Annotated in this window: 53 protein-coding genes and 2 pseudogenes (1 of these 55 cut by a window edge); 40 read left to right on the forward strand and 15 right to left on the reverse strand. The window is 70.2% G+C overall.

All coding sequences use genetic code 11. The annotated features are described in order from the left end of the window. Window positions 1-94: 94 nt before the first annotated feature. A complete protein-coding gene (locus ACTWQE_RS16600) occupies window positions 95-442 on the reverse strand; it encodes a PLDc N-terminal domain-containing protein (RefSeq protein ID WP_443329716.1) in 348 nt (115 codons plus the stop codon). A 90-nt stretch (window positions 443-532) separates the two neighbouring features. Between ACTWQE_RS16600 and ACTWQE_RS16605 the strand changes: the two genes are divergently transcribed. Both ACTWQE_RS16605 and mqnP read left to right on the forward strand, forming a co-directional pair. Then, window positions 533-1,984 (forward strand): menaquinone biosynthesis decarboxylase, encoded by a 1,452-nt coding sequence (locus tag ACTWQE_RS16605; RefSeq protein ID WP_443329717.1) that lies wholly within the window; start codon window positions 533-535, stop codon window positions 1,982-1,984. After that, a complete protein-coding gene (gene mqnP, locus ACTWQE_RS16610) occupies window positions 1,984-2,901 on the forward strand; it encodes a menaquinone biosynthesis prenyltransferase MqnP (RefSeq protein ID WP_443329718.1) in 918 nt (305 codons plus the stop codon). Before ACTWQE_RS16605 ends, mqnP begins: the two co-directional genes overlap by 1 nt. 98 nt (window positions 2,902-2,999) lie before the next feature. Here mqnP and ACTWQE_RS16615 read toward each other — a convergent pair whose 3' ends face one another. Then, window positions 3,000-3,605: a rhomboid family intramembrane serine protease gene (locus ACTWQE_RS16615; protein WP_443329719.1), complete on the reverse strand. Its 606-nt coding sequence runs from the start codon at window positions 3,603-3,605 to the stop codon at window positions 3,000-3,002. Between the two features lie 93 nt (window positions 3,606-3,698). On the opposite strand from ACTWQE_RS16615, the gene ACTWQE_RS16620 reads away from it, so the two are divergent. The 7 genes and pseudogenes from ACTWQE_RS16620 to ACTWQE_RS16650 form a co-directional block, all read left to right on the forward strand. Further along, a complete protein-coding gene (locus ACTWQE_RS16620; protein WP_443329720.1) occupies window positions 3,699-4,409 on the forward strand; it encodes a UbiX family flavin prenyltransferase in 711 nt (236 codons plus the stop codon). 189 nt (window positions 4,410-4,598) lie between these two features. Continuing rightward, window positions 4,599-5,051: an Lrp/AsnC family transcriptional regulator gene (locus ACTWQE_RS16625; protein WP_443329768.1), complete on the forward strand. Its 453-nt coding sequence runs from the start codon at window positions 4,599-4,601 to the stop codon at window positions 5,049-5,051. Window positions 5,052-5,170: 119 nt separating this feature from the next. Then, window positions 5,171-6,334 carry an aminofutalosine synthase MqnE gene (gene mqnE, locus ACTWQE_RS16630; RefSeq protein WP_443329721.1) on the forward strand — a complete coding sequence of 388 codons (1,164 nt, stop codon included), beginning with the start codon at window positions 5,171-5,173 and terminating at the stop codon, window positions 6,332-6,334. A gap of 39 nt (window positions 6,335-6,373) precedes the next feature. Beyond that, the gene (locus ACTWQE_RS16635; RefSeq protein WP_443329722.1) at window positions 6,374-7,036 is read left to right on the forward strand and encodes a UdgX family uracil-DNA binding protein; all 663 of its coding nucleotides are present in this window, start codon (window positions 6,374-6,376) and stop codon (window positions 7,034-7,036) included. A gap of 95 nt (window positions 7,037-7,131) precedes the next feature. Next, a complete protein-coding gene (locus tag ACTWQE_RS16640) occupies window positions 7,132-7,416 on the forward strand; it encodes a DUF4229 domain-containing protein (RefSeq protein WP_443329723.1) in 285 nt (94 codons plus the stop codon). A 342-nt stretch (window positions 7,417-7,758) separates the two neighbouring features. Next, a complete protein-coding gene (locus ACTWQE_RS16645; protein WP_443329724.1) occupies window positions 7,759-9,096 on the forward strand; it encodes a dicarboxylate/amino acid:cation symporter in 1,338 nt (445 codons plus the stop codon). A gap of 51 nt (window positions 9,097-9,147) precedes the next feature. Then, window positions 9,148-9,303: pseudogene (locus tag ACTWQE_RS16650) on the forward strand (IS481 family transposase); the annotation flags it as partial. Window positions 9,304-9,368: 65 nt separating this feature from the next. Here the strand turns inward: ACTWQE_RS16650 and efeU are convergent. The 3 genes from efeU to ACTWQE_RS16665 form a co-directional block, all read right to left on the reverse strand. Next, window positions 9,369-10,226, reverse strand: a complete 858-nt coding sequence (efeU, locus tag ACTWQE_RS16655; RefSeq protein ID WP_443329725.1) for an iron uptake transporter permease EfeU — start codon at window positions 10,224-10,226, stop codon at window positions 9,369-9,371. An 86-nt stretch (window positions 10,227-10,312) separates the two neighbouring features. Beyond that, window positions 10,313-10,762, reverse strand: coding sequence for a hypothetical protein (locus tag ACTWQE_RS16660; RefSeq protein WP_443329726.1), 450 nt, complete (start codon window positions 10,760-10,762; stop codon window positions 10,313-10,315). A 177-nt stretch (window positions 10,763-10,939) separates the two neighbouring features. Continuing rightward, complete coding sequence (locus tag ACTWQE_RS16665; protein ID WP_443329727.1) at window positions 10,940-11,572, reverse strand: iron transporter; 633 nt, start codon at window positions 11,570-11,572, stop codon at window positions 10,940-10,942. A gap of 264 nt (window positions 11,573-11,836) precedes the next feature. On the opposite strand from ACTWQE_RS16665, the gene ACTWQE_RS16670 reads away from it, so the two are divergent. From ACTWQE_RS16670 to ACTWQE_RS16685, 4 genes and pseudogenes are all read left to right on the forward strand, one after another. After that, window positions 11,837-12,244, forward strand: a complete 408-nt coding sequence (locus ACTWQE_RS16670) for a cupredoxin domain-containing protein (RefSeq protein WP_443329728.1) — start codon at window positions 11,837-11,839, stop codon at window positions 12,242-12,244. A gap of 183 nt (window positions 12,245-12,427) precedes the next feature. Next, a pseudogene (locus tag ACTWQE_RS16675) lies at window positions 12,428-12,517 on the forward strand (replication initiator); the annotation flags it as partial. A 2-nt stretch (window positions 12,518-12,519) separates the two neighbouring features. After that, window positions 12,520-12,759 carry a hypothetical protein gene (locus tag ACTWQE_RS16680; RefSeq protein ID WP_443329772.1) on the forward strand — a complete coding sequence of 80 codons (240 nt, stop codon included), beginning with the start codon at window positions 12,520-12,522 and terminating at the stop codon, window positions 12,757-12,759. Between the two features lie 1,021 nt (window positions 12,760-13,780). Continuing rightward, a complete protein-coding gene (locus tag ACTWQE_RS16685; protein WP_443329729.1) occupies window positions 13,781-14,212 on the forward strand; it encodes a cupin domain-containing protein in 432 nt (143 codons plus the stop codon). 205 nt (window positions 14,213-14,417) lie between these two features. Here ACTWQE_RS16685 and ACTWQE_RS16690 read toward each other — a convergent pair whose 3' ends face one another. Then, window positions 14,418-14,561 carry a hypothetical protein gene (locus ACTWQE_RS16690; RefSeq protein WP_443329730.1) on the reverse strand — a complete coding sequence of 48 codons (144 nt, stop codon included), beginning with the start codon at window positions 14,559-14,561 and terminating at the stop codon, window positions 14,418-14,420. A gap of 429 nt (window positions 14,562-14,990) precedes the next feature. Between ACTWQE_RS16690 and ACTWQE_RS16695 the strand changes: the two genes are divergently transcribed. Together ACTWQE_RS16695 and ACTWQE_RS16700 are read left to right on the forward strand one after the other, a co-directional pair. Continuing rightward, window positions 14,991-15,140 (forward strand): hypothetical protein, encoded by a 150-nt coding sequence (locus ACTWQE_RS16695; protein WP_443329731.1) that lies wholly within the window; start codon window positions 14,991-14,993, stop codon window positions 15,138-15,140. Between the two features lie 340 nt (window positions 15,141-15,480). After that, window positions 15,481-16,128 carry a TetR/AcrR family transcriptional regulator gene (locus ACTWQE_RS16700; RefSeq protein ID WP_443329769.1) on the forward strand — a complete coding sequence of 216 codons (648 nt, stop codon included), beginning with the start codon at window positions 15,481-15,483 and terminating at the stop codon, window positions 16,126-16,128. Window positions 16,129-16,227: 99 nt separating this feature from the next. Here ACTWQE_RS16700 and ACTWQE_RS16705 read toward each other — a convergent pair whose 3' ends face one another. Together ACTWQE_RS16705 and ACTWQE_RS16710 are read right to left on the reverse strand one after the other, a co-directional pair. Next, window positions 16,228-16,497, reverse strand: a complete 270-nt coding sequence (locus ACTWQE_RS16705; RefSeq protein ID WP_443329732.1) for a hypothetical protein — start codon at window positions 16,495-16,497, stop codon at window positions 16,228-16,230. A gap of 232 nt (window positions 16,498-16,729) precedes the next feature. Beyond that, window positions 16,730-16,933: a cold-shock protein gene (locus tag ACTWQE_RS16710; protein WP_019707740.1), complete on the reverse strand. Its 204-nt coding sequence runs from the start codon at window positions 16,931-16,933 to the stop codon at window positions 16,730-16,732. 370 nt (window positions 16,934-17,303) lie between these two features. Here ACTWQE_RS16710 and ACTWQE_RS16715 point away from each other — a divergent pair, with 370 nt between their 5' ends. The 7 genes from ACTWQE_RS16715 (at window position 17,304) to ACTWQE_RS16745 (ending at window position 25,968) form a co-directional block, all read left to right on the forward strand. Further along, window positions 17,304-18,209, forward strand: coding sequence for a menaquinone biosynthetic enzyme MqnA/MqnD family protein (locus ACTWQE_RS16715; protein WP_443329733.1), 906 nt, complete (start codon window positions 17,304-17,306; stop codon window positions 18,207-18,209). A gap of 318 nt (window positions 18,210-18,527) precedes the next feature. Continuing rightward, window positions 18,528-20,408, forward strand: coding sequence for a serine/threonine-protein kinase (locus tag ACTWQE_RS16720; protein WP_443329734.1), 1,881 nt, complete (start codon window positions 18,528-18,530; stop codon window positions 20,406-20,408). A 366-nt stretch (window positions 20,409-20,774) separates the two neighbouring features. Continuing rightward, complete coding sequence (gene mqnC / locus ACTWQE_RS16725; RefSeq protein ID WP_443329735.1) at window positions 20,775-21,971, forward strand: cyclic dehypoxanthinyl futalosine synthase; 1,197 nt, start codon at window positions 20,775-20,777, stop codon at window positions 21,969-21,971. Window positions 21,972-21,978: 7 nt separating this feature from the next. Then, window positions 21,979-22,668 (forward strand): hypothetical protein, encoded by a 690-nt coding sequence (locus ACTWQE_RS16730; protein WP_443329736.1) that lies wholly within the window; start codon window positions 21,979-21,981, stop codon window positions 22,666-22,668. A 570-nt stretch (window positions 22,669-23,238) separates the two neighbouring features. After that, window positions 23,239-24,204, forward strand: coding sequence for a zinc ribbon domain-containing protein (locus ACTWQE_RS16735; protein ID WP_443329737.1), 966 nt, complete (start codon window positions 23,239-23,241; stop codon window positions 24,202-24,204). 154 nt (window positions 24,205-24,358) lie between these two features. Then, a complete protein-coding gene (locus ACTWQE_RS16740) occupies window positions 24,359-25,051 on the forward strand; it encodes a demethylmenaquinone methyltransferase (protein ID WP_443329738.1) in 693 nt (230 codons plus the stop codon). Next, complete coding sequence (locus ACTWQE_RS16745; protein ID WP_443329739.1) at window positions 25,051-25,968, forward strand: glutaminase; 918 nt, start codon at window positions 25,051-25,053, stop codon at window positions 25,966-25,968. The genes ACTWQE_RS16740 and ACTWQE_RS16745 overlap by 1 nt, the downstream gene beginning before the upstream one ends. 190 nt (window positions 25,969-26,158) lie before the next feature. On the opposite strand, the gene ACTWQE_RS16750 is transcribed toward ACTWQE_RS16745, so the two are convergent. Further along, on the reverse strand, window positions 26,159-26,614 hold the full coding sequence (locus ACTWQE_RS16750) for an Lrp/AsnC family transcriptional regulator (RefSeq protein WP_443329740.1): 456 nt from the start codon (window positions 26,612-26,614) through the stop codon (window positions 26,159-26,161). Between the two features lie 130 nt (window positions 26,615-26,744). Between ACTWQE_RS16750 and ACTWQE_RS16755 the strand changes: the two genes are divergently transcribed. Next, window positions 26,745-27,743 (forward strand): asparaginase, encoded by a 999-nt coding sequence (locus tag ACTWQE_RS16755; protein WP_443329741.1) that lies wholly within the window; start codon window positions 26,745-26,747, stop codon window positions 27,741-27,743. A 143-nt stretch (window positions 27,744-27,886) separates the two neighbouring features. Then, window positions 27,887-29,173 carry a geranylgeranyl reductase family protein gene (locus ACTWQE_RS16760; protein WP_443329742.1) on the forward strand — a complete coding sequence of 429 codons (1,287 nt, stop codon included), beginning with the start codon at window positions 27,887-27,889 and terminating at the stop codon, window positions 29,171-29,173. 147 nt (window positions 29,174-29,320) lie between these two features. Here ACTWQE_RS16760 and ACTWQE_RS16765 read toward each other — a convergent pair whose 3' ends face one another. Then, on the reverse strand, window positions 29,321-30,106 hold the full coding sequence (locus ACTWQE_RS16765) for a C40 family peptidase (protein WP_443329743.1): 786 nt from the start codon (window positions 30,104-30,106) through the stop codon (window positions 29,321-29,323). A 788-nt stretch (window positions 30,107-30,894) separates the two neighbouring features. Between ACTWQE_RS16765 and ACTWQE_RS16770 the strand changes: the two genes are divergently transcribed. From ACTWQE_RS16770 to ACTWQE_RS16845, 16 genes are all read left to right on the forward strand, one after another. Then, window positions 30,895-31,254, forward strand: a complete 360-nt coding sequence (locus tag ACTWQE_RS16770; protein WP_393656689.1) for an NADH-quinone oxidoreductase subunit A — start codon at window positions 30,895-30,897, stop codon at window positions 31,252-31,254. Window positions 31,255-31,264: 10 nt separating this feature from the next. After that, entirely contained in the window at window positions 31,265-31,819 is a 555-nt protein-coding gene (locus ACTWQE_RS16775) for a NuoB/complex I 20 kDa subunit family protein (protein WP_443329744.1), read from the forward strand. A gap of 91 nt (window positions 31,820-31,910) precedes the next feature. Next, the gene (locus tag ACTWQE_RS16780) at window positions 31,911-32,705 is read left to right on the forward strand and encodes an NADH-quinone oxidoreductase subunit C (protein WP_443329745.1); all 795 of its coding nucleotides are present in this window, start codon (window positions 31,911-31,913) and stop codon (window positions 32,703-32,705) included. After that, on the forward strand, window positions 32,705-34,039 hold the full coding sequence (locus ACTWQE_RS16785) for an NADH-quinone oxidoreductase subunit D (protein ID WP_443329746.1): 1,335 nt from the start codon (window positions 32,705-32,707) through the stop codon (window positions 34,037-34,039). Before ACTWQE_RS16780 ends, ACTWQE_RS16785 begins: the two co-directional genes overlap by 1 nt. 232 nt (window positions 34,040-34,271) lie before the next feature. Next, on the forward strand, window positions 34,272-35,126 hold the full coding sequence (gene nuoE / locus ACTWQE_RS16790) for an NADH-quinone oxidoreductase subunit NuoE (protein WP_443329747.1): 855 nt from the start codon (window positions 34,272-34,274) through the stop codon (window positions 35,124-35,126). Further along, window positions 35,126-36,517, forward strand: coding sequence for an NADH-quinone oxidoreductase subunit NuoF (nuoF, locus tag ACTWQE_RS16795; protein WP_443329748.1), 1,392 nt, complete (start codon window positions 35,126-35,128; stop codon window positions 36,515-36,517). The genes nuoE and nuoF overlap by 1 nt, the downstream gene beginning before the upstream one ends. After that, window positions 36,518-39,073: an NADH-quinone oxidoreductase subunit G gene (locus ACTWQE_RS16800; protein WP_443329749.1), complete on the forward strand. Its 2,556-nt coding sequence runs from the start codon at window positions 36,518-36,520 to the stop codon at window positions 39,071-39,073. It abuts the gene before it with no gap. After that, on the forward strand, window positions 39,070-40,464 hold the full coding sequence (nuoH, locus tag ACTWQE_RS16805) for an NADH-quinone oxidoreductase subunit NuoH (protein WP_443329750.1): 1,395 nt from the start codon (window positions 39,070-39,072) through the stop codon (window positions 40,462-40,464). Before ACTWQE_RS16800 ends, nuoH begins: the two co-directional genes overlap by 4 nt. 43 nt (window positions 40,465-40,507) lie before the next feature. Next, window positions 40,508-41,080: an NADH-quinone oxidoreductase subunit NuoI gene (nuoI, locus tag ACTWQE_RS16810; protein WP_443329770.1), complete on the forward strand. Its 573-nt coding sequence runs from the start codon at window positions 40,508-40,510 to the stop codon at window positions 41,078-41,080. Beyond that, window positions 41,077-41,904, forward strand: a complete 828-nt coding sequence (locus ACTWQE_RS16815; RefSeq protein WP_443329751.1) for an NADH-quinone oxidoreductase subunit J — start codon at window positions 41,077-41,079, stop codon at window positions 41,902-41,904. Before nuoI ends, ACTWQE_RS16815 begins: the two co-directional genes overlap by 4 nt. Then, window positions 41,901-42,200 (forward strand): NADH-quinone oxidoreductase subunit NuoK, encoded by a 300-nt coding sequence (nuoK, locus tag ACTWQE_RS16820; RefSeq protein WP_443329752.1) that lies wholly within the window; start codon window positions 41,901-41,903, stop codon window positions 42,198-42,200. Before ACTWQE_RS16815 ends, nuoK begins: the two co-directional genes overlap by 4 nt. A 12-nt stretch (window positions 42,201-42,212) precedes the next feature. Continuing rightward, window positions 42,213-44,153 (forward strand): NADH-quinone oxidoreductase subunit L, encoded by a 1,941-nt coding sequence (gene nuoL, locus ACTWQE_RS16825; RefSeq protein WP_443329753.1) that lies wholly within the window; start codon window positions 42,213-42,215, stop codon window positions 44,151-44,153. Between the two features lies 1 nt (window position 44,154). Next, window positions 44,155-45,753, forward strand: a complete 1,599-nt coding sequence (locus tag ACTWQE_RS16830; RefSeq protein WP_443329754.1) for an NADH-quinone oxidoreductase subunit M — start codon at window positions 44,155-44,157, stop codon at window positions 45,751-45,753. Continuing rightward, the gene (nuoN, locus tag ACTWQE_RS16835; RefSeq protein ID WP_443329755.1) at window positions 45,750-47,420 is read left to right on the forward strand and encodes an NADH-quinone oxidoreductase subunit NuoN; all 1,671 of its coding nucleotides are present in this window, start codon (window positions 45,750-45,752) and stop codon (window positions 47,418-47,420) included. The genes ACTWQE_RS16830 and nuoN overlap by 4 nt, the downstream gene beginning before the upstream one ends. A 521-nt stretch (window positions 47,421-47,941) precedes the next feature. Beyond that, on the forward strand, window positions 47,942-48,733 hold the full coding sequence (locus ACTWQE_RS16840) for a hypothetical protein (RefSeq protein ID WP_443329756.1): 792 nt from the start codon (window positions 47,942-47,944) through the stop codon (window positions 48,731-48,733). A 292-nt stretch (window positions 48,734-49,025) separates the two neighbouring features. Continuing rightward, on the forward strand, window positions 49,026-49,826 hold the full coding sequence (locus ACTWQE_RS16845; protein WP_443329771.1) for a glycerophosphodiester phosphodiesterase: 801 nt from the start codon (window positions 49,026-49,028) through the stop codon (window positions 49,824-49,826). 19 nt (window positions 49,827-49,845) lie between these two features. Here ACTWQE_RS16845 and ACTWQE_RS16850 read toward each other — a convergent pair whose 3' ends face one another. From ACTWQE_RS16850 to ACTWQE_RS16870, 5 genes are all read right to left on the reverse strand, one after another. Next, window positions 49,846-50,472 carry a Uma2 family endonuclease gene (locus ACTWQE_RS16850; protein ID WP_443329757.1) on the reverse strand — a complete coding sequence of 209 codons (627 nt, stop codon included), beginning with the start codon at window positions 50,470-50,472 and terminating at the stop codon, window positions 49,846-49,848. A gap of 454 nt (window positions 50,473-50,926) precedes the next feature. Beyond that, window positions 50,927-53,944 carry a fumarate reductase/succinate dehydrogenase flavoprotein subunit gene (locus ACTWQE_RS16855; RefSeq protein ID WP_443329758.1) on the reverse strand — a complete coding sequence of 1,006 codons (3,018 nt, stop codon included), beginning with the start codon at window positions 53,942-53,944 and terminating at the stop codon, window positions 50,927-50,929. Window positions 53,945-54,115: 171 nt separating this feature from the next. Beyond that, complete coding sequence (locus tag ACTWQE_RS16860) at window positions 54,116-54,895, reverse strand: ABC transporter ATP-binding protein (RefSeq protein ID WP_443329759.1); 780 nt, start codon at window positions 54,893-54,895, stop codon at window positions 54,116-54,118. Between the two features lie 295 nt (window positions 54,896-55,190). Continuing rightward, complete coding sequence (locus ACTWQE_RS16865; RefSeq protein WP_443329760.1) at window positions 55,191-56,114, reverse strand: ABC transporter permease; 924 nt, start codon at window positions 56,112-56,114, stop codon at window positions 55,191-55,193. Beyond that, window positions 56,111-56,905: the 3' portion of an ABC transporter substrate-binding protein gene (locus tag ACTWQE_RS16870; RefSeq protein WP_443329761.1), read on the reverse strand. 618 nt of this gene lie beyond the right edge of the window; 795 of the gene's 1,413 nt are visible here — the last part of the coding sequence; its start codon lies off the right edge, out of view — the gene reads right to left on this strand; the stop codon is at window positions 56,111-56,113. Before ACTWQE_RS16870 ends, ACTWQE_RS16865 begins: the two co-directional genes overlap by 4 nt.

Below are 56,905 nucleotides of genomic sequence, written 5' to 3' on the forward strand. Positions count from 1 at the left end.
CCTGGACCTGCCCGCCGCCGTCAGCACAGGCAGGCGCGTCAAGCGACCCCGCCGGCGCGGGGATTGTCGTCCGCCGAGGCCGTTGGGCCGAAGGTCAGGGCCGGTTGTCCTCGTCGGGACCGTGGTCCTCGTCACCGTCCTTGTCCCGCTCCCTCTCCTTGTCCAGGGACTTGAGGAAGTCGGGGTTGTCATCGGGCGCCACCCAGCGGGAGCGGCCCCGTTCGCCGTACGAGCGCACCGCCCCTGCGGTCCCGGCGCGGCGGGGGCGGCCGGCGATGAGCCAGGCGATCGAGCCGAACAGCATGTAGCCGAAGAGCACGATGATCAGAACCCAGGCGCCCTTGGGGAGCTTTCGCACCTGGTCCTCAGGGGTGTTGAGACAGTCCATGAACGCGTAGATCCACAGCGCCAGGACCAGCAGAAACGGCAGATACCTGAGCATGGTGGAGCGGTCCCCCTGACGGGCGGGTGGCGGGGCCGGGAAGGCCCCCTGGTACGTGACCAGGGTAGTAGGTGCCCGATACTGGGGCTTATGGCTTATGACGATCTCCGCTCGCTGCTGCGGGCGCTGGAGCGCGACGGTGACCTCAACCGCATCAAGGCCGAAGTCGACCCGTATCTGGAGGTCGGTGAGATCGTCGACCGGGTGAACAAGGCGGGCGGCCCCGCGCTGCTCTTCGAGAACGTCAAGGGCTCGGCCATGCCGCTGGCCATGAACGTCTTCGGAACCGACCGCCGTCTCCTCAAGTCGCTCGGGCTCAGCTCCTACGACGAGATCAGCCAGAAGATCGGCGGCCTGCTCAAGCCGGAGCTGCCGCAGGGCTTCGTCGGGATGCGGGAGGCGTTCGGCAAGCTCGGCAGCATGGCGCACGTCCCGCCGAAGAAGGTGAAGGACGCCGCGGTGCAGGAGGTCGTCCTCATGGGCGACGACGTCGATCTCGACCGGCTCCCGGCCCTGTTCACCTGGCCCGAGGACGGCGGGTCCTTCTTCAACCTCGGCCTGACGCACACCAAGGACCCGGAGTCGGGGGTCCGTAACCTCGGGCTCTACCGGCTTCAGCGGCACGACCGCCGGACCATCGGGATGCACTGGCAGATCCACAAGGACAGCCGCAACCACTATCAGGTGGCGGCCCGGCGGGGTGAGAAACTGCCGGTCGCGATTGCCTTCGGCTGTCCTCCCGCCGTGACGTACGCCTCCACCGCCCCGCTGCCCTCCGATATCGACGAGTACCTCTTCGCCGGGTTCGTCCAGGGCAAGCGGATCGAGATGGTGGACTGCAAGACGGTGCCGTTGCAGGTCCCGGCGAACGCGGAGGTCGTCCTCGAGGGCTGGCTCGAGCCCGGAAAGACGCTCCCGGAGGGGCCGTTCGGGGACCACACCGGCTTCTACACCCCGCAGGAGGACTTCCCCGCGCTCACCATCGACTGTGTGACGACGCGCCGCCGGCCGCTGCTGCAGTCGATCGTGGTGGGCCGGCCGCCGACCGAGGACGGGCCGCTGGGGCGGGCGACGGAGCGGTTCTTCCTGCCGCTGCTCAAGATCATCGTGCCGGACATCGTGGACTACCACCTCCCCGAGGCGGGCGGCTTCCACAACTGCGCGATCGTCTCGATCGACAAGAGGTACCCCAAGCACGCGCAGAAGGTGATGCACGCCATCTGGGGCGCGCACATGATGTCGCTGACCAAGCTGATCGTCGTGGTCGACTCCGACTGCGATGTCCACGATCTGCACGAGGTCGCGTGGCGCGCGCTCGGCAACACGGACTACGCACGTGACCTGACCGTCGTCGAAGGCCCGGTCGACCATCTCGACCACGCCTCGTACCAGCAGTTCTGGGGCGGCAAGGCGGGCATCGACGCTACCCGGAAGCTGCCGGAGGAGGGCTACACCCGCGACGGCGGCTGGCCGGAGATGGTCGAGTCGGACCCGGAGACGGCCGCGAAGGTCGACCGCCGGTGGAAGGAGTACGGCCTGTGATGTCCGCGGCTGAAGGCATCGTCGGGCCGGGTTCGGCGCCGACGGGCGGCAAGGTCAGAGCGTTCCTCCGGCTCGTGATGATCGAGCACTCGGTCTTCGCGCTGCCGTTCGTCTACATCGCCGCCCTCACCGCGATGCACCTCGACGACGGTGAGATCCACTGGTGGCAGCTGTTCCTGGTCACCGTCGCCATGGTGGGCCTGCGCACCTTCGCCATGGCCTGCAACCGGATCATCGACCGCGAGATCGACTCCCGCAATCCCCGCACCGCCGGCCGTGAACTGGTCACGGGCGCGGTGTCCGTACGGTCGGCGTGGACGGGCGCGCTCGTCGCCGTCGTCGTCTTCCTGGGAGCCGCGGCGCTGCTCAACCCGCTCTGCCTGGCGCTGGCTCCGGTCGCCGTCGTCCCGATGGTGGTCTATCCCTACGGCAAGCGGTTCACCCACTACCCGCACGCCATCCTCGGGCTGGCACAGGCGATGGGCCCGGTCGGCGCGTGGATCGCGGTCACCGGGGAGTGGTCGTGGGAGGCGGTGATCCTCGGGCTGGCGGTCGGCGTCTGGATCGGCGGCTTCGATCTGATCTACGCCTGTCAGGACGTGCAGGCTGACCGGGAGCACGGTGTCCTGTCGGTCCCGGCGCGCTTCGGCATCCCCGGTGCGCTCCACGGCGCCCGCACCTGCCATGTCCTGACGGCCCTGCTGCTGGCCTGGTACGGGCTCGCCACGGGGGCGGGAGTGTTCTTCTGGGCAGGGCTGCTGATCGTCGTCACGGCGTTCCTCTACGAGCACTCGATCGTGCGGCCGGGGGATCTGTCCCGGCTCAACCGAGCCTTCTTCACCGTCAACGGCTTCATCGGGATCGCGCTCTTCGTCTGTGCGCTGCTCGACCTGGTGGTGCGGGGCCTCACCTTCTGAGCTCCGCTCCGAGCCTGCTCCCTTCCGAACCCTGCTCCACTCCCGAGCCCCTGAGACTCGCCCCCCGGCTCCGCCGGCAGACCCCGGCGGGGCAGGTCTCAGCCCGTGCGGGCGGGCTTACGGCGGCGGAAGAGGAAGGCCCCCAGCACCCCGCCCATCAGCCCGAAGAGATGGCCCTGCCAGCTGACCCCGGACGCGCTCGGCAGTACGCCCCACAGGATCGACCCGTAGAACACGGCCACCAGCAGACCGATGCCGATGTCCAGCGGCCGCCGGTCGACGAAGCCGCGCACCAGCAGATAGCCGAAGACCCCGAAGACCACGACAGAGGCGCCCGCGGTGACGGAGCCCGCCGGGGCGGTCAGCCAGACGCCGAGGCCACCGACGAGGATGATCACGCAGACGACCGCGACGAAGCGGCGTATGCCGCCCAGCGCGGCGAGGAAGCCGAGAACCAGCAGGGGCAGGGTGTTCGCCGCGACATGGCCGAAGCCGAAGTGCAGGAAGGCCGCGGGCAGGATGTCGGGCAGCTCGGCCGGCTCGCGGGGTGTGATGCCGTACGGGTCGAGGGCGTGCCCGCTCGCGACGTCGATGCCTTCGAGCACCCAGAGCAGCGCCACCCAGACGAGCATCAGCCCGGCGGCGGCCCTCGCCCGGTCGCCTCTGCTCGACTTCGCCGGTCCGACAGCCGTTTCGTACGACATCGCAGCCCCCTACGCTCCTCATGCCGTCACCCCGGACAACGGCCGGGGCCCCTTACCCGGTTCCTGGTGTCCGCCTCCGGATAGGCTCGAGCCGTGCAGCCGCCGCAGCCGAGACCGAATGACGACACCGGCACCGGGCAGCGCCGACCGTGGGTGGTCGGGGTGTCCGGGGCCTCCGGCACGCCGTACGCCGCCGCCGTGCTGCGTGCCCTCTTGCACGCAGGGGAGGCCGTGGACCTGGTGGTGAGCCGGGCCTCCCGGCTCACCCTCCTGGACGAGACCGGCGCCGCCTTCCGGGACGCGCACTGGCGCGAGGATCTGCGCGGCTGGCTGGCGCGGGGCGCGGACGGGTCCCCGGACCGGTTCGAAGCGACGCTGCCGGACCTGTCGGACGTACGGTACTGGGCGGCCGGGGACCTGGCGGCCGGGCCGTCGTCGGGCTCGTACCCGGCCCGGGGCATGCTGATCGTCCCGGCCAGTACGGCGTGTGTGGCCGGGGTGGCGCTGGGCCTGTCGAAGGATCTGTTGCAGCGGACGGCGAGCGTGACCCTCAAGGAGCGGCGCACGCTCGTGGTCGCGGTGCGCGAGACACCGCTGAGCGGTCAGACACTGAAACATCTGGTGACGCTGGACGAGGCGGGCGCGGTGGTGCTGCCGGCCTCCCCGGCCTTCTACGCGGGAGCGGCCCACATCCAGGATCTGGTGGACTTCGTCGCCGGGCGGGTGCTGGACGCGGCCGGGGTGCCGCACAAGCTGTACCGCCGGTGGGAGGGAGCGATCGGAGGCTCCCGGGCGGAGGGTTGACGCTTCCCGCGGTGGGGGAGGCGAGGGTCGGCGGCGGCAGGGGCAGCGGCACTGTGCGGGTGGTGCGCGCGAGAGCGCGAGCGGAACGGGAAACCCAGCGCTCGTAAAGATTTGCAGGCGAATCGCCTCATTCGCCTTGAATTCTATAATTGAATTTGCAATGACTGAATAATGGAAGGCTCCAGGTACATGGACGCGGTGGACAGGCAGCTCATCCAGGCCCTCCGGGAGAACGGCAGGGCCTCGTACGCCGAGCTCGGGCGGCTCGTCGGGCTCTCCGGGCCCAGCGTCACGGACCGGATCAACCGTCTGGAAGCGGCCGGTGTGATCACCGGCTACCGCGCGACCGTCGACTCCGCCTCCCTCGGCCTCGGGGTCACCGCACTCATCGGTATCTCGCTGACCGACGCCACCGACCATGAGGACGTCGCCTACCGGTTGCGCGACCTGGAGGAGATCGAGGACTGCTGGTTCATCGCCGGCGACGACTCCTACATGCTCAAGGTGCGCGTCACCGATGTGGACGGCCTGGAGAAGACCATCCGGCGGCTGTCCGGCACCAAGGGCGTCTCCCGGACCCGCACCACCATCGTTCTCTCCACCAAATGGGAGAACCGGGTCGGTGAACTCCCCGGGGACTGACGCCCGGAGGCGCCGGCCCGCTCCCGAACGGGCCCGAGGGGCCCGGCGGCCACGGCCCCGGCAGAGGGGTGGCGTACGCTCGGGTGAGCCCGATCGGTAGACGTATGGGAGGCGGCCGCATGGACGCGGGGCTCAAGCGCGAGCTGGAGGAGAAGGTCCACGCCGGGGAGCGGCTGACCCGTGAGGACGGCCTCGCCCTCTACGAGACCGACGACCTCGCCTGGCTGGGCGGCCTGGCCCATGAGGTACGGACGCGGAAGAACGGCGACGTCGTCCACTTCAACGTCAACCGTCACCTCAACATGACCAACGTGTGCACCGCGTCCTGTGCCTACTGCTCCTTCCAGCGGAAGCCGGGCGAGAAGGACGCGTACACGATGCGCATCGAGGAGGCCGTCCGCCTCGCCAAGGCGATGGAGAACGACAACCTCACCGAGCTGCACATCGTCAACGGCCTGCACCCCACGCTGCCCTGGCGCTACTACCCGCGCTCCCTGAAGGCCCTCAAGGAAGCGCTGCCCCAGGTCTCCCTCAAGGCCTTCACCGCCACCGAGATCCACCACTTCGAGACCATCTCCGGGCTGTCGGCCTCCGAGATCCTCGACGAGCTGATCGACGCCGGACTGGAGTCGCTGACCGGCGGCGGCGCCGAGATCTTCGACTGGGAAGTGCGGCAGCACATCGTCGACCACCGCACCCATTGGGAGGACTGGTCGCGTATCCACCGCCTCGCGCACGAGAAGGGGCTCAAGACCCCGTGCACGATGCTCTACGGGCACATCGAGGAGCCCCGGCACCGGGTGGACCACGTCCTGCGGCTGCGGGAACTGCAGGACGAGACCGGCGGCTTCCAGGTCTTCATCCCGCTCCGCTACCAGCACGACTTCGTGGACATGCAGGACGGCAAGATCCGCAACCGGCTCCAGGCCCGTACCACCATGGCGACCGGCGCCGAGGCGCTCAAGACCTTCGCGGTCTCCCGGCTGCTCTTCGACAACGTCCGGCACGTCAAGGTCTTCTGGGTCATGCACGGGGTGCAGACCGCGCAGCTCGCGCTGCAGCACGGCGCGGACGACATGGACGGCTCGGTCGTCGAGTACAAGATCACGCACGACGCGGACAACTACGGCACCCCGAACAAACTGACCCGCGACGACCTCCTCGACCTGATCCGCGACGCCGGTTTCCGGCCCGCCGAGCGCAACACCCGCTACGAAGTCATCCGCGAGTACCCGGGCCCGGACCCGGAGCGCCGGGAGTCGCCGCAGCCGATGCGGGTCTGAGCCAGGTCTGACCCGCGCCCGGGTGGGTACCCGGGCCTCATGAGCGGCCGTACCCCTGAAACCGATGAGCCCGAGGCGGCGTACACCGCCGAGCCGTACGTGCCCGTTGACGCCGATCTCCAGGCGCTCCGGCGGGCGGCGGCCGACTGCCACGGCTGCCCGCTGCACCGTGCCGCGAACCGAACCGTCTTCGGGGAGGGGGACGCCGACGCACGTCTCGTACTCGTCGGCGAACAGCCCGGCGACCAGGAGGACCGGCAGGGCAAGCCCTTCGTCGGGCCCGCCGGGAAGCTGCTCGACCGGGCCCTCGCCGAGGCAGGGATCGACCCGGCCGAGACCTACACCACCAACGCGGTCAAACACTTCAAGTTCGAACAACGCGGCAAACGCCGTATCCACAAGCCCCCGAGCCTCCGCGAGATGGGCGCGTGCCGGCCCTGGCTGGACGCCGAGCTCAGCCTCATCGACCCCGAGGTGATCGTGGCCCTGGGCGCGACGGCCGGAAAAGCCCTGCTGGGATCGGAGTTCCGGGTCACCAAGCAGCGCGGCATGGCGCTGCCCTGCCCCTGCCTGGACGGAGAGGAACGCCTCGTCGCCACCATCCACCCGTCCGCCGTACTGCGCGCGGACGACCGGGAGGCGGTGTACGAGGGGCTGGTGGCCGACCTGCGCGTGGCGGCCGACCTCCTGGGCTCTGCCTGAACGGCCGCCCGCGGCTCCCCCTCATTTGATCCACATCCGGACATGCTTCACTTGGATGTGGCCCGGTCCGCCGCACCAGAGAAGAAGGTCCGTCCGTGAGCAGCAAGCAGCACGCCACCCTCCGCTACACCGCGATGCGCCTCGGCATCTTCGTCGGCTGCTTCCTCCTCGTCTGGGGCCTGACCCGGCTCCGGATCGTCCCGGCCGGACTCGGCGACTCCAACGTCGTGTGGGTCCTGCTGCTGGCGCTGATCCTGTCCGCGCCCCTCAGCTTCATCCTGCTGCGCAAGCAGCGCGACGCGATGTCCGAGCGCATCGTCGAGCGAGTGGACCGCGCCAAGGAGCGGTTGTCGGCCCACCAGACCCAGGAAGACGCGTAACGCTCGTCACAGCACCGGACGACATCCCGGACCACCCCACCGCGGAGCAGCCGCTCCAGAGTGGGGTGTTCGCGTCGTGGGCGCCCTGAAGGGCGCCCCCGCCTCAAAGCCGGGCTTTGATGCTCTCAAAGTTCAAGTGTTAGCGTCCTTGTCATGACGACAGCAGCCGCGCACCGCCACGCCCTGGGCCTTGCGCTCACGGCGCGCCTGCCCGTCGACCTCTGCCGCTGTACGTCCGCGGCCTGTTGCCGCAGCTGAGCGACAAGCATCGGCGCTGCCGTCATCCCTCACGGCCCGCCGCACCCCGTCCTTTTTCTTTCCTTGCCCTGCCGGAGTGTGTCCGTGTCCACCGAAGCCCCCGTGAAGAAGCCGGCTCCCGAGAAGAGACTCGGCAGCCTCATACCGAAGGTTCCCTTCTGGGCCCAGATCCTCCTGGGCCTCGTTCTCGGCATCCTGCTCGGCTGGATCGCCCGCAGCGGTGACGTCGGCTGGCTCCTCACCACGCTCGACAAGATCGGCGCGATCTTCGTCCAGCTGCTGAAGCTGGCGGTGGCCCCGCTGGTCTTCTTCGCCATCCTGGTGTCGATCACCAATCTGCGGAAGGTCAACAACGCCGCCCGGCTGGCCACCCGTACCCTCCTGTGGTTCATGATCACCTCACTGGTCGCGGTCGCCATCGGCCTCGCGATCGGCCTGCTCACCAACCCGGGCGCCGGCACCGGCCTCACTCCCAAGGACGGCGCCAAGCCCGAAGAGGCGGGCTCCTGGCTCGACTTCCTCACCGGCATCGTTCCCACGGACGTCATCACGCCGTTCACCGAACTCAACGTTCTGCAGATCGTCTTCATGGCAGCCGTCGCCGGAATCGCCGCCCTCCAACTCGGCGAGAAGGCCCAGCCGATCCTGACGCTCAGTCAGTCCGTACTGGAACTGCTCCAGAAGGCCCTCTGGTGGGTCATCCGCCTCGCCCCGCTCGGCACCCTGGGCCTGATCGGCTACGCCATCGCCACCTACGGCTGGGACCTCACCGCCAAGTACGCCACCTTCACCGCCGATGTCTACATCGGCTGCGCCCTGGTCATGTTCGGCGTCTACCCGCTGCTGCTCGCCACGGTCGCCAAGGTCAATCCGCTGCAGTTCTTCCGCGGTGCCTGGCCCGCCATCCAACTGGCCTTCGTCTCCCGCTCCTCGGTCGGCACCATGCCGGTCACCCAGAAGGTCACCGAACGCCTCGGCGTGCCGAAGGAGTACGCCTCCTTCGCGGTCCCCTTCGGCGCCACGACCAAGATGGACGGCTGCGCCGCGATCTACCCGGCGCTGGCCGCGATCTTCATCGCCGAGATCTTCGGTGTGCACCTCGGTATCGGCGACTACCTGCTGATCGCCTTCGTATCGGTCATCGGCTCGGCCGCCACGGCCGGTCTGACCGGCGCGACCGTGATGCTCACCCTGACGCTGTCCACGCTGGGCCTTCCGCTGGAGGGCGTCGGTCTGCTGCTGGCGATCGACCCGGTCCTGGACATGATGCGCACGGCAACGAACGTGGCCGGACAAGTCGTATGCCCGTTGCTCGTCTCGGGGCGTGAGGGCATCCTCGACCGCGACACGTACAACTCGGCATCCGCCTCACCTGTGGATGTCGTCTCGGGCGCTCATGAGCCGGAGTTCGCCAAGGCCTGATGTCCAGGCACGCCTACAGCGCCCTCGGCCTCGCTTCAAAGCCGAGGGCGCAAGCAGTTCACCGCCCGGTTCGGCTCCGGCAGACCCGGGGAGGTGCTCTTCGACCGGATCTGCCGGGAGAACGGCATCACCCACCGGCTGACGAAGCCGAAGTCACCGACGACGACCGGGAAGATCGAGCGGTTCCACCAGACCCTGCGGAGTGAACGCGGTCTGCCGAAGCGGCTGGGGAGTCGCCCGCCTTCACGCCCGCGATGAGGAGACCGGCCCGGTCAGGTACCTCGCGCGGCGGTGTCAGCATCACTGTCGGCGGCAGCGGCAGTGCTGGCGGCCGGGCGGGTCGGGCGCAGGAAGAGGAACAGAGCCGGTACGAGGTAGAGCGCCCAGACGGCGGCTTGGAGCACGCTCGGGTTGGGCTGGAAGTTGAAGATGCCCTTCAGCAGGGTGCCGTACCAGCTGCCTGGCGGGATTGTCGCGCTGATGTCGAACAGGCGGTTGTCTAGGCCGGGCAGGATGCTCGCCTCTTGCAGGTCGTGGATGCCGTACGCGAGGACGCCGGCCGCGACCACGACCAGCATGGCGCCGGTCCAGGTGAAGAACTTCGCGAGGTTGATCCGCAGCGCGCCGCGGTAGAACAGCCAGCCGAGCACGGCGGATGTGAGGAGGCCGAGAATCGCACCGATCAGCGGGCGGACTCCGTCGTCCGTGGCCTGCACCGCGGACCAGACGAACAGCGCGGTCTCCAGGCCCTCGCGGCCCACGGCGAGGAATGCGGTGGCTACCAGGGCGCCGGTGCCGATGGCGAGGGCTTCGTCCAGTTTCCCGTGCAGCTCGGCCTTCAGATGCCGGGCGGTGCGGCGCATCCAGAAGACCATCCAGGTCACCAGGCCCACGGCGACGATGGACAGACCGCCGCCGAGCATCTCCTGGGCCTCGAAGGTCAATTGCGTGGAGCCGAACTGCAGGACCGCGCCCACGCTCATGCTGAGCGCGACCGCGATGCCAACGCCGAGCCAGATCGGCGGCAGCTTGCTGCGGTTGTCGGTCTTGACGAGGTACGCGACGAGGATGCAGACGACGAGGCTGGCTTCGAGGCCTTCGCGCAGGCCGATCAGGTAGTTGGCGAACATACGGTCTCCTTGGACGCGATACGCGATACGCGATACGCGATACGCGATACGCGGTGCGCGGTGCGCGGTCGTCAGGTGTCGTCAGGTCAGGACTGGCTGTTGAGGAAGCCGATCAGGGTGGCGCCCCACCAGCCGAGCTGGCTGACGGTGGCGGCCACGCCCGACTGGACGAGCAGGTGCCGGGGAACCCGGGCGTCGTCCCGGCACCGGTCGAGGCACTGCCCGAGCCAGTGGGCGTACAGGCCGTTGAGGGTGATGGCCAGGACGAGGCCGAGCTTCACGAGGGTCAGGGGCGATGTCAGGTCCGGGTGGAGGAACAGGCCGCTGACGACCAGTCCGGCCAGCCCGAGCCAGATCGGCACCTGCAGCCCGCAGGCGGTCTGCAGGACGTCGGCCAGGCGGCGGCGTCCGAGCAGCCACAGAACGGCGAACCAGTCGACGGCGAGCACGGCGCCGAGCCCGACGATGAGTGCGACGACGTGCAGAAAGCGGGCCGCGAGCTGCAGTGCCGGGTCGGCGTGGAGGTGGTGGGCCACCCAGCAGGCCGCCGCCAGGCTGGCGGAGCTGAGGACCCCCAGGGCGACGAGTGCCCAGACCGGGGTGGGAGGGCGGTCAGGGGCCCCGCCGCCGTCGGCGGCAGCGGGTCGCCCCGGTCCCCTGACGGACGGGGGAGCCGGGGCAGCCACTGGTCTCTCGGCGGTCGGAGCCAACTGTCAGCTCTCCGACTTCAGTTCCACGTCACGGAAGGTGGCGGTGACCTTCTCGCTCAGCGCGGGCTTCTCACCGCTCGCGCCGTGACGCAGGAAGGTCGGGGCCTGGAGCGTGGCGCGCAGGGTGTACTTGCCGTCCTTGGGGATCGAGAAGTTGTTCGCGTAGTGGAAGAACTCGGCGTAGTAGAAGTTCAGGTCCTGGGCCTGGACAACCTTGCCCTTGCTGTCGACAACCTCGAGGCGGATCGGCACGTTCGGCACGATGCGGCCGGTCTTGGCCTCAAACGGGATGATCTCGATGTGGTGGGTCTCGTCCTTGGCTGGCTCACGGTTGACCAGCTCGCCATCCATACCGTGCTCGGCGTGCTCGCCACTCTTGCCGCCCTTGGACTCGAACCACGGCTCGGCCGCCTCGACGATGTAGCCGATGCGGTACTCACCGGCCTTGGTCTCGCCGCCACGGGCCGCGATCTCCGCCTCGACCACGGTGTGCTGGTGCGCCACACCGGCCGGTGCCGTCTCCTTCACCTGACCCTTGGCGGGGGCATCGGTCTTGTCGTCGGCGCCGCCGCAGGCCGTCAGGGCGAGGGCGAGCGGGGCCGCCAGAGCGAGTGCGCGCAGCGAAGAGCGTGGCATGGCTGGAATCTTTCTATCGGAGATAAGGTTAGGCGAACCTAAAACCTTGCTGTGTGCAAGTCAACTCATCCCGCGATTGTGGATGCACGTGATATCTCGGGCGGCCAAATGAGTTTTTTCAGTAGCCGTAAGGGAGTTGACGAGCCATGAGCAGACCGCTGGGCGTGCGAAGCGGTAGCGAGAGGGTCACTATCTGGACAGCTGGGCCGACCTCTCACCTAGACTGCGCGCCGCCTCCGTCCGTATCGTCCCCAGGAGTACGTCGTGACCTCTCGCCTGACCCGGACCGCCGCTATAGCTCTGCTTGCCGCCGGCCCGCTGACTCTGGTGACCGCCTGTGCCGAGAAGAGCGGCGGCAGTGGCGGTGACGCGAAGTCGGGAGCCATAGCGGTCGAGGCCACCGACGACGCCTGCAAACTCTCCCGGACATCCGCACCCGTCGGGTCCATCGCCTTCGAGGTCAGCAACGGGGGCAGCAAGATCACCGAGTTCTACCTCTACAGCCCGGAGGGCAAGGTCGTCAGTGAGGTCGAGGGCATCGGCCCCGGCACGTCCCGCCAGATGACCGTGAAGGTCACGAAGGCAGGTGCCTACGCCACCGCCTGCAAGCCGGGCATGGTCGGCGATGGCATCCGTGGCAAGTTCACCGTGACTGCGAAGGGGAAGGGCTGACCTCACTCCTGCCTCCGCAGCCCGCGACAGCCCCGGATGGTCGTGCCATACCGGGGCTGTACGTGTGAGTGGGGTCGCTCAGGCGGTCGGGAAGCCGCCCGCCTTCACGCCCGCGATGAACGAGGCCCAGGCCCCGGGCAAGTGCGGCAAAGATCCACTCGCCTTCACCAGCATCGCCTGCACCATAGCCTCGGCTACCGGGGCCACATCCTCACCAAGTCCCGCCGCTACTCGACCACCTACGCGGCCCTGCGCGCCGAACGGGCCGAGCACCAATGCGCCGCAACCGAGGTGGGCGACGACGCCAACAGAGCGGCGGCAGTGGCGGTGACGCGAAGTCGGGAGCCATAGCGGTCGAGGCCACCGACGCCGTTGCCGGTCAGGCACTGATCCCGGTGCTTGTCGCCGCCCGGGAGAAGATCCTCGACCGGGAGGCCTACGACTCGGCGACGTCGACTCCGCTCGACTCCGCGGGCCCGTCCGGCGAGCCCCAGCCCGCCCCGGCCGCCGCGTAGGTCCTAGCCATCCGGCGCAGAGTCCCCGGTCACCGCTGGTGTCGGGGACTCTGCCATGGGCGCATGGTGTGAGCTGTACCGCTGGAGGAAGGGGGTGGGGAGCCCAGCGGGCGTACGATCACTCAGCCACGGGTGGCGGATGGCCGTCGATCCATGCCTGGTGGGCTGTCTGCCCCCGGTAGACATGCACTTCGAGGACGACGCCACGATGCTGCACGCATTTGTTCATCGGGCTGTTGCTTCCCGGCCACGCTGAGTAGCGTGGTGGCCTCAAGTGTTCAAGGGGGCAGGGGGACAGCTTGAACGTCGTCATATGCAGCCAGTCGGACTGTCGGAACGTGGCACGGGCAAGGCCATATCCCGAGGGTCATCTGTGCCGACAATGCCACCGCAAGATCCAGGATGCCGCGACATCTCCAACCCAGTTGCAGTCAGGTACCAGGTCCGGAAATCAGCGGGCGAGAAAACGGGCGCAACGGCGGAAGGACCGGGCTGCCGAGGCGCGCGCCCTGTGGCTGGAGAAGAGAGCAGCCGCTCAGGCAGGACAGCGCCACCGGCCTCGAATAGTGCAGGCGAAGCCCGAGATCAAGGGCAAAGCTCTCAAGCCGCCGGGCCCGCTCGCCGATCTGCCGTCCATGTGGTGGGAGTTCAACGGATAGTGCGCACGTGAGGACCCGGAGGATCTGGGGGTGACGTCCACATCTTCGAGAGCCACGGCTGGGCTCCCGGTGCAGGTTCCCTCTGTGCGCCCGTTTCCGGAGGACCTGTGTGGTACTCACGCGGCCTTCCCGGTCAACGCGCTGACAGCTCGTTGCCACGCCTCTGCCGTCCATGAACAGACCGCAGCCACACAGCCGGCTCCTCGAGGAGGTTCTTTTCCGGGTGCCGATTCGTGATCGCGGTCGTGCGCCCACTGAGCATGTGCCCGATGCGGACCTCCAGGTCGCCGCCGTGGTCGTCCCGGGCCGTGCTCGTGAGTTGCTGAACCGGGAAGCCGGGTCCGTCGGAAGGAAACCTCTGTATGCGCACCATTTATCGGTTCACCGTCGTGGGAGCTGCGGCGTTCAGCTTGTCCCTGTTACCGGGGACGGCGAACGCGACTCCTTCCTCCGGAGTGTCCGCCACGATCCTCGCTCAGACGACCGTGGGCGGTAAGGACTACATCCTCCGGGAGATAACGATCCAGCCCGGCGGGAGCACCGGCTGGCACTACCACGACGGCACGCTGTACGCCGTGGTCAAGCAGGGCACGTTGACGCGGACCGAGTCCGACTGCACCACCAACCACACCCACAAGGCGGGTGGCACGGTCGTGGAGCCCAGCGGGGCCGACCACGTCCACATCGGGCGCAACCTCGGCACCACTCCGGTCGTACTCGACGTGCTCTACGTCAACCCTGCGGGCACCCCGCTGGCGGAGGACGCGCTGAACCCGGGCTGCAGCTTCCAGTAGGCGGATGCGGCCCGCGCTGCCCTGCCACCGTCGGCCTCCACGACCGCTACCCGGATCGTGGAGGCCGAGGCCGCCCGGCCCTGCGTGTCTGCCTTGTCGCCCGTGAGCAGCCGCGCAGAGTCCCCGATCACCGCCGGTGTCGAGGACTCTGTCATGGGCACATGGTGTGAGCTTGTACTGCTGGGGTCGACCACCTCATCGGGGCTCAGTGCCGCCCGGAAACGGCCTGGTCGCCGGTGTTTCCCCCGCGGTTGAGCCAGGCGCGGACGGATCCGCCGTCATACATCACCAGGTAGTCGGCCTTGCCGTCGCCGCTGATGTCGGCGAACCTGACGTACTTCGACGCCATGCTTGCGGTGGTTGGGCCCCTCTCTGCTGAGGCAGCGCGAGAATCTGCCACCATGCAGACAAGGATCAATAGGTTCCCGACTGTGGGCAAGGGATATGACAATGCGGTGGCATGAGGTCCATCGGGACAGGAATATGGCGTGCGGGAGCAGGGGTACGCAATAAGTGCAAACCAACGGCCTTCCAGTAGATAAGAGGGGTCGACTGGGCGTGGCGTCGGCATATTCGCCGGTCTTCTTGTCCTGGCTCTTTTTTGGTGCGTGAGGTTCAGCTCCTGGAGCGCGGGAAGCATCGCCCTCCTGATTGACTTGGCCGCAGTAGAGTTGCTGCTTGTCATCGCGTGGCGCAAAGCGCGGCTGAGAATTGCCCTCATCGCAATGGCCGTACTCTTCGTCCCACTTATGGTGATGAAGCTTCTCGGTGAACTGTCATGAGTCTCGCCTCCGGGACGCTGATTCCGGCCATTGTCCCCGACCGCTGGCGAACCCTGGACCGGGCCCGCAAGGGCGGCAGGCCGGGCCAGTCCCAGCATCTGCGGGACGTTCCCAAGCCTCCGGTCGAGGAGGAGCTGGACAAGTGACCACCGACGTGGACAGGAGGGCGGGGGGTCCGCCGGCCGGTCACCGGGCTTTCCGGGAAGGGCGTGAGGAGGAGCGGCGAGCGTCCCGGCGAGGCACCGGGACTGGGGCCGCGGGCTCGCCCGGTGCACGCCGAGGCGTGCTCCCACATCGGGAGGATGGACCCACACCAGAAGGATGGACTCGCAGTGGCCTCCTCGTGGCCTTCACAGTCGTGACCACCGGACGCTCGAACCGTGGCCGGTACGTGTCGAGTGTGCGCAGGGGGCGTCGGGGCCACCGTAGGCTTACCCGCGAGTAGCTTTCGTGGGAGGGGCCAGAGTGGGCGAGAAGACGAAGCGGATGCCCAGGGCGGTGAGAGAGCGGCAGATGCTCGACGCGGCGGTGGCGACCTTCGCCCAGCGCGGGTACCGGGCCGCGTCGATGGATGAGATAGCCGAGCTCGCGGGGGTTTCGAAGCCGCTCGTCTATCTGTATCTCAACTCCAAGGAGGAGCTGTTCCACGCGTGCGTCCAGCGGGAGGCGGAGGCGTTGGTCGCGGCGGTGCGGGACGCGGTGGAGCCGGGAGGCGGATCGGCTGCCGAACAGCTGTGGAACGGGCTCCGGGGCTTCTTCGCGCACACCGCCGAGCATCCGGACGGCTGGGCGGTGCTCAACAACCGGGCAGGTACGCAGGGTGAGTCCTTTGCCTGTGCGATCGCCGCCATGCGGGAGGAGCTCCTCGCTCGTGTGACACAGCTGATCGCGGAGGCGGGGCGAGAGGCGGGGTGCGACCCCGGACTCGCCGAACGGGAGGTGGCCGGGCTGGCGCACGCCCTGGTGGGCGCGGCCGAATCGCTCGCGGGCTGGGCCAACGCCCGTACCGGCGACAGCCCTACGGCGAAGGAGACGGCCGCTCTGATGAACTTCGCGTGGGCGGGGCTGGGGAATCTGATGGACGGGCAGGGCTGGTCCCCTCCGCGCCCCTCCGCGCCGGATACCCAGAGCTGAGCTCCGGCTCGGGCGGTGGCCCCGCCGGAACCGGACCTCACGCGGCCGCTCCGCGCCCTGGACGTCACGGGCCACGGACGGTCGTGGGCGGCCGATCAGCTACTGCTCCGCGGGGCCGAGCGCTTCCGTCAGCAGGGCCCCGTCGCGCCGCGCCTCGGTCGCGATCACGGTGCCCCGGCGGTGGGGCCGCAGCCTCTCCGCGTAGACCGTCAGCTCCAGGGCGTCCTCCGTACTCAGCGGCCTCCACTGCCTGATCTCGGCCGACGTATGGACCAGGCCCAGCAACGGGAGCGGAAAGGCGCGGTCGGCCATCAGCCGGGCAGCCAGGGGGAAGGGAGGGGCGGCAGATGCGTACGGCCCCCGTTTCATTCGGTGGTACGCACCCTTCCGGGTGACGGACCTCCGAGCGGTCCGGAAGGTGGAGAGAGAGGTGGCGGGAAAGGGGGACGGAATGGGGCCCGGGATAAGGCACGAGGGAAAGGCGGCGGGCCATGACGGCCACAAAGGGCAGGAGCCCCGTTCCCTCGCCGAAGCGGGGGAGCGGGGCTCCTTGGGTACTGCGCGTCGACCGCGATCGGTCGACCCCGAAAGATCCGAAGGATCAGACCGGGGTGACGTTCTCCGCCTGCGGGCCCTTGGGGCCCTGGGTGACGTCGAAGTTCACGGTCTGGTTCTCCTCCAGGGAGCGGAAGCCAGACGCGTTGATCGCGGAGTAGTGGACGAAGACATCGGGGCCGCCGCCGTCCTGGGCGATGAAGCCGAAGCCCTTCTCGGCGTTGAACCACTTGACGGTTCCGGTAGCCATAAGCCCTCCTTGGGCCAAAGGGTTGCCCTGCTCCAGAACCTGCAAGAAGTCTGAAAACTACAAAAGCCTGCGGCGTCACATGCTCCGCAGGCTCTGTACTGCAAGGGAAACCAAACTGCAACTTGCGGCGAGCCTAGCACGCTGCGCTCAGCTGGTGAAAGAGGTGAAGATCACCCGGGAGTGGGGTTTCGCACCGAGATCATCGCGGGGACCCGTCGCTGCCGGGCTCCCCAGCGGTCTGTGCGGGTCTGTACGGGCATGTCGCATCTCGCTGTCCCCGGCGTGTCGGGGCGTGTCCCGGCCTCGGTTCCGGCGCGCGCGCCAGGGACCCGCGGCCGGTGTCCGGGGCGGCTGGAGCTAGCCTCACGATGTGGACCAACCTGAGCGAGCTGCCACCCCCGCCGCGGACGACGACCGTCGTAGCCGGCCCCGGGTCGGCCATATCCAGTTCCTCAACTGTCTGCCCCTCTACTGGGGCCTCGCCCGTACGGGCACGCTGCTCGACCTCGAGCTGAGCAAGGACACCCCCGAAAAGCTCAGCGAGCAGCTCGTCCGCGGCGAGCTCGACATCGCGCCGGTCACCCTCGTCGAGTTCCTCCGCAACGCCGACCGGCTCGTGGCGTTCCCCGACCTCGCGGTGGGCTGCGACGGTCCGGTGATGTCCTGCGTGATCGTCTCCCAGGTGCCGCTGGACCAGCTGCACCGGGCGCGGGTGGCGCTGGGCTCCACCTCCCGGACGTCGGTACGGCTGGCGCAGTTGCTGCTCGCCGAGCAGTACGGCATCGAGCCCGATTACTACACCTGCCCGCCGGACCTCGGTCTGATGATGCAGGAGGCGCAGGCCGCCGTACTGATCGGGGACGCCGCCCTGCGTGCGTCCCTGCACGACGCGCCGCGTCTCGGCCTGCAGGTCCACGACCTCGGCCGGATGTGGAAGGACTGGACGGGCCTGCCGTTCGTCTTCGCCGTCTGGGCCACCCGCCGCGACTACCTCGAACGCCGGCCCCGGATCGTGCACACGGTCCATGAGGCGTTCCTGTCCTCCCGGGACCTTTCGCTGGAGGAGGTCGGCAAGGTCGCCGAGCAGGCTGCCCGCTGGGAGGTGTTCGACGCCGAGCTGCTGGAGCGCTACTTCACCACGCTCGACTTCCGGCTGGGTGCGGAGCAGCTCGAGGGGATCGCCGCATTCGCCCGTCTCACGGGCCCGACGACGGGCTTCCCGGCGGATGTCCGGGTGGAGCTCCTCAACGGCGGGCAGCGGGGGCCGAAGGCCTGAGGCCCGCGGTGGCGGCAGGCCCGACGTCGTGGACCTGAGGTCGCGGCCGGCAGAGGGGGGAGGGCGCGGCTTCCGCCGTGCCCACACCCGTGTCCCCGCGCGCGTGCACGGGGTGAAGCAAGACCATGCACGCGGTGATCGCTACCGGTTCCGTGTCCACGCGCGCGTGGACGGGTGCCCCGGTCCGGACCCGGCGTGCGGGGCGCACCCGTGCGCGCTGGGGCCGGTACGAGCGCCCCGTCCCGGCCGCCCCAGGCTCTAAGCTGGCGGCACGCCGCAAGGAGGCCATCCGGGCGAGCCGAGGGGGGCACGGACGCCATGCATCCGCTGGAGGGGGAGGATCCGCGTGCCATCGGTCCTTACCGGCTGCTGCGCCGACTCGGCGCGGGCGGAATGGGCCGGGTGTATCTGGGGCGCAGTGCGGGCGGCCGTACCGTCGCCGTGAAGGTGGTGCATCCGCACTTCGCGACGGATGAACAGTTCCGGGCCCGCTTCCGCCGTGAAGTCGAGTCCGCTCGGCGCGTCGGCGGGCGCTGGACCGCTCCTGTGCTCGACGCGGACCCGGACGCCTCCGTGCCATGGGTGGCGACCGGTTATGTGGCGGGCCCGGCCCTCCACCAGGCGGTGTCCTCCGTCGGCCCGCTGCCCGAGCACTCCGTACGGGCCGTGGGCGCGGGTCTCGCCGAGGCGCTGACGGCCGTCCACGGGCTGGGGCTGGTGCACCGCGACGTCAAGCCGTCGAATGTGCTGCTGACCCTGGACGGGCCGCGGCTGATCGACTTCGGGATCGCACGAGCCACCGACGGCGCTGCGTCCCTGACCTCCACAGGCGTCTCCATCGGCTCTCCCGGCTATATGTCACCCGAGCAGATCCTGGGCGGGGACATCACGCCGGCCGTGGACGTCTTCTCGCTGGGTGCGGTGCTCGCCTTCGCCGCCACCGGGGAGGGGCCGTTCCCCGGGGACAGCTCGGCCGCGCTGCTCTACAAGGTGGTGCATGAGGAGCCGGAGCTGGGTGATGAGCTGCGGGGCGGCCTGCGCAATCTGGTCGCCGCCTGCCTCGCCAAGGACCCGGCCGCCCGGCCCACTCCGGAAGAGGCCGGGCAGCGCCTCGTCGAAGAGTCCGGTGCCTCCGCTGCCTCCGGTGTCGTACGGAGCGGCTGGCTGCCGGGTCCGCTGGTGGAGCAGGTCAGCCGCCGTGCCGTCGAACTCCTGGACCTGGACGCGGGGCCGATGCCCGTGCCGGGCGCCGCGGGGCCGGCACCGGTCCGGGGGCCGGTGCCCGAGCCCGCCTCGGGGGGCTCCGGACTGGTGACGATGCCCCCGGCCCAGTTCCCGACCCAGCGCTCCGGCTCCGACTCCGATTCCGAGCCCGGGTTCGACTCAGGCGCCGCTTCCGCTTCCGCACCGGTTCAGTCGGAGCCGACGTCCACGGCCGGTACTGCCGGAGGTGGTGGTGCCCCGGGTGCCTTCGGGCCGCCGCATCCTTCCTTCGCCGGTACGGGCGGGCCCCTCGCCGAGGCGGAGGACAGGTCTCTCGGGGAGGGGAAGGACGGGTCTCTCGCAGGCTCGGAAGAGTCCTCGGGGGGCGCGCGGCGGGCGCGTTTCTCCGTCTCCGCCTCGGCCACGGCGACGTCCCCGCCCCTGCGCTCCCGGCGCGGCCGCCGGCTGAGCTGCACGCTCGTCCTGTCCGTGGCCGCCGCGCTGGCCGTCGCGACGACGACGGCGTACTTTCTCGGCTTCCTCGGCCTGATGCCGGGTGGCGGTGGCAGTGGCGGAGGGGACGCCGTGGGGGACTCCCACTCGGAACCGCCCCTGCCGGATGCGGCACCCTCGCCGGGGGCTTCCGTGCCCAGGGCTTTCCTCGGCACTTGGAAGGGCGAGGTGGTCCAGGGCGACGGCACGCCCAACGGGGACGTGACCATCACCCTCACCAAGGGCGGAAAGGGCGCGAAGGTCGCCCGTCTGACGTACGGAGTTCTGGGGCTGGTGTGCCGCGCCAAGGGCGAGTTGGTCTCGGTCACCGACAAGAAGCTCACGCTCGAGGAGACCGGGGACAACCCCGGGGCCGCACCGCTGTGCACGGGCACCACGGCGACCGTGACCCTCACCCTCGTCGGCAAGGGCGTGCTCGCCTATACGTCGGACGACGCGGCGGGCGGCCGTCCCACCTCCCGGCTGACGAAGTCCGGAAGCTGACGCGCTGGAAGGTGCTGGCGCACCGGTGACAGACCGGGAGCGGCTGACGGGGAGGAAAGCGCCCGCGTACCGGAGGCAACCAGGTGCGGGGGAGCAGCTCACCGGCCGGCACAGCGCGGCCTCGCGGCCTCTGCGAAAAACTGTGCTCGCCCGACGGCGACGGTTCGCGCGTCGCACCCGGCTCGTACGCCCTGGTCCGTCCGTGGCCCCCGGCTGGGAGCGTGCACCGGTAGCCCGGACGGGTACGGGGCCCGACCGGCCCCCACCGGGAGTGTCCGACCCCTGGCGTACGCTGGATCGGTCCGACTGTGCCATCCGGGGGGCGACCCCCGGACGCCCGAAAAACCTCCGGAAGGGACGTCCCCGGTGAGCGAGAGCGCCGACCTTCAGTCCGTCCTCGACCGCGCCGCAGCCGGTGGCCGTATCACTCCGGAGGAGGCGCTCGACCTGTACCGGTCGGCGCCGCTGCACGCGCTCGGCGCGGCTGCCGACGCCGTGCGCCGCCGCCGCTACGCCGGCACCGAGCACATCGCGACGTACATCATCGAACGCAACATCAACTACACCAACGTGTGTGTGACGGCGTGCAAGTTCTGCGCCTTCTACGCCCCGCCGAAGAGCGACAAGGGCTGGACGCGCGACCTGGACGACATCCTGCGGCGCTGTGCGGAGACCGTCGAACTCGGCGGCACCCAGATCATGTTCCAGGGCGGACACCACCCCGACTTCGGCGTCGAGTACTACGAAGAGCACTTCTCCGCGATCAAGAAGGCATTCCCGGAGCTGGTCATCCACTCCCTCGGCGCATCCGAGGTCGAACACATGGCCCGGATCTCGAAGGTGTCGGTGGAGGAGGCCATCTCGCGTATTCACGCCGCGGGTCTGGACTCCTTCGCGGGGGCCGGCGCCGAACTGCTCCCGGCGCGCCCGCGTGCGGCCATCGCACCGCTCAAGGAGTCCGGCGAGCGCTGGCTGGAGATCATGGAGACCGCGCACGAGCTGGGCGTGGAATCGACCTCCACGATGCTGATGGGCACGGGCGAGACGAACGCCGAGCGGATCGAGCACATCCGGATGATCCGCGACGTCCAGGACCGTACGGGAGGCTTCCGCGCCTTCATCCCGTACACCTACCAGCCCGAGAACAACCATCTGAAGGGCCGGACGCAGGCCACCCTGTTCGAGTATCTGCGCATGATCGCGATCGCGCGGCTCTTCCTCGACAACGTCGCCCATATCCAGGGCTCCTGGCTCACCACGGGCAAGGAGATCGGCCAGCTGTCGCTGCACTACGGGGCGGACGACCTCGGGTCGATCATGCTGGAGGAGAACGTGGTGTCCTCCGCGGGCGCCAAGCACCGTTCCAACCGCAGGGAGATCCTCGACCTGATCCGCGCGGCGGACCGCGTCCCGGCGCAGCGCAACACGACGTACGAGCACCTGGTCGTGCACGAGGACCCGGCGAACGACCCGGTCGACGACAAGGTCGTCTCGCACTTCTCCTCGACCGCGATCGAGGGGGGCACGGCCCACCCGGAACTCAAGCTCATCGACGCGAGTTGAGCACTTCTTGCTGACCGTCCACACCGCCGATGCCCTCTGCCCGGGCCCGGGGCGGGAGTTGATCCGCGGCGGAGCGGTCGCGGTCGAGGGTGCGGCCGTCGCGGCCGTCGGCCCGTACGAGACGGTCGTGGCCGCGCATGCGGGTGCGCGAGTGCGCCGTTGGCCCGGGCTGCTGACCCCGGGGCTCGTCAACCGCCGCGCCGCGGAGCTTCTCGAGACCGTCTACCACCCGGATCCGCGTGAGGCGGACAGGCTGGGCACCGAGCCGGTCCGCGACCCTGCCGTGCTGGACGTACTGGGGCTGACGGGCACGGACTGGGCGGGGAGCGCCCGACGCGGTCTCCAGCGGATGCTGGGACACGGCACAACGGCGGTGGCCGGGCCCCCGTTCCGGAGCCCGGCGGTACGAACGGCCGTGTCCCGGTCGGGTCTGGTCACGGTCGTACGGCCCACCGAGGGGCCTGATGCGGGCGAACCGTCGCTCGATCCGCTGGGCGGGTCATTGCCGGAGGGTGTGCTCGCCGGGGTGCTCGCTCCGGGCGCCCGCGCGGACTTCGCGGTCTTCGACGTCCCCGTCGAGGTCGATCCTCCCCCGGCTGACGCCGGGAGGTGCCCCCTGGGCGCGCTGGCCGAGCGGGGGGCGGCCACCTGTGTGGCCACGGTCCTCAGCGGCCGACTCGTCCACCGCCGCCGCTAGGGCGTGTTTCGAAAGTCCCTCCCCCAGACTCCGTCCGGGAGGTGCCCCCAGGCCCGCGACGCCTGGCACGCACGCTCGCTGCGTTGTCGGGCTCGTCCGAGTACTCCCCTGGCCTTCGGCATGGGGGACCCCAGTACGAGGACGACCTCCCCCAGCCTCCGGCCGGGGGTACCCCCACCGCCTTGCGATCGCACGCACCAGCCGCCGCGACCCCCGCCCTTCGGGCGGACGGCGCTACTTTCGAAACACGCCCTAGCGCTGTGAGCGTCGTCCGGGTGGGCCGCGGTCGGACCCCCGGCGCGGTGTGGCCGAGGCGCCCGAGCCGGCCCGGTACGAGGGCCAACTCTCCTGCGTGTACCGCATCCGGCGCCGCCGACAGGCCCCGAAGATCTGCCGGTCCAGGCCGGGGCCCGGCTCACCGACTCGCGGGAACGTGCGCGGAGGGTGCCGCTCGTCGTGGTGCTGACCCGTATTCATACGTTCTGCCTGTAGCGGGAGTTCATGGGAACCGAAAAGGTGAAAGGAGGAGTCTGTACCCACACGAGTGATCCGCTAGTCACGGAGGGCGACATGCCGCCGTTCTGCCCCACCTGCGGTGCGCAGCGCCCCGCCGAGGCCCGTTTCTGTATGGGGTGCGGCAGGGAAACCCCTGCTCAGGCCGGAGGGGCCGGTCCTCTGGACGAGTCCCCGACGATCACGCAGTCCGCCGCCGTACCGGACCTGCTGCACACCCCGACGCTGGCGTCCGCAGCGCCACCGCCCTCGCCTCCGCCTCCGTACGGGGCTGCGACCCGGCCGAAGCCCGCCCGCAGCCGTCTTCTCACCTGGGGCGCCCTCGTCCTGGCGGCCTTTGTCGTCGGCGGTGCGGCGACGGCAGGGGTGCTGGTCCTGCGGGGCGGCGACGGGGGAGCAGGACCCGGCGGCGGGAGCGACAGCGAGCCACTGGCCGTGAAGAGCGAGGAGCCGGCCGTATCCCGGCCGGGCGTTCCGACAACCGGACCGACTCCTTCCGACCCGCCGTCACTGCCCTCGCAGTCACCGCCCTCGCCGTCGGCCGAAGCGACCACCGCGGCCGAGGCCCCTTCCACGCCCCCCGGTCTCCCCGCCAACTACCGGATGGTGCACGACCCGCAGGGCTTCTCCCTCGGGGTCTTCGAGCTCTGGCAGCGGGAGGTCAACGGCGGCCAGATCGACTACCGGGGCTCCACCGGCAACTCGTACCTCCGGATCGGCATCCGGGTCACCAGTCAGTCGTCCCGGGACCACTTCCTCGAGCTCGAAGAGATCGTCCGGAGGAAGAGCGACGGCTACCGGCGCCTGGAACTGGCCGGGAACACCTTCCGGGGGCGGCCCGGCGCCCGTTGGGAGTTCGTCTGGACCGAGAAGGGGAGCGGGCGCACGATGCACGCCGTCGACCAGTCGTATGTGACCGAGGACGGTACCGAGTACGCGATCTACTTCCAGGACTGGCACGACTCCTGGAGCGTGTCGCGGGAGTCCTTCGACATCGCTCTCGACACCTGGTCGGCCGGCTGACGGCTGCCCGCCGGCCCCTGCCCCGCCGGGCCGCGCCGTCGGCCTTGCGGAGCTCCGGTCGTCGCCCGCATCCGGTCCGGTCCACAGGGCGGACGCGGCCGGTCCTCGTCGAGCCCCGTCCGTCCCGGCATGCGTGGCCTGCCAGAATGGGCGCGTGACCCGAGCCTCCCTGGACAAGCAGCCGCACGAAGTCGCCGCGATGTTCGACGACGTGGCGGCGAAGTACGACCTCACCAACGACGTGCTGTCACTGGGCCAGGCCCGGCTCTGGCGCAAGGCGGTCGCGCAGGCCGTCGGAGCCCGGCCCGCCGAGCGGATCCTGGACCTCGCCGCGGGCACGGCCACCTCCTCGCAGCCCTTCGTCGCCGCGGGCGCCTATGTCGTCCCCTGTGACTTCTCGCTCGGCATGCTGAGGGAGGGCAGGAAGCGCCACCCCCACTTGCCCTTCACCGCGGGCGACGCCACGAAGCTGCCCTTCGCGGACGCCTGCTTCGACGCCGTCACCATCTCCTTCGGGCTGCGCAATGTGCAGGACACGGACGCCGCGCTCGGTGAGCTGCTGCGGGTGACCAAGCCGGGCGGCCGGGTCGTGATCTGCGAGTTCAGCCACCCCACCTGGGCTCCGTTCCGCACGGTCTACACCGAGTACCTGATGCGCGCCCTGCCGCCCGTCGCCACGGCGGTCAGCAGCAGCCCCGACGCGTATGTCTACCTCGCCGAGTCCATCCGCTCCTGGCCGGACCAGCCCGCGCTCGCCGCCCGGCTGCAGAAGGCGGGCTGGTCGAAGGTCGCCTGGCGCAATCTGACCGGAGGCATCGTCGCACTGCACCGCGCCGTACGGCTCTGATGGAGCCGGACTACCAGGCCGTACTGGAGCAGGTCGCGGCGGACATCGCACCGCAGATCGGCCGGGGGCGGCCTGCCGAGTACATCCCGGCGCTGGCCTCCGTGGATCCGCGGCGCTTCGGAATGGCCCTGGCGGATGTGCACGGGCAGGTGTACGGCGTCGGGGACTGGAGAGAGCCGTTCTCCACGCAGAGTGTGACCAAGGTCTTCACCCTGGCGCTCGCGCTGGCCCGGGGCGGTGACAACCTGTGGCAGCACGTCGGCCGCGAGCCGTCCGGCAATCCGTTCAACTCGCTGGTGCAGCTGGAGTACGAGAACGGCATTCCGCGCAACCCGTTCATCAATGCGGGCGCCCTGGTCGTCACGGACCGGCTGCTGGCGCTGACCGGTGACGCCCGCGGCGTGCTGCTGGACTTTCTGCGGGCGGAGAGCGGCAACGACCGTCTCGACTTCTCCCCGCGGATCGCCGAGTCGGAGGCCGGCCACGGCGACCGCAACGCCGCTCTGGCCTACTTCATGGCGAGTTGCGGCAATATGCTCAACCCGGTGCCGGCCGTGCTCGACCACTACTTCTGGCAGTGCTCGATCGAGATGAGCTGCGCCGATCTGGCGCTGGCCGGGGGTTTCCTGGCCCGGCACGGTGTGCGGTCGGACGGCTCGCGGCTGCTGACGCGCAGCGAGGCCAAGCAGGTCAACGCGGTGATGATGACCTGCGGTACGTACGACGCCGCGGGTGAGTTCGCCTACCGCGTGGGGCTGCCGGGCAAGAGCGGGGTCGGCGGCGGAATCCTCGCGGTCCTGCCGGGGCGCGCCACGCTGTGCGTGTACAGCCCCGGTCTGGACGCCCGCGGGAACTCGGTGGCGGGCGTCGCGGCGCTGGACCGCTTCACCACGCTGACCGGCCTGTCGGTCTTCTGACGCGAACCGCCTCACCGCATCGCGCCGCTCCCGCACCACCCCGCCACCGCATCGCACCATCCCGCCACAGCCCGCACCGCCCACCACCGCAGCGCACCACGCCGCCACCGCCGCGCCACAGCCCGCACCGCCCAGCCCCATCGCACCACGCCGCCACCGCCGCGTCACAGCCCGCACCGCCCAGCCCCGTTCACCTGACGATCGGCAGTCCCCGCGGTTCCTTGATCCGCTTCATCACGATCTGGGAGTTCACCTCCGTCACCCCCGGCAGCGCCGTGATCCGCTCGATCCACAGCCGCTCGTACGTGTCGATGTCGGCGACCGCGATCCGCAGCAGGCAGCCCGGACTGCCGAAGAGCCGGTAAGCCTCCACGACGTCCGGCAGGTCCTGGAGCGCCGCCTCGAACGCCTCCACCGTCTCGCGGTCACGTCTGACCTCCACCGAGACCAGCACCTCGAAGCCCCGCCCGACGGACGGCGGGTCGATCACGGCGCGGTAGCCGCGGATCACCCCGTCCTCCTCCAGCTGCCGCACCCGCCGCAGGCAGGGGGACGGGGTCAGCCCGACGCGTTGGGCGAGTTCCTGGTTGGTCAGCCGGCCATCGTGCTGGAGCTCGCGCAAGATGCTGCGATCGATCTCATCCATGACGCAATTATCTGTCCCGCCGCGCCGCGGCTATGTGAAATTCCGCCATCCTATGCCAGGAGTATTTCCCTATTCTTGCTCGTTGGCCATGGATGGACCGGGACAGACCAGGGGAGAGGGTGAGCAGGACATGCGACGAGTCGTCGTGGTGACCACCGGCGGGACGATAGCCAGCCGCTGGCAGGGCACCGGGTACGCCGCCGACGCGGCCGGACGGGACGTGCTCGCCACGGCCGTCGTCCCCGAGGGCGTCGAGACCCGGATCGTGGACCTCTTCACCGTCAACAGCCCCCGGCTGACCACCGCCCACCAGCTCGTTCTGCTGCGTTCCGTCCATGAGGTGCTGGAGGACCCGGCTGTCGACGGGGTCGTCGTCACCCACGGCACCGACACCCTGGAGGAGACGGCCTTCCTGCTCGACCTCCACCACCGCGACCGGCGCCCCGTCGTCTTCACCGGCGCCCAGCGGCCCCTGGAGGCCGTCGACGGCGACGCCTCCAGCAATCTCTACGACGCGCTGCTCACCGCCGCGAACGTCAAGGGTCTCGGCACGCTCGCGGTGTTCGCGGGACGCGTCCACGCCGCTCGTGGCACGGTGAAGACCCAGACCGTGGCCGCCGACGCCTTCGCCGACCCGTCGCACGCCCCGGTCGGAAAGGTCGGCTTCGGCCGGGTCGAGGTGCTGCGCCGCCCCGACCGGCCCGAACCGCTGACGCTGCCGCCCGTGGACGGCCACGTGCCGCGTGTCGACATGGTCATGCACCACACCGACGCCGATCCGCTGCTCTTCGACGCCGCCGTGCAGGCCGGTGCGCAGGGCATCGTGCTGGTGGCCACCGGGGCGGGCAACGCCACGCCGGAGTTCACGGAGGCGGTGCGCCGCGCGGTCTCCCGCGGCGTGCTCATCGCTCTGACCACCCGGGTCCCCGCCGGTCCGGTCACCCCCATCTACACCGGCGGCGGCGCGGTGGACCTGATCGCGGCCGGTGCGGTCCCGACCGGTACGCTCCGCGCCGGCCAGGCCCGTATCGCCGTGCTCTCCGCCCTGATGTCCTCGCCGCACCCGGCCGAGCGCACCGCCACCCTCCGCCGTATCGCGGACCCCGACACGGTGGCCGTCCCGGTCTGAGGCGGCCGTTGGGGACCCGGAGGAGTGGCCACCATGCCGTACGGCAACGGCTCCTGAGTGGCCCTCCTGCTGTGCGGCCGCGCCCAGCGGTCGTTCTAGACTGCGGAGATCCCGTCTCCGCCGAGAGCAGCAGGAGTGCCGACGTGACCGACACCGACCTCAACGAGCGCAGTGCCGATGTGATCGTCGTCGGGGCCGGACCCGCCGGGTCCACGACCGCGTACTACCTCGCGAAGGCCGGACTCGACGTGCTGCTCCTGGAGAAGACCGCGTTCCCGCGCGAGAAGGTCTGCGGCGACGGCCTCACTCCCCGCGCCACCAAGCAGCTCGTCTCCATGGGCATCGACATCTCCGAAGAGGCGGGCTGGCTGCGGAACAAGGGTCTGCGGATCATCGGCGGCGGTGTCCGGCTCCAGCTCGACTGGCCCGACCTGGCCTCGTACCCGGACTACGGACTCGTCCGCAAGCGCGACGACTTCGACGAGCAGCTGGCCCGGCAGGCGCAGAAGGCCGGGGCCCGGCTGTACGAGCGCTGCAACGTCGGCGCTCCGGTCCTCGACTCCCGTACGGGCCGGATCACCGGTGTCGAGGCGAAGCTCGGCGAGGAGAAGACGCCGGTCACCTTCCGCGCTCCGCTGGTGGTCGCCGCCGACGGCAACTCCACACGGCTGTCGCTGGCGATGGGCCTGCACCGCCGCGAGGACCGGCCGATGGGCGTGGCCGTACGGACCTACTTCACCTCGCCCCGCCACGACGACGACTACCTCGAGTCCTGGCTGGAGCTGTGGGACCGGCGCAACGGCGCCGAGCGGCTGCTGCCCGGCTACGGCTGGATCTTCGGCATGGGCGACGGCACCTCGAACGTCGGCCTCGGCGTGCTCAACACCTCGGACTCTTTCAAGGAGCTGGACTGGCGCGAGGTGCTCAAGGCGTGGTGCGCCTCGATGCCGGAGGACTGGGGCTACACCCCGGAGAACATGACCGGCCCGATCCGCGGTGCCGCGCTCCCCATGGCGTTCAACCGGCAGCCGCACTACACCAAGGGCCTGTTGCTGGTCGGCGACGCGGGCGGTCTGGTCAACCCGTTCAACGGCGAGGGCATCGCCTACGCGATGGAATCGGGGCAGATCGCCGCGGAGGTGATCGTCCAGGCGCACGCCCGCGCGACTCCGTCCCAGCGCGAACTCGCCCTCCGCGGCTACCCGCAGATCCTCAAGGACACCTACGGCGGTTACTACACGCTGGGCCGCGCCTTTGTGAAGCTGATCGGCAATCCGAAGGTCATGAAGGTCGCGACCCAGCGCGGACTGACGCATCCGCTGCTGATGAAGTTCGCGTTGAAGATGCTGGCCAACCTCACGGACCCCAGGGGCGGCGACGCGATGGACCGCATCATCAACGGCCTCAGCAAGGTGGCTCCGCGCTCCTGACGGCGCACCGGCCCCGCCCACGGCGGTGCCGGCGCGAGGGCGGCAGAGGCGGCCCCCGGGACAGACGAGGGCCCGACCGGTGTCCGGTCGGGCCCTCGGCGTATCAGTGCGCGTGCCGCGGAGGCACGTGCCGGCGCACGCTGCTGATCAGAGCACGCGCCGCGCGCTCGTCGGCGGGTAGTCGTTGAGGTCCTGCTTCACGACGCCCTTGCTCGGGTTCGCCGCGTCGATGTACTGGCCGTTCCCCACATAGACGGCCACGTGGTACGCGCTGCCCGTGCCGCCCCAGAAGAGGAGGTCGCCCGGCTGCAGGGCGTCCAGGGAGACGGCGGTGCCGGTGGTCGACTGGTCCTGCGAGACGCGCGGCAGGTCCACGCCGACGGTCTTGAACGCAGCCTGGGTCAGGCCCGAGCAGTCGTACGCGGAGGAGCCGGTGGCGCCCATGACGTACGCCTTGCCGAGCTGTGCCTCGAGGAAGCTGAGGACCTGGGCGGTGCTGCCGGTCGCGGAGGCGGAGGCGGTCTTCAGGGTGGTGCGCTCGGCGGAGCGCGAGGCGGCTTCCTTGGCGGCGCGGGCAGCCGCGGCCTTGCGCTCGGCCTCGGCCTTGCGGTCCGCCTCCTGCTTGGCCTTCTTCGCGGCCTTGCGGGCGGTCTCGGCCGCCCGGTCCTGCTGGTTCTGCAGCTCGGCCTGCTGCTCGTAGTCCAGGGCGGCCTGCTCGGTGGCCGCGGTGGACAGAGTGGCCGCGTCGGCGACCGCCGTGGTGACCGTGGGCAGTTCCATGGTCTCGGTGGCGGGCTCGGCAGCGGTGGCGCCGGAGGCACCGGTCACGGCCAGGGTGCTGAGGACGCCGCCGGCAACTCCGGTGCGCAGTACCCATGTGGACGCGGTACGACGGGGTTTCCGGCGGCTGGGTATGTGAGCGGTGTGGGACATGGAACCACGGCTATCAGGGGTGCGCGGTTACCTTCAAGAAACGTGTGGTGCGCCACAGTTGACGCGTACGTGTCCAGAATTGCGAATCCTGGATCTTGGAGGCCGCATTCCGGCCTGGAGGGGCCGCCGCCGGCCACACCCGTGATCAAGGCCTTTCATCATTTCGTCCGAATTGCTCAGCGCTTACCATCGCCCACCGTTGGTGGCCAAGTAACGCATTTCGGGACGGAAAAATGGCGTGGGATAGCTAACAGATTGAGCCCGAAATTGAACGCTGTGGGCCGTCTGTGAACGCATGCACGTACCCGGCGATCTTGCATGCCGCGACGCGCCCGCCCCCGACCCGTACCGGCCTCCCCGGGGCGCCGGCGGAGGGGCTCCCGGGCGGCCCGGTCCGGCCGTCCTCAACCTCTCCGCCGCCCCCTTCACGCGAGCGGGTGGCGTGTATTTATCAGCTGACGGAGTCCATCGCGAATTTGCCCGCAAGGCTGCCCTTTGCTAGGTGTCCACCTCTCTCACCAGCGGTAACACCCTCAGTAGTCACGGTTGGTGACTGCTCGGACGCTTCGCGTGTGAAGATCACCGCTCATCCGACTTCATGATCGTTCGTCAGGTGGTGGAGATCACAAACTCCTTGTCCGCCCCGTGTCGCAGATCACAGACCGACAGGCATAGGATGCAGGCGACTCGGGCTTGTGAACTGCCTCACATAGGCACGATCTTCGAGGCGGCAGCGCACACGCCCGGTCACGGTCCGCAGTCATCGTCGACTGGAAGGAGCGAGGAGCGTGAACGCCTATGCGCCCATCCTCGTGCTCGGCGCCCTCGGGGCAGGCTTCGCGATCTTCTCCGTGGTCATGGCCAGCCTCGTCGGCCCCAAGCGCTACAACCGGGCCAAACTCGAGGCATACGAATGCGGTATCGAGCCGACCCCGCAGCCGGCCGGCGGCGGTCGCTTCCCGATCAAGTACTACCTGACGGCGATGCTCTTCATCGTCTTCGACATCGAGATCGTCTTCCTCTATCCCTGGGCCGTCACCTTTGACGCCCTGGGGCTGTTCGGGCTCGTCGAGATGCTCCTCTTCGTGCTCACCGTCTTCGTCGCCTACGCCTATGTCTGGCGTCGTGGCGGCCTGGAATGGGACTAGGGGCCACATCATGGGTATCGAAGAGAAACTGCCGAGCGGCTTTCTGCTGACGACCGTGGAGCAGGCCGCGGGCTGGGTCCGTAAGTCCTCCGTCTTCCCGGCCACCTTCGGCCTCGCCTGCTGCGCCATCGAAATGATGACCACCGGCGCGGGACGGTACGACCTCGCCCGCTTCGGGATGGAGGTCTTCCGCGGCTCACCGCGCCAGGCCGACCTGATGATCGTGGCCGGCCGGGTCAGCCAGAAGATGGCCCCGGTGCTGCGCCAGGTCTACGACCAGATGCCGAACCCGAAATGGGTCATCTCCATGGGCGTCTGCGCCTCCTCTGGCGGGATGTTCAACAACTACGCGATCGTGCAGGGCGTCGACCACATCGTGCCCGTCGACATCTATCTGCCGGGCTGCCCGCCCCGCCCGGAGATGCTGCTGGACGCCATCCTCAAGCTCCACCAGAAGATCCAGGGCGAGAAGCTCGGTGTGAATCGTGAGCAGGCGGCCCGTGAGGCCGAGGAAGCGGCGCTCCAGGCACGGCCCACCATCGAGATGAAGGGGCTGCTGCGATGAGCGACGCACGCGAGGCCGCCGGGCCGCACCCGGCGATGATGCCCGCGCCTCTGCGCCGAGCGGGCGGAGAAGCGAAGCGGAGGGATGCCTGATGAGCGACCCACGTGACAGCGGGGCGAACGCCAATGGCGTCAACCCCGACAAGGACCTGAACGCCCAGAACCTCCCCGGCCAGCGCGGTGACCACGGCGAGGTCATCGCCACCCGTCGCGGCATGTTCGGTGCGAACAACGGTGGTGACACCACCGGTTACGGCGGACTCGTGCGGTCCGTACGGCTGCCGGGCGCCGCCACCCGCCCGTACGGAGGCCCCCGCGGCGGCGGCGCGTACGGGGAGTTCGACGAGATCGCCGACGAGCTCGAAGGCGCCCTGGAGGAGCAGGGGCTGCCCCCCGAGCACGCCATCGAGAAAACGGTCGTCGACCGCGACGAGATCACGTTCCACATCGCCCGCGAACACCTCCCGCAGGTGGCGAGGACCCTCCGCGACGACCCGGCGCTGCGCTTCGAGCTGTGCACCGGCGTCAGCGGCGTCCACTTCGACGGCACCGCGTCGCCCGAGAACGCGGGCCGCGAGTTGCACGCCGTCTACCACCTGCGCTCCATCACCCACAACCGGCTGATCCGGCTCGAGGTGAGCGCCCCGGACAGTGACCCGCACATCCCGTCGATCGTCTCGGTCTACCCGACCAACGACTGGCACGAGCGGGAGACCTACGACTTCTTCGGCCTGATCTTCGACGGCCACCCCGCACTGACGCGGATCATGATGCCGGACGACTGGCAGGGCTTCCCGCAACGCAAGGACTATCCGCTCGGCGGCATTCCCGTCGAGTACAAGGGCGCCCAGATCCCGGCTCCCGACCAGCGGAGGTCGTACACCTGATGTCTGCTTCTCACGCAACGTCCCACGCCACTCCACGAGAGACGACCGAAGGCACGGTCTACACCGTCACCGGCGGGGACTGGGACGAGGTCGCGGCCGCCGCCGCCAAGGCCGACGACGAGCGGATCGTCGTCAACATGGGCCCGCAGCACCCGTCGACGCACGGCGTGCTCCGGCTCATCCTGGAGATCGACGGCGAGACGGTCACCGAGGCCCGCTGCGGCATCGGCTACCTCCACACGGGCATCGAGAAGAACCTCGAGTACCGGACGTGGACGCAGGGCACCACCTTCGTCACGCGCATGGACTATCTGACGTCGTTCTACAACGAGACGGCGTACTGCATGGCCGTGGAGAAGCTCCTCGGCATCGAGGAGCAGATCCCCGACCGGGCGACCGTCATCCGCGTACTGCTGATGGAGCTGAACCGTCTCTCCTCCCACCTGGTCTGCATCGCCACCGGCGGGATGGAGCTCGGCGCCACCACGATCATGATCTACGGGTTCCGGGACCGCGAAATGATCCTGGACCTCTACGAGCTGATCACCGGTCTGCGGATGAACCACGCCTACATCAGGCCGGGCGGACTCGCCCAGGACCTGCCGCCCGGCGCGGTGGACGCGGTGCGCGAGTTCGTCAAGAAGATGCGGAAGAACCTGCCGGAGTACGACAAACTCGCCACCGGCAACCCCGTCTTCAAGGCCCGGATGCAGGACGTCGGCTATCTGGATCTCGCGGGCTGTATGGCCCTGGGGGTCACCGGACCGATCCTGCGCTCGGCCGGCCTCCCGCACGATCTGCGCAAGACCCAGCCGTACTGCGGCTACGAGACCTACGACTTCGAGGTGCCGACCACCGACACCTGCGACGCCTACGGCCGCTTCCTGCTCCGGCTGGAGGAGATGCGGCAGTCGCTGCGGATCGTCGAGCAGTGCCTGGACCGGCTGGAGCCCGGCCCGGTGATGGTCGCCGACAAGAAGATCGCCTGGCCCGCACAGCTGGCGCTCGGACCGGACGGCCTCGGCAACTCGCTCGACCACATCAAGAAGATCATGGGCACATCGATGGAGGCCCTGATCCACCACTTCAAGCTCGTCACGGAGGGGTTCCGGGTGCCGCCCGGCCAGACGTACGCCGCCGTGGAGTCGCCCAAGGGCGAGCTGGGCGTGCACGCGGTCAGCGACGGCGGCACGCGCCCCTACCGGGTCCACTTCCGCGACCCGTCCTTCACCAACCTCCAGGCCATGGCGGCGATGTGCGAGGGCGGCCAGGTCGCCGACGTCATCGTGGCCGTGGCGTCCATCGACCCCGTGATGGGAGGTGTCGACAGGTGAGCGACGCACGCATGAGGGCTTCCTGCGCGCAGCGCAGCCGCTTGACGGCGGTGGCGGGAGACGGGCGGGACACTCGGCCGCTGGGGGTACCGCCCACGCCGAAGGCTGTGGGGGAGACAACGATGGACGCACCTGTGCTCCCTCCCTGCCCGCCCCCGGGCAGGAGGGGCCCAGCGGGCGGAGATGGGGGAACCACCCAGGCGCAAGCTCTGGGGGAGAGCAGGGAGACGCGATGACAGACGTCAGTTTGGGCCTTCCGCAGATGCCCGCCCCGGACTTCCCGGCCGATGTACGGGCCCGGCTCGAGGCGGACGCGGGGGAGCTGATCGCCCGCTATCCCGACAGCCGTTCCGCGCTGCTGCCGCTGCTGCACCTCGTCCAGGCGGAGGAGGGACATGTCACCCGCACCGGCGTACGGTTCTGTGCGGAGATGCTGGGCCTGACCACCGCCGAGGTCACCGCGGTCTCCACCTTCTACTCCATGTACCGGCGGAAACCCTCGGGCGACTACCAGGTCGGCGTCTGCACCAACACGCTGTGCGCGGTGATGGGCGGCGACGCGATCTTCGACGAGCTCAAGGAGCACCTGGGCGTCGGCAACGGTGAGACCACCGACGACGGCATGGTGACCCTCGAACACGTCGAGTGCAACGCGGCCTGCGACTTCGCGCCCGTGGTGATGGTCAACTGGGAGTTCTTCGACAACCAGACACCGGAGTCGGCCAAGCGGCTGGTGGACGACCTGCGGGCGGGCCGCACCGTCGAGCCCACACGCGGCGCGCCCCTGTGCACCTTCAAGGAGACCGCCCGTATCCTCGCGGGCTTCCCGGACACCCGCCCCGGCGCGGTCGAGGCCACCGGCGGCGCCGGATCCGCGTCGCTGGTCGGCCTGCGGCTCGCCAAGGGGGAGGCCGAACCCGGCCGGGTCGTCTCGCCCCGCCCCGCGCCGCCGGAGAGCGCCGAGGGGCCGGTGACGCCGACCGGCGAGGCACCCTCGTCGCACCCGAGTTCCCACGACGCACCGCGGAAGACCTCCGCCTCCGATCCCGAGCACCCGGCCGGACCGGTGTCCGAGGAGGGTGAGTGATGACCGTGTCAACCGAACATGGGGGCACCTCCCGGCCGGGGGCCGGGGGAGAGACCGGCCCGGAGAAGCTGCTGTCCCCCGTGCTGTCGGCCTTCTGGGACCAGCCGCGGTCCTGGACCCTGGAGACGTACCTCCGCCACGACGGCTATGCGGGGCTGCGCAAGGCCCTGGCGATGCCACCGGACGAGGTCATCGCCCTGGTCAAGGACTCCGGACTGCGCGGCCGCGGCGGCGCGGGCTTCCCCACCGGCATGAAGTGGCAGTTCATCCCGCAGGGCGACGGGAAGCCGCACTACCTCGTCGTCAACGCCGATGAGTCCGAGCCCGGCACCTGCAAGGACATCCCGCTCCTCTTCGCCAATCCGCACGCGCTCATCGAGGGCATGGTGATCGCCTGCCATGCGATCCGCTCCGACCACGCCTTCATCTATCTGCGGGGCGAGGTCGTGCCCGTACTGCGCCGGCTGCACCACGCCGTCGCCGAGGCGTACGAGGCGGGCTACCTCGGCCGGAACGTGCTGGGCAGCGGCTTCGACCTCGACATCACCGTGCACGCCGGCGCCGGCGCGTACATCTGCGGCGAGGAGACCGCGCTCCTGGACTCGCTCGAAGGCCGGCGCGGCCAGCCCCGGCTGCGGCCCCCCTTCCCGGCGGTCGCGGGCCTCTACGCCTGCCCCACCGTGGTGAACAACGTCGAGTCCATCGCCTCGGTTCCCTCGATCCTGAACAAGGGCAAGGACTGGTTCCGCTCGATGGGCAGCGAGAAGTCCCCGGGCTTCACGCTGTACTCGCTCTCCGGCCATGTCGCCCGCCCCGGCCAGTACGAGGCCCCGCTCGGCATCACCCTGCGGCAGCTCCTCGACATGAGCGGCGGGATGCGCAAGGGCCACCGGCTGAAGTTCTGGACCCCCGGCGGGTCCTCCACCCCGCTGCTCACCGACGAGCATCTGGACGTCCCGCTCGACTACGAGGGCGTGGGCGCGGCCGGTTCGATGCTCGGCACCAAGGCGCTGCAGTGCTTCGACGAGACCACCTGCGTCGTCCGGGCCGTGACCCGCTGGACCGAGTTCTACGCTCATGAGTCCTGCGGCAAGTGCACACCCTGCCGCGAAGGGACGTACTGGCTGGTGCAGCTGTTGCGCGACCTCGAAGCCGGCAAGGGCCGGATGGAGGACCTCGACAAGCTGAACGACATCGCCGACACCATCAACGGCAAGTCCTTCTGCGCCCTCGGCGACGGCGCCGCCAGCCCGATCTTCTCCTCGCTGAAGTTCTTCCGCGAGGAGTACGAGCAGCACATCACGGGCCGGGGCTGCCCCCTCGACCCGGCGAAGTCGACCGTCTGGGCCGACGACCACAAGACCGCCACCACCAAGGGGGTGCCCGCGTAAATGACTGTCACGACCAACGCCCCCACCGGAGGCGGCGAGGCGGCCGTGCCGCCGGAGGACCTGGTCTCCGTCACCATCGACGGCATCGAGATCTCCGTCCCCAAGGGCACGCTGGTGATCCGCGCCGCCGAGCTGCTCGGCATCGAGATCCCGCGCTTCTGCGACCACCCGCTCCTCGACCCGGCCGGCGCCTGCCGCCAGTGCATCGTCGAGGTCGAGGGCCAGCGCAAACCGATGGCATCCTGCACGATCACTTGTACGGACGGGATGGTGGTGAGGACTCAACTCACCTCGCCCGTGGCCGAAAAGGCACAGCGCGGCGTGATGGAGCTGCTGCTCATCAACCACCCGCTGGACTGCCCGGTCTGCGACAAGGGCGGCGAGTGCCCGCTGCAGAACCAGGCGATGAGCACCGGACAGGCCGACACCCGCTTCGAGGGGCAGAAGCGGACGTTCCGGAAACCGGTCCCGATCTCGACGCAGGTGCTGCTGGACCGGGAGCGCTGTGTGCTCTGCGCCCGCTGCACCCGCTTCTCCAACCAGATCGCGGGCGACCCGATGATCGAGTTGCTGGAGCGCGGCGCGCTCCAGCAGGTCGGCACCGGTGAGGGCGATCCCTTCGAGTCGTACTTCTCCGGCAACACCATCCAGATCTGCCCGGTGGGCGCGCTGACCTCGGCCGCGTACCGCTTCCGGTCCCGGCCCTTCGACCTGGTGTCGTCGCCGGGCGTGTGCGAGCACTGCGCGGGCGGCTGTGCGACGCGTACGGACCACCGGCGCGGCAAGGTCATGCGCCGGCTCGCGGCCGACGACCCGGAGGTCAACGAGGAGTGGCTCTGCGACAAGGGCCGCTTCGCGTTCCGCTACGCCCAGCGGCCGGACCGGCTGACGACCCCGCTCGTACGGAACGCGGAGACCGGTGAGCTGGAGACGGCGAGCTGGCCGGAGGCCCTGGAGATCGCCGCCCGGGGTCTGGCGGCGGCGCGCGGCCGGGCCGGAGGCGCCGGTGTCGGCGTCCTGACGGGCGGGCGGCTGACGGTCGAGGACGCGTACGCCTACGCCAAGTTCGCGCGCGTCGTCCTCGATACCAACGACATCGACTTCCGGGCCCGCGTCCACAGCGGTGAGGAGGCCGACTTCCTCGCGGCCCACGTCGCCGGACGGGGCCGGGACCTCGCCGGCGGCGGACTGACGTATGCCGCGCTGGAGAAGGCCCCGGCGGTGCTGCTGGCCGGATTCGAGTCGGAGGAGGAGGCGCCCGGTGTCTTCCTGCGCCTGCGCAAGGCGTACCGCAAGCACGGCCAGCGGACCTTCTCCCTGGCCACGCACGCTACCCGTGGTCTGACCAAGGCGGGCGGCACCCTGTTGCCCGCCGCACCGGGCACCGAGGCCACCTGGTTCTCGGCGCTGGCCCGGGCACGGAGCGGCTCGGTGGTGGAAGGTCTCGACAGCGACGGGCTGCTGGCCGCCGAATCGCTGCGGGCCGAGGGCGCAGTGATCATCGTGGGTGAGCGGCTGGCCGCCGTACCGGGTGCGCTGACCGCCGCCGTAGGAGCCGCCCAGGCCACGGGCGCCACGCTCGTCTGGATGCCGCGCCGGGCGGGGGAGCGCGGAGCCCTCGAGGCCGGTGCACTTCCCGGGCTGCTGCCCGGTGGCCGCCCGGCCACCGATCCGCGCGCCCGCGCGGAGGTTGCCGCCCTCTGGGGCATCACCGGACTCCCGCACCGCCATGGCCGCGACACCGGCCAGATCATCGAGGCGGCGGCCACCGGCGAGCTGGGTGCCCTGCTCGTGGCCGGTGTCGAGGTCGCCGACCTGCCCGACCCGCACCGCGCCACCCAGGCGCTGGACGAGGTCGGCTTCCTGGTCAGCCTGGAGCAACGGCCGAGCGAGGTGACCGACCGGGCGGATGTGGTCCTGCCGGTCGCCGCCGTCGCCGAGAAGGCCGGGACCTTCCTCAACTGGGAAGGGCGGGCACGCCCGTTCGAGGCGGCGCTCAAACCGGACCAGATGACCAGGCGCCATGTCCTTCCGGACGCCCGGGTGCTCCATATGCTCGCCGACGCTTTGGCCCGTGGCACCGACAGCGCGGACCAGGGGCTGGGTCTTCCCGATGTGCGCACGATCCGGCGGGAGATGGACCGGCTCGGCCCCTGGGACGGCCCGTACGCCACGGGGCCCGGCAGGCCCGCGCATCCGCTGCCCCGCCCCGGCGCGGGCGAAGCGGTCCTCGCGGGGCACCGGCTCCTGCTCGACCAGGGACGTCTCCAGGACGGTGACGAGGCCCTGGCCGGGACACGGCACGAGGCGGTCGCCCGGCTCTCGGCCGCCACGGCGGCGGAGGCCGGAGTCGAGGAGGGCGCGCTCGTACGGGTCTCCGGCCCGGCCGGAGCCGTGCAGCTGCCCCTGCGGATCACACCGATGCCCGACCGGGTCGTCTGGTTGCCCCTGAACTCCGTCGGGCACGGGGTGACCGCGGACACCGGGGCGCGCCCCGGCGAGCTCGTCCGGCTCGGCGCGGCCGCCGAGGCGCAGGCATCGGAGGTGCGGTCGTGAGCGCGATCCCGTCCTGGGAGCCCGGCTCCCTCAGCCACCTCGCGGCCGAGGACCTGTCCGTGTTCGGGCAGGATCCCTGGTGGCTGGTGGTGATCAAGGCGGTCTTCTGCTTCGCCTTCCTGATGGTGACCGTGCTGTTCTCGATCGTCTGGGAGCGCAAGGTCGTTGCCTGGATGCAGCTGCGGATCGGGCCCAACCGGCACGGCCCCTGGGGCCTCCTCCAGTCCCTCGCGGACGGCATCAAGCTGATGCTCAAGGAGGATGTGATCGTCAAGCGGGCCGACAAGGCGGTCTACATCCTGGCGCCGATCGTGGCCGCGATTCCCGCCTTCATGGCCATCGCGGTCATTCCGTTCGGACCGGCCGGGAACGAGATCTCGATCTTCGGCCACCGCACCACGATGCAGCTCACGGACCTGCCGATCGCCGTCCTCTACATCCTGGCGGTCGCCTCGGTCGGGATCTACGGCATCGTGCTGGCCGGCTGGTCGTCCGGGTCGACGTATCCGCTGCTGGGCGGGTTGCGTTCCTGCGCGCAGATGATCTCCTACGAGATCGCGATGGGCCTGTCGTTCGCGGCCGTCTTCCTCTACTCGGGGTCGATGTCCACCTCGGCCATCGTCTCGGCCCAGCAGGACCGGTGGTTCGCGGTGCTGCTCCCGGTGTCGTTCCTGATCTACATCGTGTCGATGGTGGGTGAGACCAACCGCGCCCCGTTCGACATGCCGGAGTCCGAGGGCGACCTCGTCGGCGGCTTCAACACCGAGTACTCGTCGATCAAGTTCGCGATGTTCATGCTCGCCGAGTACGTCAACATGGTCACCGTCTCGGCGGTCGCGGTCACCCTCTTCCTGGGCGGCTGGATGGCCCCGTACCCGGTCAGCGCCTTCTGGGAGGGCGCGAACCACGGCTGGTGGCCGATGCTCTGGTTCGTCATCAAGGTCCAGCTGCTGCTGTTCTTCTTCATCTGGCTGCGTGGCACGCTGCCGCGGGTGCGCTACGACCAGTTCATGAAGCTGGGCTGGAAGGTGCTCATCCCGGTCTCGATGGTCTGGCTGATGCTGGTCGCGACCGTACGGGCGCTGCGCAACGAGCACTACGACTTCCAGGACATCGTGCTGTACGTCGGCGGCGCGGTCATCGCGGTCCTGCTGCTCTCCTTCGTCGTCGACATCTTCCGCGACCGCGAGGAGAAACAGCGGGCGGAGGCCGAGGCGCAGGAGGGCCCGCCGCCCGCGTTCGATCCGATGGCCGGCGGCTATCCCGTGCCGCCGTTGCCCGGACAGACCCTGCCGCCCGTACCCCGCCGGCGTCCCCGCCATGAGCGGACACTCGTCGGGAACGGGCCGGCGGAGACCCCCGCAGAGGGCAAGGAGGCCGACGGTGCCTGAGTTCCAGAACCCCGTGGCCGGCTTCGGCGTGACCTTCAAGGCCATGTTCAAGAAGCGGCTGACCGAGCAGTACCCGGAGGAGAAGAAGCCCACCGCGCCGCGCTTCCACGGCCGGCACCAGCTCAACCGGCACCCGGACGGGCTGGAGAAGTGCATCGGCTGCGAGCTGTGCGCCTGGGCCTGCCCGGCGGATGCGATCTATGTGGAGGGCGCGGAGAACACCGAGGAGGAGCGGTACTCCCCGGGCGAGCGCTACGGCCGCGTCTACCAGATCAACTATCTGCGCTGCATCCTGTGCGGTCTGTGCGTGGAGGCGTGCCCGACGCGGGCGCTCACCATGACCAACGAGTACGAACTCGCCGACCGGAGCCGCGAATCGCTCATCTACACCAAGGAGGAGCTGCTCGCGGGCCTGGAGGAGGGCATGGTCGACTCCCCGCATGCGATCTTCCCCGGTATGACCGAGCAGGACTACTACCGCGGTCTGGTCACCGAGGCCGCGCCCGGTACGGAGCGCCAGACCGTCACCCAGAGCGGGAAGCCGCAGGAGGCCGCCGCGGACTTCGGGGCGGACGAGCCGGCGTCGGAGAAGTCGGGGAAGGGGGTCGACGGATGAACGCGCTCGCGGTCACCGGCACCTCCGCCGGCGAGGCTGTCCAGTTCTGGCTTCTGGGCACGGTCGCCGTCATCGGCGCGCTGGGCACGGTCCTGATGAAGAAGGCCGTGCACAGTGCGTTGAGCCTGGCCGGGGCCATGATCGTCCTGGCGGTCTTCTACCTCGCCAACGGGGCGTACTTCCTCGGCGTCGTCCAGATCGTCGTCTACACCGGCGCGATCATGATGCTGTTCCTCTTCGTCGTCATGCTGGTCGGTGTCACCGCCGCCGACTCGCTCAAGGAGACCCTGAAGGGCCAGCGCTGGCTGGCGGCGGCCTGTGGGCTCGGCTTCGGCATCCTGCTGATCGCCGGTATCGGCCATGCCTCGCTCAGGACCTTCAACGGCCTCGGCCGGGCCAACTCCGGCGGCAACGTCGAGGGGCTGGCCGAGCTGATCTTCACCAAGTACGTCTTCGCCTTCGAGATCACCGGCGCGCTGCTGATCACCGCGGCCGTCGGTGCGATGGTGCTCACCCACCGCGAGCGCACCGAGCGCGCGGCGAGCCAGCGCGAGCAGGCCGAGGCGAGGGTGCGCACCGGCAAGCAGATCCCGCCGCTGCCGGCGCCGGGTGTGTACGCCCGGCACAACGCCGTGGACATCCCCGGTCTGCTGCCGGACGGCACTCCGTCCGAACTCACCGTCAGCGCGACCCTGCGCGCCCGCGGCCAGATCCGCGACGTCTCGCGTGAGGCACTCGCCGACCTGGCCGCTCTGGAGCAGCGCGCCGAGGAGCGTCTCGAGCGGCTGGACCGCCTGGAGCGCAACGAGGAGGCCAGCAAGTGAATCCGGTGAACTACCTCTATCTGGCGGCGCTGCTGTTCAGCATCGGCGCCGCCGGGGTGCTGATCCGGCGGAACGCGATCGTCGTCTTCATGTGCGTCGAGCTGATGCTGAACGCCTGCAACCTGGCCTTCGTGGCCTTCTCGCGGATGCACGGCAACCTCGACGGCCAGATCATCGCCTTCTTCACGATGGTCGTCGCGGCGGCCGAGGTCGTGATCGGTCTGGCGATCATTGTGACGATCTTCCGCTCCCGCCACTCGGCTTCGGTCGACGACGCCAGCCTGATGAAGCTGTAAGGGGTCGCAACAGTGGAGAACCTCATCGGATTGCTCGTCGCGGCCCCGCTGCTCGGCGCGGCCGTCCTCTTGTGCGGCGGACGGCGGCTGGACCGCGGCGGCCCCTGGCTGGGCACGGCCATGGCCGCGGTGTCCTTTGTGATCGGGGTCGTGCTCTTCGCCGACATGCTGGGGCGCGAGGGCGAGGCCCGCGCAATGCACCAGTATCTGTTCAGCTGGATTCCGGTCGGCGGCTTCCAGGCCGATGTGGCCTTCCGGCTCGACCAGTTGTCGATGACCTTTGTGCTGCTGATCACCGGGGTGGGGTCGCTGATCCACCTCTACTCGGTCGGCTACATGGAGCACGACGAGCGCCGCCGCCGCTTCTTCGGCTATCTCAACCTCTTCCTCGCGGCGATGCTGCTGCTCGTCATCGCCGACAACTACCTGCTGCTGTACGTCGGGTGGGAGGGCGTGGGCCTGGCCTCGTACCTGCTCATCGGCTTCTGGCAGCACAAGCCGAGCGCCGCGACCGCGGCGAAGAAGGCGTTCATCGTCAACCGCGTCGGTGATGTCGGCCTGTCGATCGCGATCATGCTGATGTTCACCACCTTCGGCACCTTCGCCTTCGAGCCGGTGCTCGAGAGCGCGAAGGACACCTCCGAGGGCACGCTGACGGCCATCGGCCTCATGCTGTTGCTCGGCGCCTGCGGCAAGTCGGCGCAGGTGCCGCTGCAGTCCTGGCTGGGGGACGCGATGGAGGGCCCGACCCCGGTCTCGGCCCTGATCCACGCGGCGACGATGGTGACCGCGGGCGTCTATCTCATCACCCGGTCCGGCGCGATCTTCAACGGAGCCCCGGACGCCCAGCTGGCGGTGGTGACCGTCGGCGCGGTCACGCTCCTGTTCGGTGCCATCGTCGGTTGCGCCAAGGACGACATCAAGAAGGCCCTGGCGGGCTCGACGATGTCGCAGATCGGCTACATGATCCTCGCCGCCGGTCTCGGCCCGATCGGCTATGTCTTCGCGATCATGCACCTGGTGACGCACGGCTTCTTCAAGGCCGGTCTCTTCCTCGGCGCGGGTTCCGTGATGCACGGGATGAACGACGAGGTGGACATGCGAAAGTACGGGGGCTTGAGGAAGTACATGCCGATCACCTTCGTCACCTTCGGCCTCGGCTATCTGGCGATCATCGGCTTCCCCGGTCTGTCCGGCTTCTTCTCCAAGGACAAGATCATCGAGGCGGCCTTCGCCAAGGGCGGTACGGAGGGCTGGATCCTCGGCGGCGCGGCGCTGCTGGGCGCGGCCATCACCGCGTACTACATGACCCGGGTGATGCTGCTGACCTTCTTCGGCGAGAAGAGGTGGCAGCCGGCGCCCGACCCGGACAAGGCGCCGAGTGTGGAGCCCGGTATCGAGGTGCACCCCGGGGAAATGCCGCACCCGCACGAGTCCCCCAAGTCGATGACGATCCCGATGATCGTGCTCGCCTTCGGATCCGTCTTCGCCGGCGGGCTGTTCAGCATCAACGAGGCCTTTGTGGCGTGGCTGGAGCCGGTCACCGGGCACACCCACGGGCACCCGCCCGTCAGCGCCCTGACCGTCACCCTCGCCACGATGGTGGTGCTCGTCCTCGGGGTCGCGCTCGCCTGGGCCCAGTACGGCCGCAAGCCCGTGCCGGTGGTGGCGCCGCGCGGCAGCCTGCTCACCCGGGCGGCCCGCCGCGATCTGCTGCAGGACGACTTCAACCATGCCGCCCTGGTCAAACCCGGCGAGTATCTGACCCGCGGGCTGGTCTATCTGGATCACACCGTGGTCGACGGGGTGGTCAACGGCACCGCTGCCTCGGTCGGCGGGCTGTCGGGCCGGATGCGCAAGGTGCAGAACGGCTTCGCCCGCTCCTACGCGGTCTCGATGTTCGGCGGTACGGCGATCCTGATCGCCGCCACCCTGCTGATGAGGGCGGTCTGATATGTCCTTTCCCCTGCTGACGGTCACGGCCCTGGTCCCCGCGGCCGGCGCGATCGCCACCGCGGCCGTCCCCGCCGCGAGGAGGGCGGCCGCGAAGTGGCTGGCGCTGGCCTTCTCCCTCGCCACGCTCGTCCTGGCGGCGGTCGTGCTCGTACGCTTCGAGCCGGGCGGCGCCCGCTACCAGCTCACCGAGTCCCACGCCTGGATCGCGGACTTCGGGGTGCGGTACGAGCTGGGCGTGGACGGTATCGCCGTCGTCCTCGTGGCCCTGACCGCTCTCCTCATCCCCTTCGTGATCCTGGCGGGCTGGCATGACGCGGACCCCCTGGAGGAGAAGGCCGCGACCAACCGGAAATGGCGGCCCACCCAGGGCTTCTTCGCGCTGGTCCTGATGGTCGAGGCGATGGTGATCCTCTCCTTCGAGGCCACCGATGTCTTCCTCTTCTACATCTTCTTCGAAGCCATGCTCATCCCGATGTACTTCCTCATCGGCGGCTTCGGGGACCGGGCCCATGAGCACGGCGACGAGGCGGCGGCGACCCAGCGCTCGTACGCCGCGGTGAAGTTCCTGCTCTACAACCTCGCCGGCGGCCTGGTCATGCTCGCCGCCGTCGTCGGACTGTACGCCGTGACGGCCGACGACCTCGGCACCGGGACCTTCTCCCTCCAGGAGATCGTCCAGGCGCGGGCGAGCGGCGAGCTGGACATGGCGGCGAACACCGAACGCGCGCTGTTCCTGGGCTTCTTCTTCGCCTTCGCGGTCAAGGCCCCGCTGTGGCCGCTGCACACCTGGCTGCCGAACGCCATGGGCGAGTCCACGGCGCCCATCGCCGTACTGATCACCGCGGTCGTCGACAAGGTCGGCACCTTCGCGATGCTCCGCTTCTGCCTCCAGCTCTTCCCGGAGGCGTCCAACTGGGCCACGCCCGTGATCCTCGTTCTCGCCGTGATCAGCATCATCTACGGCGCGCTGCTGGCGGTCGGCCAGCGGGACATCAAACGGCTGGTCGCCTACGCCTCGATCTCGCACTTCGGTTTCATCATTCTGGGCATCTTCGCGATGACCAGCCAGGGGCAGGGCGGCGCGACGCTCTACATGGTCAACCACGGGATCTCGACCGCGGCTCTGATGCTGGTCGTGGGATTCCTGATCTCGCGGCGCGGATCGCGTCTGATCGCCGACTACGGCGGTGTGCAGAAGGTCGCCCCGATTCTGGCGGGCACCTTCCTCGTCGGCGGTCTGGCCACGCTCTCCCTGCCCGGTCTCGCGCCGTTCGTCAGCGAGTTCCTGGTCCTGGTCGGCACCTTCAGCCGCTATCCCGCGCTCGGCATCATCGCGACCGCCGGGATCGTCCTGGCCGCGCTGTACGTCCTGGTGCTCTATCAGCGCACGATGACCGGTCCGGTCAAGGAGCAGGTGCGGAGCATGCCCGACCTCAGGACGCGGGAGCTGGTGGTCGTCGCTCCGCTGATCGCCCTGCTGCTCTTCCTGGGCGTCTACCCGCGGCCGGTGACGGAGATCATCAACCCGGCGGTGCAGCACACGCTCTCCGATGTGCACAAGAAGGACCCCAAGCCTGAGCTGGAGGCCGCGAAGTGAGCAGTGCGGTGACTGTCCACAGCCTGTGGACAACGGCGGCGGGGTCGCCGTCGGCCCTGAACGCCAACCTGGCGATCCCGGCTCCGCAGATGGAGTACGGGCAGCTGTCCCCGGTGCTGATCGTGCTCGGCGCCGCCATCGTCGGCGTCCTCGTGGAGGCCTTCCTGCCGCGCCGCAGCCGCTACCACATCCAGCTGCTGCTGTCGGTCGTCGGTCTCGCGGCGGCCTTCGCGGCAGTCGTCGGGCTGGCCGCGGGCGGCTATGCGACGGACAAGTCGCGGATCTCGGCGATGGGCGCCATCGCCGTCGACGGCCCGGCGCTCTTCCTCCAGGGCACGATCCTGCTCGTCTCGCTGGTCGCGGTCTTCACCTTCGCCGAGCGGCGGCTCGACCCGGCGGCGCACGGCAAGCGGGTCGACTCCTTCGCGGCCCAGGCGGGTGCCGTACCCGGCAGCCCGGCCGAGCAGGCCGCCGTCAAGGCCGGGTTCACCACCACCGAGGTCTTCCCGATCCTGCTCTTCGCGGTCGGCGGCATGCTCGTCTTCCCCGCCGCCAACGATCTGCTGACCCTCTTCATCGCCCTCGAGGTCTTCTCCCTCCCGCTGTATGTGCTGTGCGCCCTGGCCCGCCGCCAGCGGCTGCTCTCGCAGGAGTCCGCCGTCAAGTACTTCCTGCTCGGCGCCTTCTCCTCGGCCTTCCTGCTGTTCGGCATCGCGCTGCTGTACGGGTACGCGGGCACGGTGACGTACTCCGGGATCGCCGATGTCGTGGGCGGCTCCGTCCGGCAGGTCGACCCGGCGCTCGCCGGGACCATGGGCAATGACGTGCTGCTGCTGATCGGCGGGGCGATGGTCCTGGTGGGCCTGCTGTTCAAGGTCGGCGCCGTGCCCTTCCACATGTGGACGCCGGACGTCTACCAGGGCGCCCCCACGCCGGTGACCGGCTTCATGGCGGCGGCAACGAAGGTCGCCGCGTTCGGCGCGCTGCTGCGGCTGCTGTACGTCGTGCTGCCGGGCCTGCGCTGGGACTGGCGGCCGGTGATGTGGGGCGTCGCGATCGTGACCATGCTGATCGGTGCGATCGTCGCGGTCACCCAGACCGATGTGAAGCGGCTGCTGGCCTACTCCTCGATCGCGCACGCGGGCTTCATCCTCGCGGGCGTCATCGCGGCCACCCCGAGCGGTATCTCCTCGGTGCTCTTCTACCTGGCGGCGTACTCCTTCGTCACGGTCGGCGCCTTCGCCGTCGTGACGCTGGTGCGCGACGCGGGCGGCGAGGCCACACACCTCTCGAAGTGGGCCGGCCTGGGCCGCCGTTCGCCGCTGGTGGCGGCGGTGTTCGCGGTGTTCCTGCTGGCCTTCGCGGGCATTCCGCTGACATCAGGCTTCTCGGGCAAGTTCGCGGTCTTCAAGGCGGCGGCGGAGGGCGGCGCGGGCGTGCTGGTCATCGTGGGTGTGATCTCCTCGGCCATCGCCGCGTTCTTCTACATCCGGGTGATCGTCCTCATGTTCTTCAGCGAGCCGAAGCCGGAGGGGCCGACGGTCGCGGTGCCCAGCCCGCTGACCATGACGGCGATCGGCGTGGGTGTCGCGGTCACCCTGGTGCTGGGGGTCGCCCCCCAGTACTTCCTGGACCTGGCGAGCCAGGCGGGCATGTTCGTGCGCTGACGCCGGTGTCTTGATGACGGTGCCCCGGAGCCGAACGGCTCCGGGGCACCGTCAGTTGGGCCGTCCGGAGGACTACGCGACCGATGCCATGTCCGGGCGGATCCGGAGGGCGTTCTCGGGAGAGGTGTGGTGGGAATTCGGCTCAGGGTCGGCAGAACAACGGCGCCAATCCCCACAACGTGACGTTGACTGCCTCCGGCAGTCGCACCCGCACCCAGTGTGTCGCCGTCGCCAGGTAAAAGAACATCGGCTCCGGCTACTGGTAGAGCCAGCCACAACGCCTCGTCAGCGCGACTGCGCGAGGGGCACCGCCCGACTCTCTCCCGGGCGGGACCGACGCCTTCCCGGCAAAACGTGACCTTTTGGCCGGTGGTGCGTTCTCGACCATGACGGCGGCGGCCGCATCAGCAGATCGCGGGCCGCAGGCCAGCGGATTCGACGCGGACGGTGGGGAGATCAGGCCGATGGGACACCGGGGACGGCACGCGGCAGGAAGTGCCACCGCGCAGAAGGTCCGCAGGGTGGCAGCCATCGTGCTCACCGCCGGTGCGCTGGCTTCCGCCGGCAGTGGCAGTGCCTTCGGGGTGGTGGTCGACGACCTTCCGTTCAGCGGGGAGGAGAACACTGACCAGGACGGCGAGCAGAACCTCGCCTGCGGCAACTCCGCCCGCCTGGTCCGCGTCAACCTCGGTGAGACGGTGCACCGGAAGAAGAACTGTGTCGACACCGACGGCCACACCGCCCGTCGCAGCAGCCATGCGGGCGGCGCCCAGGCAGTCGGCGGGACCCTTTTTGGCCCCCAGGTCAACACCGCGCAGACCGGGCGGCAGAATCTCCACTGCGGCAACTCCGCCGACTTGGTCACCGTCAACGTCCTGGGCACCATCGACGAGGACACCACCTGCGCGGCCGCGGACCACGGTCACTCCCGCCGCTACGGACCCGGCGACGAGTACGCCCGCGGTGCCCGGACCCTGGGCGGCGCATCGGTCGGACAGCAGGTCAACACCGCCCAGGTCGGCAGGCAGAACCTCCACTGCGGCAACTCCGCCGAGACCCTCACCGTCAACGTGATGGGCACCATCCGCAAACACGCCAACTGTGTCGCCGCCGATCACTACCACGGTTCCGATTCCGCCGTCGTCCGACGAGGCCGGGCTTCCGCCGACGCCGGGCGTGTGGCGGGTCTGGAGACCAACACCGCCCAGAACGGTCGGCAGAACCAGACCTGCGGCAGCCCTGGCGGTGGCATCGACCTCCCCTTCGGCGAGATCGAGCGCAAAGCCCGGTGTGCCGTCCGGGACGACTCCTGACCGCTCGGTGCCCGGCAGCACTGGTTGACACCGACGCCGCAGACAGCGTCCTATTCCCGTCGGGGGCATCAAGGGCAGTGCAGTCACCCGCCGTCGGAGCCGCGGCTCCCGGACGGGCGTGCGGCCGTCGGGCGGGGCCGATCGTGCGGTGGCGCCAATCCGCAGTGCCAGCCGTGGACTTCGGTGAGGCGCGGCAGAAGCGAAGTGTCATAGGGGACATTTCTCCGCACTACGGGCCGTTGGCCGCCTGTTTACCGGCCGACGCCAGCATTCCTGTGTGAACTTTCCACAGATCCGGCCCCCGTACGCCGCACCGGCCGCCGTCCCCACCGGCCGGATCACCCAGGTCGTCGCCCATCGCGGCGCCTCGCACGACCAGCCCGAGCACACGCTCGCCGCATACGAGCAAGCCATCGAGGACGGCGCCGACGCGCTGGAGTGCGATGTGCGGCTGACCCGCGACGGCCGGCTGGTGTGTGTCCACGACCGGCGTGTGGACCGTACGTCCGACGGCCGTGGTGTCGTCTCGGCGATGACGCTGGACGAGCTCGACCGGCTCGACTTCGGCTCCTGGAAGGGCGGCGGCTCCGAACCGGCGCATGTGCTGGCATTCGACGAGCTGCTGGCACTCGCCACCTCCGCGTCACGGCCGGTCGGCCTCGCGGTCGAGACCAAGCACCCCACTCGCTGTGCGGGCCGCGTGGAGCGCGAACTCGTCCGTCAGCTCCGGCTCTTCGGCCTGGACCGGCTCCGCATGGACATGCCGCGGGTGCGGCTGATGAGCTTCTCGCGCCTCGCGCTGCGCCGTATGGCCGAGCTGGCCCCGGAGCTCCCCCGCGTCCTCCTGACCGAGCGGGCGCCGCTCTCGGGACGCACCGCGGCGCTCCCGCGCGGTGTACGGATCGCCGGTCCCGGCATCGAGCTCGTACGCGCGCGGCCGGACCTGGTGCCACGGCTGCGAGCCGCGGGACACCGGGTCCATGTGTGGACGGTGGACGAGCCGGAGGATGTGGAGCTGTGCCTCCGGCTCGGCGTGGAGAGCCTGATCACCAACCGTCCCCGGCAGGTCCTGGAGCAGATCGGTGACCGCTGACAGATGACCGCCCGGCCCGCTACTCGTCGCTGTCCGTGCGACGGCGAGGGGTGATCTCGGTGAGGTCGAGGTCAATGGTGAAGGGGACGGAGACCTTGAGCCGGTCGTGGAAGATCCCGGTGGGGACATAGACACCGGTCGCGGGCTCCAGCTCGAAGACGTAGACGACGGCTCGGCCCTTGTCGTTCTCCACCCGCCAGTAGTGCGGGATACCGGTCTTGGCGTACTTGAGCGGCTTCGTCTCGCGGTCTCGGGCTCTGGAGTCAGGGGAGACCACCTCGATGGCCAGGACGACTGTCTCGGCGGGGAACCGGGTCTGTTCGTCATCCAGGACAACCTTTCCCGGCACCACGACCACATCGGGCTCCGGTCGGTTCTGCGGGTCGATATCGATCGTGAACTCTCGGACGACCTCCAGGTCCGGGGGCGCTGCCCACTCCAAGCGCAGCCTGAAGAAGTCGACAGCGCGGGTGTGGAAAATGGTCTGCGGACTCACGAAGACGAGGCTCCCGTCGATCAGCTCCGTGTGCGGAGGGAGATTCGGAAGCCGGTCCAGGTCGTCGGCGGTCCAGCCGCCCTCGGGCGGGACAGGCCACCTGGGCCCCGACGCCTCGGGCTCGGTCTCGGGCTCGGGTTCGACGCTCATCAGTGCTCCCATGCGCTGGAGTCTCGCCGGTTCGCCCAGCGTATCGGGGAGGAAGCGGGGCCTCATCCCACGCACGTGTGAGCGAGTGGCGGGTGGTTGACACTCCTTGCCAGGCCTCGGGCCTCGGGCCTCGGGCCTCGGGCCTCGGGCCTCAGGCCTCAGGCCGCGAAGGCGCGGTGGTCGAGTCGGGTGGGCGTCGAGCTCTGGGGCCGGGTCGGCCTTGGCGCCGTCGGGGCCAAAGGTGCGCAGCTGTCCCACAGCCGGGCCGGATGCCGGTGCCGCCTCCGTCCGGGTGGTCACGCATCCGGCGCCTCGTGCGGATGGGGAGGGACCAGACGGTGGCCGTCTGCCCCGGCGGGTGGTGCCGTGAGAGTCGGCGGTGCAGGTCGTGGCAGCCAGTCCGGCCGGCCCTGGCGTGCCGGGGCCGGCAGGCGGCGCGCCGGGGCAATCCCTGTCAGACCGTCGCGGCCCGCAGGGCATACGCCCGGACGTCGGCGTCGGGATCGGTGACGACCGTGGACAGGGCCGTGCGGACGTCCTCCCGGTCCGCGCGCGGCAGGAGGGACAGGACGGCTGCCTTCCGGACGTCGGCGTGCGGGTCCTTGAGCGTCGTGGCCAGGGCGGGTACGGCCACATCGGCGTCCGCGACGGACAGACCGGTGGCCGCGCCCTTGCGCACCTGCCAGGCCGGGTCGTCGAGGGCGGCCACCGCCGGCGTGGCGAGCCGGGGCGGGCAGCCCGTCGCGGCCAGAGCCTCGAAGGCCGCGGCCCGTACGAGCACGTCCGGGTCGTGCACCAGGCTCTCCAGGGTTGCCAGCGCGGTGTCGTGGCCGTTGCCGCGCGGGGGCTCCGTGGCGTTCGAGTCGTCCGCGTGCGAGGTGGCGGCTTGGGGGGCGCCCCCGGCCTGGGCGCCGTCGCCGTGCGGCTGCGCGGTGTGGGCGATGCCCTCGGCCGCCCCGGGCCGGGGCTTCGCGGACTCGGAGACCGGGGCCGAGGCCGCGGCCGTCACAGCGGTGGCGCCGAAGCCCTTCGCCGCGGCCACGCGGACCTCGCGTGACGGGTCCGCGGCAGCCAGCGCCAGGGCGTCGACCGCGTCGACGGACACCAGCGCGCGTACGGTCTCGATGCGCACCTCGATGTCGGGGTCCGCGAGCGTCGGGGCGAACAGTTCCGCGCTGCCCATGCGCAGCGCGCGCAGCACGTCCAGGGCCGCTGCCCGGACCAGCGGGTCCTCCACCCGCAGAGCGGCGACCAGCGGATCGCGCAAGTCGGGTTCCGGCGGCAGGACTTCGACCAGCTCGCGCAGGGAAGCCGCCGCGGCAGCGCGGACCGTGGCGTCCGTGTCCGCGAGGGCCGCGGCCAGCGCCGGACCCGCGCCCGGCGGTGCGGTCTCCGTCAGGGTGGCGACCGCCGCGGCACGGACGGCCGGGTCGGGGTCGGCCGCATAGGGTGCCAGCACGGCGAGTTCAGGCTGATCGTCGGCGAGAGCGAGCAGTTCCAGGATGCGGGGGGACCGGTCGGAGGCCGCGGGCCCGGGGCCCGGGGCCGCTCCGGCGGCGCCGACCGGAGCGGTGCCGTCCGCCGTACTCGGGGTGGTCGTGGCACCGGCCGTACCTGCGCCGGCCGCCGTACCCGGCGCCGTCGTGGCACCGTCGAGCGGGCTGTGGGCCCCGGCGCCCGCCGGGCGCGAGCCGACCGGTGGGGTGTCCCGGCGCCCGGCCGTGGCGACCTGCTCCGGATACACCTCGCCGATGAGGCGGGATGGGCCGCCGACCGGCTCGTACTCCTCGATCGGGATCAGATACGGATCGACGGGCCGGGCCACGAACTCCATCCCGCCGGAGGCGGACTTCCGCAGGTCCAGATGGTGCAGCCAGCCCTCGTCGTCACGCTGCGGGTGATCCATGCGCTCGTGGTACAGGCCCCAGCGGCTCTCCGTGCGGGCCAGCGAGGAGCGGGCCGCCATCTCGGCGCAGTCGCGGATGAAGGTCACCTCCGCGCAGCGCATCAGCTCGTGCGGGGTCCGCGCGCCCATTCCGGCGATGTCGCCCCGCATCCGCTCGAACGCCTCGATCGCCAGGGACAGGCGGGCGCCGCTCTTGGGCGGGGCCACATAGTCGTTGACGAAGCGGCGGAGCTTGTACTCGACCTGGGGCTGCGGCGGGCCGTCCGGGCTGCGCAGGGGGCGGTAGACGAGTTCGTGGGCGTCCGCGAGCTGGTCCTGCGGCAGCTCCCCCTCGTACGCGCGGTACCGCGCCGCGTCCTCCCCGGCCAGATCGCCGAAGACGAACGCACCGATCATGTAGTTGTGCGGCACACAGGCGAGGTCCCCGGCCGCGTACAGGCCCGGGACGGTGGTCCGGGCGTGCTCGTCGACCCGTACGCCCGAGGCCGAGTGGCCGCCGCACAGCCCGATTTCGGAGATGTGCATTTCGACGTCGTGGGTGCGGTAGTCATGGCCGCGGCCGGCGTGGAAGGTGCCGCGGGTGGGCCGCTCGGTGGTGTGCAGGATCGATTCGACGGCGGAGATGGTCTCCTCGGGGAGGTGGCTGAGCTTGAGGTAGACCGGGCCGCGGTCGGAGGCGACCTCGGCCGCGAATTCCGCCATCATCTGCCCGGACCAGTAGTCGGAGTCGACGAACCGCTCGCCGTGCCGGTTGACCTGGTAGCCGCCGAAGGGGTTGGAGACATACGCGCAGGCCGGGCCGTTGTAGTCCTTGATCAGCGGGTTGATCTGGAAGCACTCGATGCCGGTCAGCTCGGCGCCCGCGTGGTAGGCCATGGCGTAGCCGTCCCCCGCGTTGGTGGGGTTCTCGTACGTGCCGTAGAGATAGCCGCTGGCGGGCAGGCCGAGGCGGCCGCAGGCACCGGTGGCGAGGACGACGGCGCCCGCACGGACGGAGACGAACGCGCCGGTGCGGGTGTTGAACCCCGCGGCTCCCACCGCCCGGCCGCCCGCGGTGAGGACCCGGACGGGCATCACCCGGTTCTCGATACGGATGCGCTCGCGCATCTCCCGTCGCCGCAGCTGCCGGTAGAGGACCTTCTTGACGTCCTTGCCCTCGGGCATCGGCAGCACGTACGAGCCGGAGCGGTGCACCTGGCGGACCGCGTACTCGCCGTGCTCGTCCTTCTCGAACTTCACACCGTAGCGCTCCAGGCGCTGCACCATCGCGAAGCCGCGGGTCGCGGTCTGGCGGACGGTGCTCTGGTCGACGATGCCGTCGTTGGCACGGGTGATCTCGGCGACGTAGTCGTCGGGTTCGGCCCGTCCGGGGACGATGGCGTTGTTGACGCCGTCCATGCCCATGGCGAGCGCGCCGGAGTGCCGTACATGCGCCTTCTCCAGCAGGAGGACGGACGCGCCGTGCTCGGCCGCGGTGAGCGCGGCCATGGTGCCCGCGGTGCCGCCGCCGATGACGAGCACGTCGCAGGACAGTTCCTCGGCGTCGCCGATTGCGGGGATCTCCACGGGGCGCCTTCCTTCTGTGGGCAGGTACGGGGCGGGGGTGCCGGACGGTGCTCGGGGGTGTTTGGGGCAGCGGGGGCGAGGGGCCTTCGGGTCCCGAAGGACGTTCAGGTACCAGCCTTCGGGCACGGAGCGGCTTCAGGTACGAGGGTCTTCGGGTAGCTGAAGGGCCATTCAGGTGCCCAGCGAGGCGAGGATCTCGCGGCGCAGCGCGACCGTCGCGGGGTCGCTGTGGGCGGAGCGGTCGCGAGGCCGGGGCACCTCCGGGACCCGGCCCGTACCGAGCAGCGCGACCCGGTCGCCCAGGAACAGGGCCTCGTCCACGTCGTGCGTCACGAAGACGACGGTGGCCCCTGTGCCGCGCAACACCTCGACCAGCAGCTGCTGCATTCCGGCGCGGGTCTGGGCGTCGAGCGCGCCGAACGGCTCGTCCATCAGCACGGCCCGCGGCTCTCCGGCCAGCGCCCGGGCGAGCTGTACACGCTGCCGCTGCCCGCCGGAGACCCGGTGCGGCAGCTGCTGTTCGCGCCCGGCGAGGCCCACGCGCTCCAGCCAGGTGTCGGCCTTCGCCCGGCGCTCGGCACGCGTCACGCCCCGTATGGCCAGCGGAAGTTCGACATTGGCGCGCAGGGTGCGCCAGGGGAGCAGCGCGTCCTCCTGGAAGACGATGGCGCGGTCGGCGCCGGGCCGGGCGATGGGCCCGCCGTCCTGCCCGGCCTGCCCGTCGAGCACGGGGAGCAGCCCGGCGAAGGTCCGCAGCAGGGTCGACTTCCCGCACCCGGAGGGGCCGACGACGGTCAGCAGCTCACCGGGTGCCACGTCGAGATCGACGTCCCGGAGTACGGGCGCGCCGGGCCGGCCGAGCGTGGCGGCCTCCAACGTCAGCCGTGCACCGGGCGGGACGGACTCGGCTGCCGCCGGGGCTTGGGGAATGGTGGCACTGGTGGTGGTCACGGGGCACCTTCTTCCTCACGGGTGGGTGGCGCGGGGGCCGGGGGCGCTGTTCCGCGCGCTGTTGCGATGTGCGCACCGATGCGGCCGCAGCTGCCGTTCGCGTCCCGGCCGGGCCACGCGGCTCTCGGCGCCGGGCCCCGGCGCTTCGCCCCGGCCGGCACGCGAACGGTCCGGCGCGGGAGCCCCGGTCCGGGCCGGGACCGGTGTACGTGGCCACGGCAGTGGCCTTTCCACCCGCCGCGCTGCGGACCGGGGCGCGCCCCGGCAGCCCGCGGCTGTGTTCCGCCGGATGCCCTCATGAGGTCTTCCGCTCGGTCCGGGGGAGCCAGCGGGTGAGGCGGCGGCCCAGGAGCTCCACCGCCGTCGAGGTGATCCAGCCGAGGACGCCGATGGTCGCCATGCCGACGAAGACGCCCGGGTAGTTCACGATCGTGTAGTCCTGCCAGGTGCGGTAGCCGATCCCGTACTCGCCGGAGATCATCTCTGCCGAGATCACACAGATCCACGAGACGCCGATCCCCACCGACAGCCCGCCCAGGATCCCGGGCAGGGCACCGGGCAGGACCACCGATCCGAGGATCCGCCACCGGCCGCCGCCCATGGTGAGCACGGCCTCCTCCCAGACGGGCGTCAGCGCGCGCACCGCGTGCCGGGTGCTGACCAGCACGGGGAAGAACGCCGCCGTGAAGGTGATGAAGACGATGCCCTGCTCGTTGCTGGGGAAGAGCAGGATCGCCACCGGCACCAGCGCGATCGCGGGAATCGGGCGCAGTACCTCGAGCACGGGCCCGATCAGGTCCGCGACGAGCCGGGAGCGGGCGATGGCCGTGCCCGTCGCCACGCCCAGCACGGCGGCGAGCACGAAGCCCGTGAGGATACGGCTGAGGCTGTCGGTCAGGTCCTGCCAGTACGCGCCGCTGCCCAGCCGGTCGCGGAACTCGCCCGCGACATCCGCGACCGTGGGGAACTGCTCGAAGCGCAGCCACAGATTGATGTCGAGCTCGGTGAGCAGCTGCCACAGGCCCAGGGCGGCGAGCAGCGAGCCGGCGCGCAGGGTGTAGCGCAGCCAGGGGCGGCGGGACGCGGTGCCGGAGGAGCCTGCCGCCGGTCCGGTCCCGCTGCCGTCCGCGGCCTCGGTGACGGCCGTGGGGTCGGGAGTGGCCGTGGCGTCCGCGGCCGGTACGGCGGTGTCGGAGGAGGCCGGGGAGAGGGCGGTCATGTCGCCGCCTTCAGTGCGCCGGCGTAGTCGACGGTCCGCGAGCCGGAGTGCTTCGCCTTCCAGGCGTCGGCCGCGGCCCGGGTGACGAACGGCCGGAGCTCGGAGCCGTCCTCGACCCATACGGCCCGGTCCGCGAACCAGCGGGTGCCGGTGGTGGCGTCCGGCACATACGCCGCCCGCACCTTCTCCGCACCACCGTGCCCGGCGACGTACCGCAGCAGCGCGGTCGGGTCGGCGAAGGACCGTGTACGGTTTTCGCCCTCCAGCCACAGCTCGCTCGCGGTCGCGGAGTCGCCGGGCAGCGCGGCCGGATTGGCGGTGGACCGTACGGCCTTGGCGTAGCCCTTCCCGTAGACCTTCTTCAGATAGCTGTCGTCGATGAAGCCGTCCACGTCGACCGGCCCGGTGAGCTTGGCCGCCTTCAGCACGGGCACGTCCTTCTTCAGGGCGGCGACGAGCTGGGGCTTGACGGTGGGGTCGAAGGTGGCGATGCCGTTGGCACCGTTGTACAGATGGACGACCTCGGGCGGCAGCCCGGTGGCCTTTGCGACCTTGCCGGAAGCGTCGAGCGGGTGCTGGTGCAGATAGCCGGTGGCCTTGATCTGGGCGGTGAGGAAGGCCTTCACCACCTCGGGCCGCTCGTCGGCGAAGGCGGCGCGGGTGGTGGTGCCGTGGAAGGTCGGCAGCTTCAGCTGCGCGCCGTCGTACAGCGCCCGCGCCTTGCCCTGGAAGGCGAGCAGGCCCGGCCAGGCGACGAACTGCGAGAGCGCGTCGACACTGCCGCCGTCGAG

Origin of the sequence: Streptomyces sp. 8N706, from assembly GCF_052245415.1 — a bacterium.
In the GTDB taxonomy this organism is placed as follows: domain Bacteria; phylum Actinomycetota; class Actinomycetes; order Streptomycetales; family Streptomycetaceae; genus Streptomyces.

Coding starts and splice junctions, on each gene's coding strand:
- ACTWQE_RS16600 (WP_443329716.1), bottom strand. CDS start 442: ATGCTCAGGTATCTGCCGTTTCTGCTGGTCCTGGCGCTGTGGATCTAC.
- ACTWQE_RS16605 (WP_443329717.1), top strand. CDS start 533: ATGGCTTATGACGATCTCCGCTCGCTGCTGCGGGCGCTGGAGCGCGAC.
- mqnP (WP_443329718.1), top strand. CDS start 1,984: ATGTCCGCGGCTGAAGGCATCGTCGGGCCGGGTTCGGCGCCGACGGGC.
- ACTWQE_RS16615 (WP_443329719.1), bottom strand. CDS start 3,605: ATGTCGTACGAAACGGCTGTCGGACCGGCGAAGTCGAGCAGAGGCGAC.
- ACTWQE_RS16625 (WP_443329768.1), top strand. CDS start 4,599: ATGGACGCGGTGGACAGGCAGCTCATCCAGGCCCTCCGGGAGAACGGC.
- mqnE (WP_443329721.1), top strand. CDS start 5,171: ATGGACGCGGGGCTCAAGCGCGAGCTGGAGGAGAAGGTCCACGCCGGG.
- ACTWQE_RS16635 (WP_443329722.1), top strand. CDS start 6,374: ATGAGCGGCCGTACCCCTGAAACCGATGAGCCCGAGGCGGCGTACACC.
- efeU (WP_443329725.1), bottom strand. CDS start 10,226: ATGTTCGCCAACTACCTGATCGGCCTGCGCGAAGGCCTCGAAGCCAGC.
- ACTWQE_RS16665 (WP_443329727.1), bottom strand. CDS start 11,572: ATGCCACGCTCTTCGCTGCGCGCACTCGCTCTGGCGGCCCCGCTCGCC.
- ACTWQE_RS16680 (WP_443329772.1), top strand. CDS start 12,520: ATGCGCCGCAACCGAGGTGGGCGACGACGCCAACAGAGCGGCGGCAGT.
- ACTWQE_RS16685 (WP_443329729.1), top strand. CDS start 13,781: ATGCGCACCATTTATCGGTTCACCGTCGTGGGAGCTGCGGCGTTCAGC.
- ACTWQE_RS16690 (WP_443329730.1), bottom strand. CDS start 14,561: ATGGCGTCGAAGTACGTCAGGTTCGCCGACATCAGCGGCGACGGCAAG.
- ACTWQE_RS16695 (WP_443329731.1), top strand. CDS start 14,991: ATGAGTCTCGCCTCCGGGACGCTGATTCCGGCCATTGTCCCCGACCGC.
- ACTWQE_RS16700 (WP_443329769.1), top strand. CDS start 15,481: ATGCCCAGGGCGGTGAGAGAGCGGCAGATGCTCGACGCGGCGGTGGCG.
- ACTWQE_RS16705 (WP_443329732.1), bottom strand. CDS start 16,497: ATGAAACGGGGGCCGTACGCATCTGCCGCCCCTCCCTTCCCCCTGGCT.
- ACTWQE_RS16710 (WP_019707740.1), bottom strand. CDS start 16,933: ATGGCTACCGGAACCGTCAAGTGGTTCAACGCCGAGAAGGGCTTCGGC.
- ACTWQE_RS16720 (WP_443329734.1), top strand. CDS start 18,528: ATGCATCCGCTGGAGGGGGAGGATCCGCGTGCCATCGGTCCTTACCGG.
- ACTWQE_RS16735 (WP_443329737.1), top strand. CDS start 23,239: ATGCCGCCGTTCTGCCCCACCTGCGGTGCGCAGCGCCCCGCCGAGGCC.
- ACTWQE_RS16745 (WP_443329739.1), top strand. CDS start 25,051: ATGGAGCCGGACTACCAGGCCGTACTGGAGCAGGTCGCGGCGGACATC.
- ACTWQE_RS16750 (WP_443329740.1), bottom strand. CDS start 26,614: ATGGATGAGATCGATCGCAGCATCTTGCGCGAGCTCCAGCACGATGGC.
- ACTWQE_RS16755 (WP_443329741.1), top strand. CDS start 26,745: ATGCGACGAGTCGTCGTGGTGACCACCGGCGGGACGATAGCCAGCCGC.
- ACTWQE_RS16765 (WP_443329743.1), bottom strand. CDS start 30,106: ATGTCCCACACCGCTCACATACCCAGCCGCCGGAAACCCCGTCGTACC.
- ACTWQE_RS16775 (WP_443329744.1), top strand. CDS start 31,265: ATGGGTATCGAAGAGAAACTGCCGAGCGGCTTTCTGCTGACGACCGTG.
- ACTWQE_RS16780 (WP_443329745.1), top strand. CDS start 31,911: ATGAGCGACCCACGTGACAGCGGGGCGAACGCCAATGGCGTCAACCCC.
- ACTWQE_RS16785 (WP_443329746.1), top strand. CDS start 32,705: ATGTCTGCTTCTCACGCAACGTCCCACGCCACTCCACGAGAGACGACC.
- nuoE (WP_443329747.1), top strand. CDS start 34,272: ATGACAGACGTCAGTTTGGGCCTTCCGCAGATGCCCGCCCCGGACTTC.
- nuoF (WP_443329748.1), top strand. CDS start 35,126: ATGACCGTGTCAACCGAACATGGGGGCACCTCCCGGCCGGGGGCCGGG.
- ACTWQE_RS16800 (WP_443329749.1), top strand. CDS start 36,518: ATGACTGTCACGACCAACGCCCCCACCGGAGGCGGCGAGGCGGCCGTG.
- nuoI (WP_443329770.1), top strand. CDS start 40,508: ATGTTCAAGAAGCGGCTGACCGAGCAGTACCCGGAGGAGAAGAAGCCC.
- ACTWQE_RS16815 (WP_443329751.1), top strand. CDS start 41,077: ATGAACGCGCTCGCGGTCACCGGCACCTCCGCCGGCGAGGCTGTCCAG.
- ACTWQE_RS16830 (WP_443329754.1), top strand. CDS start 44,155: ATGTCCTTTCCCCTGCTGACGGTCACGGCCCTGGTCCCCGCGGCCGGC.
- ACTWQE_RS16850 (WP_443329757.1), bottom strand. CDS start 50,472: ATGAGCGTCGAACCCGAGCCCGAGACCGAGCCCGAGGCGTCGGGGCCC.
- ACTWQE_RS16865 (WP_443329760.1), bottom strand. CDS start 56,114: ATGACCGCCCTCTCCCCGGCCTCCTCCGACACCGCCGTACCGGCCGCG.